Annotated in this window: 49 protein-coding genes and 1 pseudogene (1 of these 50 running past the window's edge); 29 read left to right on the forward strand and 21 right to left on the reverse strand. The window is 62.0% G+C overall.

What is annotated here, in order from left to right; genetic code table 11:
• The 4 genes and pseudogenes from J7I86_RS15230 to J7I86_RS15245 form a co-directional block, all read right to left on the reverse strand.
• Positions 1 to 425: pseudogene (locus J7I86_RS15230) on the reverse strand (hypothetical protein); the annotation flags it as partial.
• 119 nt (positions 426 to 544) lie between these two features.
• Positions 545 to 2,239, reverse strand: coding sequence for a DapH/DapD/GlmU-related protein (locus tag J7I86_RS15235; RefSeq protein ID WP_286179846.1), 1,695 nt, complete (start codon positions 2,237 to 2,239; stop codon positions 545 to 547).
• 91 nt (positions 2,240 to 2,330) lie between these two features.
• The gene (locus tag J7I86_RS15240; protein WP_214821150.1) at positions 2,331 to 2,735 is read right to left on the reverse strand and encodes a cupin domain-containing protein; all 405 of its coding nucleotides are present in this window, start codon (positions 2,733 to 2,735) and stop codon (positions 2,331 to 2,333) included.
• Between the two features lie 22 nt (positions 2,736 to 2,757).
• Complete coding sequence (locus J7I86_RS15245) at positions 2,758 to 3,654, reverse strand: helix-turn-helix transcriptional regulator (RefSeq protein WP_214821152.1); 897 nt, start codon at positions 3,652 to 3,654, stop codon at positions 2,758 to 2,760.
• A gap of 129 nt (positions 3,655 to 3,783) precedes the next feature.
• Here J7I86_RS15245 and J7I86_RS15250 point away from each other — a divergent pair, with 129 nt between their 5' ends.
• Positions 3,784 to 4,827, forward strand: coding sequence for an NAD(P)-dependent alcohol dehydrogenase (locus J7I86_RS15250; protein ID WP_214821154.1), 1,044 nt, complete (start codon positions 3,784 to 3,786; stop codon positions 4,825 to 4,827).
• Between the two features lie 79 nt (positions 4,828 to 4,906).
• Positions 4,907 to 7,600, forward strand: coding sequence for an ATP-dependent helicase HrpB (gene hrpB / locus J7I86_RS15255; protein WP_214821156.1), 2,694 nt, complete (start codon positions 4,907 to 4,909; stop codon positions 7,598 to 7,600).
• A gap of 35 nt (positions 7,601 to 7,635) precedes the next feature.
• Here hrpB and J7I86_RS15260 read toward each other — a convergent pair whose 3' ends face one another.
• Positions 7,636 to 9,294 (reverse strand): amidohydrolase, encoded by a 1,659-nt coding sequence (locus J7I86_RS15260; RefSeq protein WP_214821157.1) that lies wholly within the window; start codon positions 9,292 to 9,294, stop codon positions 7,636 to 7,638.
• Positions 9,284 to 10,741, reverse strand: coding sequence for an APC family permease (locus J7I86_RS15265; protein WP_214821158.1), 1,458 nt, complete (start codon positions 10,739 to 10,741; stop codon positions 9,284 to 9,286). Before J7I86_RS15265 ends, J7I86_RS15260 begins: the two co-directional genes overlap by 11 nt.
• A gap of 157 nt (positions 10,742 to 10,898) precedes the next feature.
• Between J7I86_RS15265 and J7I86_RS15270 the strand changes: the two genes are divergently transcribed.
• The 3 genes from J7I86_RS15270 (at position 10,899) to J7I86_RS15280 (ending at position 14,533) form a co-directional block, all read left to right on the forward strand.
• Entirely contained in the window at positions 10,899 to 11,516 is a 618-nt protein-coding gene (locus tag J7I86_RS15270) for a TetR/AcrR family transcriptional regulator C-terminal domain-containing protein (RefSeq protein WP_214821159.1), read from the forward strand.
• 13 nt (positions 11,517 to 11,529) lie between these two features.
• A complete protein-coding gene (locus tag J7I86_RS15275; protein WP_214821160.1) occupies positions 11,530 to 12,264 on the forward strand; it encodes a M50 family metallopeptidase in 735 nt (244 codons plus the stop codon).
• A 157-nt stretch (positions 12,265 to 12,421) separates the two neighbouring features.
• On the forward strand, positions 12,422 to 14,533 hold the full coding sequence (locus J7I86_RS15280) for an elongation factor G-like protein EF-G2 (RefSeq protein WP_214821161.1): 2,112 nt from the start codon (positions 12,422 to 12,424) through the stop codon (positions 14,531 to 14,533).
• On the opposite strand, the gene J7I86_RS15285 is transcribed toward J7I86_RS15280, so the two are convergent.
• Positions 14,530 to 15,195: an alpha/beta family hydrolase gene (locus tag J7I86_RS15285; RefSeq protein WP_214821162.1), complete on the reverse strand. Its 666-nt coding sequence runs from the start codon at positions 15,193 to 15,195 to the stop codon at positions 14,530 to 14,532. The genes J7I86_RS15280 and J7I86_RS15285 overlap by 4 nt on opposite strands.
• A 75-nt stretch (positions 15,196 to 15,270) precedes the next feature.
• Between J7I86_RS15285 and ligD the strand changes: the two genes are divergently transcribed.
• Both ligD and J7I86_RS15295 read left to right on the forward strand, forming a co-directional pair.
• Positions 15,271 to 16,296, forward strand: a complete 1,026-nt coding sequence (ligD, locus tag J7I86_RS15290; protein WP_214821163.1) for a non-homologous end-joining DNA ligase — start codon at positions 15,271 to 15,273, stop codon at positions 16,294 to 16,296.
• Positions 16,297 to 16,515: 219 nt separating this feature from the next.
• Positions 16,516 to 17,490: a serine hydrolase gene (locus J7I86_RS15295; protein ID WP_286179869.1), complete on the forward strand. Its 975-nt coding sequence runs from the start codon at positions 16,516 to 16,518 to the stop codon at positions 17,488 to 17,490.
• A 26-nt stretch (positions 17,491 to 17,516) separates the two neighbouring features.
• Here the strand turns inward: J7I86_RS15295 and J7I86_RS15300 are convergent, their stop codons facing one another.
• The 5 genes from J7I86_RS15300 to J7I86_RS15320 form a co-directional block, all read right to left on the reverse strand.
• Complete coding sequence (locus tag J7I86_RS15300; RefSeq protein ID WP_024820974.1) at positions 17,517 to 18,137, reverse strand: L-threonylcarbamoyladenylate synthase; 621 nt, start codon at positions 18,135 to 18,137, stop codon at positions 17,517 to 17,519.
• Between the two features lie 20 nt (positions 18,138 to 18,157).
• Entirely contained in the window at positions 18,158 to 19,024 is an 867-nt protein-coding gene (locus J7I86_RS15305) for an ABC transporter permease (protein ID WP_214821165.1), read from the reverse strand.
• Positions 19,014 to 19,985: an ABC transporter ATP-binding protein gene (locus tag J7I86_RS15310; RefSeq protein WP_286179847.1), complete on the reverse strand. Its 972-nt coding sequence runs from the start codon at positions 19,983 to 19,985 to the stop codon at positions 19,014 to 19,016. The genes J7I86_RS15305 and J7I86_RS15310 overlap by 11 nt, the downstream gene beginning before the upstream one ends.
• 41 nt (positions 19,986 to 20,026) lie before the next feature.
• Positions 20,027 to 21,118 (reverse strand): DUF2092 domain-containing protein, encoded by a 1,092-nt coding sequence (locus J7I86_RS15315; protein ID WP_286179848.1) that lies wholly within the window; start codon positions 21,116 to 21,118, stop codon positions 20,027 to 20,029.
• A gap of 129 nt (positions 21,119 to 21,247) precedes the next feature.
• The gene (locus J7I86_RS15320) at positions 21,248 to 22,156 is read right to left on the reverse strand and encodes a BadF/BadG/BcrA/BcrD ATPase family protein (protein ID WP_214821168.1); all 909 of its coding nucleotides are present in this window, start codon (positions 22,154 to 22,156) and stop codon (positions 21,248 to 21,250) included.
• Positions 22,157 to 22,432: 276 nt separating this feature from the next.
• On the opposite strand from J7I86_RS15320, the gene J7I86_RS15325 reads away from it, so the two are divergent.
• From J7I86_RS15325 to J7I86_RS15350, 6 genes are all read left to right on the forward strand, one after another.
• The gene (locus J7I86_RS15325; RefSeq protein WP_214821169.1) at positions 22,433 to 23,164 is read left to right on the forward strand and encodes a GntR family transcriptional regulator; all 732 of its coding nucleotides are present in this window, start codon (positions 22,433 to 22,435) and stop codon (positions 23,162 to 23,164) included.
• 1 nt (position 23,165) lies between these two features.
• Positions 23,166 to 23,960, forward strand: a complete 795-nt coding sequence (locus tag J7I86_RS15330) for an IclR family transcriptional regulator (protein ID WP_214821170.1) — start codon at positions 23,166 to 23,168, stop codon at positions 23,958 to 23,960.
• A 172-nt stretch (positions 23,961 to 24,132) separates the two neighbouring features.
• On the forward strand, positions 24,133 to 24,918 hold the full coding sequence (locus tag J7I86_RS15335; RefSeq protein WP_309476741.1) for an SDR family oxidoreductase: 786 nt from the start codon (positions 24,133 to 24,135) through the stop codon (positions 24,916 to 24,918).
• Between the two features lie 67 nt (positions 24,919 to 24,985).
• Positions 24,986 to 26,686, forward strand: a complete 1,701-nt coding sequence (locus J7I86_RS15340) for an FAD-dependent oxidoreductase (protein WP_286179849.1) — start codon at positions 24,986 to 24,988, stop codon at positions 26,684 to 26,686.
• A complete protein-coding gene (locus J7I86_RS15345) occupies positions 26,683 to 26,973 on the forward strand; it encodes a Dabb family protein (RefSeq protein WP_214821172.1) in 291 nt (96 codons plus the stop codon). The genes J7I86_RS15340 and J7I86_RS15345 overlap by 4 nt, the downstream gene beginning before the upstream one ends.
• 41 nt (positions 26,974 to 27,014) lie before the next feature.
• On the forward strand, positions 27,015 to 28,358 hold the full coding sequence (locus J7I86_RS15350; protein WP_214821173.1) for an MFS transporter: 1,344 nt from the start codon (positions 27,015 to 27,017) through the stop codon (positions 28,356 to 28,358).
• Here J7I86_RS15350 and J7I86_RS15355 read toward each other — a convergent pair.
• The 3 genes from J7I86_RS15355 to kynA are packed head-to-tail and all read right to left on the reverse strand — an operon-like array spanning position 28,355 to position 31,404.
• A complete protein-coding gene (locus J7I86_RS15355) occupies positions 28,355 to 29,242 on the reverse strand; it encodes a PaaX family transcriptional regulator C-terminal domain-containing protein (protein WP_214821175.1) in 888 nt (295 codons plus the stop codon). The two genes, J7I86_RS15350 and J7I86_RS15355, sit on opposite strands and share 4 nt — an antisense overlap.
• A gap of 7 nt (positions 29,243 to 29,249) precedes the next feature.
• Entirely contained in the window at positions 29,250 to 30,488 is a 1,239-nt protein-coding gene (gene kynU, locus J7I86_RS15360) for a kynureninase (RefSeq protein WP_214821177.1), read from the reverse strand.
• 46 nt (positions 30,489 to 30,534) lie between these two features.
• Positions 30,535 to 31,404 carry a tryptophan 2,3-dioxygenase gene (kynA, locus tag J7I86_RS15365; protein ID WP_214821179.1) on the reverse strand — a complete coding sequence of 290 codons (870 nt, stop codon included), beginning with the start codon at positions 31,402 to 31,404 and terminating at the stop codon, positions 30,535 to 30,537.
• 125 nt (positions 31,405 to 31,529) lie between these two features.
• On the opposite strand from kynA, the gene J7I86_RS15370 reads away from it, so the two are divergent.
• The 5 genes from J7I86_RS15370 to J7I86_RS15390 all read left to right on the forward strand — a co-directional run bounded on the left by J7I86_RS15370 (position 31,530) and on the right by J7I86_RS15390 (position 35,500).
• On the forward strand, positions 31,530 to 32,048 hold the full coding sequence (locus J7I86_RS15370; RefSeq protein ID WP_214821181.1) for an HAD domain-containing protein: 519 nt from the start codon (positions 31,530 to 31,532) through the stop codon (positions 32,046 to 32,048).
• 181 nt (positions 32,049 to 32,229) lie between these two features.
• Entirely contained in the window at positions 32,230 to 33,435 is a 1,206-nt protein-coding gene (locus tag J7I86_RS15375; protein ID WP_214821183.1) for an inorganic phosphate transporter, read from the forward strand.
• On the forward strand, positions 33,432 to 33,653 hold the full coding sequence (locus tag J7I86_RS15380; protein WP_214821185.1) for a hypothetical protein: 222 nt from the start codon (positions 33,432 to 33,434) through the stop codon (positions 33,651 to 33,653). Before J7I86_RS15375 ends, J7I86_RS15380 begins: the two co-directional genes overlap by 4 nt.
• 94 nt (positions 33,654 to 33,747) lie before the next feature.
• Positions 33,748 to 34,881, forward strand: a complete 1,134-nt coding sequence (locus tag J7I86_RS15385) for a hypothetical protein (protein ID WP_214821188.1) — start codon at positions 33,748 to 33,750, stop codon at positions 34,879 to 34,881.
• 52 nt (positions 34,882 to 34,933) lie between these two features.
• Positions 34,934 to 35,500, forward strand: a complete 567-nt coding sequence (locus J7I86_RS15390; RefSeq protein WP_214821190.1) for a dihydrofolate reductase family protein — start codon at positions 34,934 to 34,936, stop codon at positions 35,498 to 35,500.
• On the opposite strand, the gene J7I86_RS15395 is transcribed toward J7I86_RS15390, so the two are convergent.
• Complete coding sequence (locus J7I86_RS15395; protein WP_214821192.1) at positions 35,497 to 35,961, reverse strand: hotdog fold thioesterase; 465 nt, start codon at positions 35,959 to 35,961, stop codon at positions 35,497 to 35,499. The genes J7I86_RS15390 and J7I86_RS15395 overlap by 4 nt on opposite strands.
• Positions 35,962 to 35,980: 19 nt before the next feature.
• Here J7I86_RS15395 and polA point away from each other — a divergent pair, with 19 nt between their 5' ends.
• The 4 genes from polA (at position 35,981) to rpsA (ending at position 42,868) form a co-directional block, all read left to right on the forward strand.
• Complete coding sequence (gene polA, locus J7I86_RS15400; protein ID WP_396019892.1) at positions 35,981 to 38,764, forward strand: DNA polymerase I; 2,784 nt, start codon at positions 35,981 to 35,983, stop codon at positions 38,762 to 38,764.
• A gap of 103 nt (positions 38,765 to 38,867) precedes the next feature.
• Positions 38,868 to 40,181 carry a GNAT family N-acetyltransferase gene (locus tag J7I86_RS15405; protein WP_214821196.1) on the forward strand — a complete coding sequence of 438 codons (1,314 nt, stop codon included), beginning with the start codon at positions 38,868 to 38,870 and terminating at the stop codon, positions 40,179 to 40,181.
• Between the two features lie 59 nt (positions 40,182 to 40,240).
• Positions 40,241 to 41,209: a polysaccharide deacetylase family protein gene (locus J7I86_RS15410; RefSeq protein ID WP_214821197.1), complete on the forward strand. Its 969-nt coding sequence runs from the start codon at positions 40,241 to 40,243 to the stop codon at positions 41,207 to 41,209.
• Positions 41,210 to 41,392: 183 nt separating this feature from the next.
• Positions 41,393 to 42,868: a 30S ribosomal protein S1 gene (rpsA, locus tag J7I86_RS15415; RefSeq protein ID WP_011774756.1), complete on the forward strand. Its 1,476-nt coding sequence runs from the start codon at positions 41,393 to 41,395 to the stop codon at positions 42,866 to 42,868.
• A gap of 100 nt (positions 42,869 to 42,968) precedes the next feature.
• Here rpsA and J7I86_RS15420 read toward each other — a convergent pair whose 3' ends face one another.
• Positions 42,969 to 43,658 (reverse strand): YigZ family protein, encoded by a 690-nt coding sequence (locus J7I86_RS15420; RefSeq protein ID WP_214821199.1) that lies wholly within the window; start codon positions 43,656 to 43,658, stop codon positions 42,969 to 42,971.
• A 22-nt stretch (positions 43,659 to 43,680) separates the two neighbouring features.
• Here J7I86_RS15420 and coaE point away from each other — a divergent pair, with 22 nt between their 5' ends.
• From coaE to J7I86_RS15440, 4 genes are all read left to right on the forward strand, one after another.
• On the forward strand, positions 43,681 to 44,919 hold the full coding sequence (gene coaE, locus J7I86_RS15425; RefSeq protein ID WP_214821201.1) for a dephospho-CoA kinase: 1,239 nt from the start codon (positions 43,681 to 43,683) through the stop codon (positions 44,917 to 44,919).
• A 29-nt stretch (positions 44,920 to 44,948) separates the two neighbouring features.
• Positions 44,949 to 47,045 carry an excinuclease ABC subunit UvrB gene (uvrB, locus tag J7I86_RS15430; protein ID WP_214821203.1) on the forward strand — a complete coding sequence of 699 codons (2,097 nt, stop codon included), beginning with the start codon at positions 44,949 to 44,951 and terminating at the stop codon, positions 47,043 to 47,045.
• A gap of 168 nt (positions 47,046 to 47,213) precedes the next feature.
• Positions 47,214 to 48,242 carry a TerC family protein gene (locus tag J7I86_RS15435; protein ID WP_214821205.1) on the forward strand — a complete coding sequence of 343 codons (1,029 nt, stop codon included), beginning with the start codon at positions 47,214 to 47,216 and terminating at the stop codon, positions 48,240 to 48,242.
• A 29-nt stretch (positions 48,243 to 48,271) separates the two neighbouring features.
• Entirely contained in the window at positions 48,272 to 49,624 is a 1,353-nt protein-coding gene (locus J7I86_RS15440; protein WP_214821207.1) for an MFS transporter, read from the forward strand.
• Here the strand turns inward: J7I86_RS15440 and J7I86_RS15445 are convergent.
• From J7I86_RS15445 to J7I86_RS15460, 4 genes are read right to left on the reverse strand one after another with little or no spacing between them, the layout of a single operon-like run.
• Positions 49,621 to 50,961, reverse strand: a complete 1,341-nt coding sequence (locus tag J7I86_RS15445; protein WP_309476742.1) for an alpha/beta fold hydrolase — start codon at positions 50,959 to 50,961, stop codon at positions 49,621 to 49,623. The genes J7I86_RS15440 and J7I86_RS15445 overlap by 4 nt on opposite strands.
• Positions 50,954 to 51,466, reverse strand: coding sequence for a GNAT family N-acetyltransferase (locus J7I86_RS15450; RefSeq protein WP_214821209.1), 513 nt, complete (start codon positions 51,464 to 51,466; stop codon positions 50,954 to 50,956). Before J7I86_RS15450 ends, J7I86_RS15445 begins: the two co-directional genes overlap by 8 nt.
• Positions 51,467 to 51,479: 13 nt before the next feature.
• Positions 51,480 to 52,871: a CoA transferase gene (locus tag J7I86_RS15455; RefSeq protein ID WP_214821211.1), complete on the reverse strand. Its 1,392-nt coding sequence runs from the start codon at positions 52,869 to 52,871 to the stop codon at positions 51,480 to 51,482.
• Between the two features lie 7 nt (positions 52,872 to 52,878).
• Positions 52,879 to 55,413, reverse strand: a complete 2,535-nt coding sequence (locus tag J7I86_RS15460) for an RNA helicase (protein ID WP_214821213.1) — start codon at positions 55,411 to 55,413, stop codon at positions 52,879 to 52,881.
• A gap of 71 nt (positions 55,414 to 55,484) precedes the next feature.
• On the opposite strand from J7I86_RS15460, the gene J7I86_RS15465 reads away from it, so the two are divergent.
• The 3 genes from J7I86_RS15465 to uvrA all read left to right on the forward strand — a co-directional run.
• The gene (locus tag J7I86_RS15465) at positions 55,485 to 56,294 is read left to right on the forward strand and encodes a trans-aconitate 2-methyltransferase (protein ID WP_214821215.1); all 810 of its coding nucleotides are present in this window, start codon (positions 55,485 to 55,487) and stop codon (positions 56,292 to 56,294) included.
• Between the two features lie 154 nt (positions 56,295 to 56,448).
• Positions 56,449 to 56,829: a GntR family transcriptional regulator gene (locus tag J7I86_RS15470; RefSeq protein ID WP_214821411.1), complete on the forward strand. Its 381-nt coding sequence runs from the start codon at positions 56,449 to 56,451 to the stop codon at positions 56,827 to 56,829.
• A 65-nt stretch (positions 56,830 to 56,894) separates the two neighbouring features.
• Positions 56,895 to 57,671 carry the beginning of an excinuclease ABC subunit UvrA gene (gene uvrA / locus J7I86_RS15475; protein WP_214821217.1) on the forward strand. Its footprint extends 2,151 nt past the window's final position, so only the first 777 of its 2,928 coding nucleotides appear in the window; it begins with the start codon at positions 56,895 to 56,897; its stop codon lies beyond the right edge, outside the window.

Here is a 57,671-nt window from a genome sequence, read left to right on the forward strand (position 1 = left end):
AAATCAGCAGCCTCAACAAACCTCAACAACCGCACCTCACCGGCCGCCATCGATCGCAACGATCGTAAGGCTTCATCCGCCTGCGCCAGCGGCACGTCCACCATTCCGGGAATACGCTGGCCGGCATTTTGAAGGGGAGCCGTGTGGTGGATACCTGCCGCCGGGTCCCCGGGCATGCCAGGCACCACGAATCCTGAGCCGACGCCCTCGCCGGCGCTGCCTCTCAATGATCCGCTCCATGACTCCAATCCGGAAAGCAGCTCAGCGTCTCCGGAGGTACCCGCGAGGGTATCTGCCGCCGTCGTGTGCTCAAACGCGGGCGCCGGGGCAGGCCCACTGGAAGAGGCCAGGGGTCGTTGAAGCAGCAACGCGTAGGCGCGCTGCGAGCCCGCCCGGCTCGCCACAATCTGCCCGATAACTCCCATGCATAAAACTTCTCATGGGGGTCAGACAATATTGGCCCTCGCATTGTTCTGCGCCTACCCACCTCGTTTACAAGCGCCTGGTTTACGAGCGTGTCACGGGAAACCCGGCGATCAGATGGCTATAGCGTCGGCAGCGAATAGGCAGGTTCAGGTCGGTGGACGCCCCGGGGCCGGTAGCCGAGGGCTTCGGCGCACCCAAGAAGGTCAGCCAGGTACCAGATGATTGCCAGCCACATCTCCGTGCCCTGGAGGCTGGGGATGTTGCCTTCACCGCTTGACGGTGCAGCGCTGAAGGCCATCCCCTCGCCGGGCCGCCAGCGCTCGAGTGCGTGCTTGAGTTGAGTCCGAGCCCATGCTTTGGCATCCTCCCGGCGGTGCGTGGTCTGCTTGGACGCCAGCCAGAGGGGGTGCGCTACGTCCAGGACGTTGCAGGCGTTCTGCCGGCCGGGGGCGAAGTAGCGAGGGTCCGCCGAGTGTTCCAAAACTGTGTCTACCAGCCGCTCAACGTGAGGAACCGGCACACCGAATTGGGCGAACGTGCCCCGCGTCAGCCGGTAGTACCCGTTGACTACCTTCAGACGATTATCCGCCGTGGGGGTGCCCCATGTTCCTGCGGAAGGACTGACACGGGTCAACAACCAGCCGAAGAGAGCTTCAAGTGAACCGGGGAAGTTGGGATTCGATTGCGAGAGGTTCCAGTATGCGGCTGTACCCCAGGCGTCCACCCACGCCCCTGATTCCCATGCTTCCTTCCGCCACGGCAGAGCATCCAGCGATGCCGTTACCGCCGCCGGAGCCATGTCAGCAATGGCGTGGATCGGATGCTCGAAGCCACTGCCGGCAAGGTCCAGCGCATGACCGACGGAGAGCACGTGGTAGGTAGCAGGGCCAGTGCCGAAGGTGAGTCTCGAAAAATCGCTGGGGCCGGATTCGAACTCAGGAACCAAACCCGTCACCGGGTCCTGGAGTTTGTGGAGTCGTGCCACGTGTTCGTCCACTGACAATTGCGGAGGAACGCAACCCAAGAGCAAGTCCGCGATTTCAATGGCGTCGCAGTGCGCCCTGACGGTGGGCGCAACACCTGGCCGGTCCACGTACAAGCCCCCTGCTGCGGACGACCAACTTCGCGAAAGAATGGCTGGAGCATCGGTGCGTGCAGCGTTGGCGAAGGCCGCCAGCTCAGCCAGCAACCCGTCGTCGAACGGCCCCTCGCCAGCAGTTGCCGGGATGGTCGAGTCACGCCTGTCCCGGATCCGCCGCGCAGGGTTTCCGCCCACTATGGTCCATTCAGGGACATCCTTGGTCACCACCGCCCCGGCAGCCAGCACGGCGTGCGAGCCAACCCTGACGCCGTCAAGAACCACTACGTTCGAACCAATCCAGACGTCGTCGCCGATGGTGATGCCCTTGCTGGTGAGTAACTGCTTGAAGACTGGTTTGGAAGGCTCCATGGAGTGGTTGAAACCGAGAATGGAGGTGTGGGCGCCGATCCTGACACCGTTACCCATGGTGATGTTGCCTCGAATCACGGTGAACGCATTAACTGTGCAGTCATCGCCCATGGTGATGGAACCCGTGATGTAGGCGTGGGCCGCGATGAAAGAATCCGCGCCAAGAGCGAGTGCATCGGGATCCACGTTGGCGAGGGGGGAGAGGAAAGCCCGCTCACCAATGCTGACTCCGGACCGTTCGGCAAAGCGCTGGTGGTACTCGTGCTGAGCCGCGCGTTCTGCAGGTGTTGCTGAGCTCCAGAAAGTCCAAGGGGAGTAGTCGTAGTTAAGGCCGTGCCGGGAATTCACGTCGTTGCTCCACATTGGTATGAGTCGAATCGGAAAGCGCTTCCCCCCCATAGTTGCGCGTCCAAAAAGCATAGTCAATGCGCCATGAGCAAACGATCAACCTCGATCACTCCGGGTATCCGTACTCCTCGTAGGAAACCAAATCACCCCACGTCGTTTCAGAACCATCCGTGGCGCCGGCAGTTTCCCATATAGCCAAGTGGCTCATGAAGTGGTCCGGAGCTGCGCCGTGCCAATGCCATTCACCAGGGGGCGTGTAGATGGTTTGACCCTGCTGAACCACTTGCACCTCACCCCCGCGCGCCTGCACCAAGCAAACGCCGTCGGTGACATGCAGTGTTTGCCCCGCTGCGTGCGTGTGCCACGCGGTCCGTGAGCACGGAGAGAAGCGAACGATGTTTACCCTGAGCTGCGAGGGCGGTTCACCCTTCACTATGACATCAAAGTAGACGTCACCCGTAAAAAGCTCCGCGGGTCCTTTTGTGCTGGTGGTCTTGGGAGAGATTTCCATGATTCCTTATGAAGTTGATGGATTACTTGTTCTGAATGTCCCGGAGGAGCCCCGAGTCCTCAGGGCTTGTGAGAGTCGTCGCCGCCCAGCTCGCGAGCAATGTCAAAGCGTCGTCCGTGCCGGTGCCCGGCTCGGCGTTGTACACCGTCAGGGTCATTCCGGCGTCGGCGGACAGCTCGAGTGCTTCGTACAGCAAATGCAGGTCGCCCACTATCCGATGACGGAAGTGCTTCTTGCCCGTGAAGTGCTGGCGGACATTGTGAGAGGCCCAGCGGACCCGGAATTCCTCGCTGCGGGTGGACAGTTCACCCACCAGGTCGCTGAGGCCGCGGTCGTACGGATCACGGCCTGCTTCTGTACGCATAATTGCCACGGTGTCGTTGGCCGCGCGTTCCCAATCCGCATAGAAATCATGGCTGCGAGGATCGAGGAAAAGGAACCGGGCGTGGTTGGGCGGCCCGGCAGGACTGTCGTAAATGTCCGAGTACAAAGCCCGGCCCAGGGCGTTGGCCGCCATGAGATCCAAGCGGCCGTTGCGGACGAAGGCGGGTGACCCGGTGATCGCATCCAGGGTGAGCTGAACGCCAGGGCGGATGGCCTGCTTCCGGACCGGCCGGCGTCGTGACCTGCCTCCGTCGCTCGCCGCACGGGCGAGGTCGTACAAGTGGGCTCGCTCGGCGTCGTCGAGCTGCAGGGCGTTCGCCAATGATTCCAGGACGCTTTCAGAGACGCCCGCGAGGTTACCCCGTTCCAGGCGGGTGTAATATTCCACGCTAACTCCGGCCAGCATGGCCACTTCACCGCGACGCAGCCCCGGGACACGGCGGTTGCCACCATAGGCAGCCAATCCTGCCTGCTCGGGTGTGATCTTCGCCCGACGCGTGGAGAGGAAGTCGCGCGTCTCAGTCCGGTTGTCCATGCTTCAACGGTAAAACTTTTGGCCCGCTAAGGGAGTCCCTGTCAATACCCCTAACAGCAGTAACTCCTTCCACTCAGGAAATCAGGGTTAGATGGAGTTATCCAACGAAATGAACCACGCAGGAGAAACATGCCTACCGCTAACGCTTATGCTGCCCCCTCAGCCACAAGCGACCTGACCCTGACCACCATCGAACGTCGCGAGGTGGGCCCGAACGACGTCCACATTGACATCAAGTTCGCGGGTATCTGCCACTCTGACATCCACACGGTGCGGGGCGACTGGGGCCCACAGCAGTATCCTTTGGCTCCTGGCCACGAAATCGCCGGAATAGTCACCGAGGTCGGCTCGGACGTCACCAAGCACAAGGTGGGCGATCGTGTTGGCGTCGGCTGCATGGTGAATTCCTGCAAGGAGTGCAAGAACTGCCTGGCCGGAGAAGAGCAGTACTGCCTCAAGGGAAACGTGGGCACCTATGGCGCCGTTGACCGCGACGGCACCATCACCCAGGGCGGCTATTCCAGCAACGTCGTGGTGAATGAAGACTTCGTCGTGACCATTCCGGAAGGTTTGGACCTCGACGTCGCCGCACCGCTTCTGTGCGCAGGCATCACCACGTACTCACCCCTGCACCACTGGGGTGCCGGCCCCGGCAAGAAGGTTGCCGTAGTAGGTCTTGGCGGACTTGGCCACATGGCAGTGAAGATTGCCGACGCCATGGGTGCTGAGGTAACCGTGCTTTCGCAGTCGCTGAAAAAGATGGAAGACGGGCTCAAATTGGGTGCCGACCACTACTACGCCACCAGCGATCCCTCCACCTTCGAGGAACTCGCGGGCACCTTCGACCTCATCATTAACACCGTCAGCGCCTCGATCGACATCAGCGCGTACCTGCAGTTGCTCACCCTCGATGGCACTTTGGTCAACGTTGGCGCGCCGGCTGAGCCCCTGCCGGTGAACGTGTTCTCGCTGATCATGGGCCGTCGTCGCTTCGCCGGTTCCGCGATCGGTGGCATCCGCGAAACCCAGGAAATGCTGAACTTCTGCGCGGAGCACGGCCTTGGCGCAGAGATCGAGGTCATCCCGGCCAGCAAGATCAACGACGCTTACGAGCGCGTTCTTGCCTCGGATGTCCGCTACCGCTTTGTCATTGACGCCTCCACCATCGGCTAGGAACGCAGCACCAGATGAAAGGCCACGCCCCGTATAGGGCGTGGCCTTTCCACTACCACGCAGCAGGGACAATGGTCTGGTGACTTTCAGACTGGACACCATAGGTACGGGGCTGGTTTTCGCTGAGTCCCTCGCGAACCTTGCTGCCGCCCTGACCAACCAGGCCGACGGCGGCACTGTGCTTGGTCGAACGGCAGTTGTTCAGGCGCCTCCGGGCACCGGTAAAACCACATTGGTTCCGCCGTTGCTCGCCAACCTCGTGTCCGAACAAAACCCGGGCCGGCCACGCGTCGTCGTCACCCAACCCCGCCGTGTGGCCGCACGCTCGGCCGCACGGCGACTGGCTTCGCTGGACGGAAGCAGGCTTGGTGGCAAAGTGGGCTACACCGTCCGGGGTGAAAGCAAAGTCAGCAAGGACACCGTGGTGGAATTCGTTACGCCGGGCATTCTCTTGCGGCGTCTTCTGGCTGACCCGGGGCTTGAGGACGTTCATGCCGTGGTCCTGGATGAGGTCCACGAACGGGGACTGGAAACGGATCTTCTGGTGGGCATGCTCGCGGAGGTCCGCGAGTTGCGCGGTGACCTGACGCTGGTGGCGATGTCCGCCACTCTCGACGCCCCCCGTTTTGCAGCACTACTGGGAGCGGGCGGAACAGGGCTCGACGACGCTGGGCCGGCTCCCGTGGTCGACTGCCCGTCAGCACTGTATCCGCTGGAAGTACAGTGGGCTCCCGCCCGGGACCATCGCCTGGACGCCCGGGGAGTGTCCCGGAGCTTCCTTGAGCACGTTGCCGGCACGGCGGCAGCGGCCTACTCAACAGCCCTGGGCCAAAACCCCGAGGTAGACGCATTGGTGTTCCTCCCGGGAGCCCGGGAGGTTTCCGACGTCGCCACTCGCCTTCGCGGCCAGCTGCCACCCGGTGTGGAGGTACTTGAGTTGCACGGCCAGATCGGTCCGGAAGCCCAGGACCGAGCCGTCTCCGGCCGCGAGCCGGGCGGGTCGCCTCGGATCATTGTGTCCACGTCCTTGGCGGAATCGTCCCTCACGGTTCCCGGCGTCCGTTTGGTCATTGACTCGGGACTTTCAAGGGAACCACGAAGGGATGCCGGCCGCGGCATGTCAGGACTCGTGACCGTCTCTTGTTCCCGCGCGTCGGCAGATCAGCGTGCAGGCCGTGCAGCGCGTCAGGGGCCGGGCACGGTGGTGCGCTGCTACGACCCGCAAGCCTTTGCCGCGGCGCCCGCACACCAAACGCCCGAAATTTCCGTTGCGGACCTCACCAGCGCTGCCTTGGTCCTTGCGTGCTGGGGCTCCCCGGGCGGTTTCGGCTTGAAGCTCCCGGACGCACCGCCTTCCGCTGCCATGAACGACGCCGTGGAAGTCCTCCGTGAACTGGGCGCCGTAACTGGGGACGGAACTGTTACCGCCGTGGGCAAGACTTTGGCCCGAATCCCTGCCGACCCCCGGCTTGCCCGCGCCTTGCTGGACGGATCAGCGATGGTGGGTCAGCGCGCAACCGCCGAAACAGTGGCACTGGTGGCCGGTGACCAGAGAGCGCCCGGCGCCGACCTTACAAAGCTGTTAGCCATTCTCCGCTCGGGGTCAGACCCTGCTGCCCGTCGTTTCGCCGAAGACGTCAAGCGGATGGAGGCGCTGGTGGAGAAGGAAACCCGGGTACGTCAGGAGCCTGCCGTCGCCGCTCATTCCCGGCCTGCCGCGGATGTCACGGCAAGGGAAACGCCCGGCTTTGTGGTGGCGCTGGCCTTCCCGGACCGTATAGCCAGGCGCGTACCCGGCGATGGATCCACCACGTACTTGCTCTCGTCCGGGACGCGGGCCGGCCTCCCTGCCGGGAGTTCATTGTCCGGGCATGACTGGCTTGCCGTGGCTGAGGTGTCCCGCGCGCAAGGACGCGATGCCGCGGGAACGGGCGCCGTCATCCGTTCTGCCGCACCGTTGTCAGCCGAACTGGCGCTGAACGCCGCGCCCGGCCTCCTCACGGAGGAGGTGCAGGCGAAGTTCCACCAAGGCCGGGTGATGGCCAGGCTGGAACGGAGTCTCGGCGCTATTGTGTTGTCTTCCACGCCCGTTCGCCCCACCGCAGACACCGGACGACACGCAGTGTCCAGGGCGTTGGAAAAGTCCGGATTGTCCACGATCGGCTGGTCAACTGCTGCCGATGCCCTGCGCCGGCGCCTTGGAATGGTGCACCGCGAGCTCGGGAGTCCGTGGCCTGACGTCCGGGAGGCCGCGCTGCTATCCAGGCTGGAGGAATGGCTGGGCCCGGAGTTGGAAGCTATGGCGTCCGGCGCTCCCGTAAGTTCCATCAACCTCGTTGACCCCTTGAGGCGCCTGCTCCCATGGCCGGAAGCAGCGCGGCTTGAGGACCTTGTGCCGGAGAGACTGGAAGTGCCGAGCGGTTCGCGTATCCGGATCGACTATCCCGAGGTCCTGGAGCGCGGTACCGATGACGGCGCTGAGGGTCACGACGGTGCTGGTCCCGACGACGGCCGCCCGGTAGTGGCGGTCAAGCTTCAGGAATGCTTCGGCTGGGACCGCACACCGCATCTCGTGGACGGCAGGGTCCCCGTGCTGTTTCACTTGCTGTCGCCGGCCGGAAGGCCATTGGCCGTCACAGATGATCTCGCGTCCTTCTGGTCCGGTCCTTACTTCCAGGTCCGGGCAGAGATGCGTGGGCGCTACCCCAGGCATCCCTGGCCCGAAGACCCGTGGACCGCACCGGCTACAGCCAGGACCAAGAACCGAATGTAGTCAGACGCCCTGCTCCGGGCCTGCTCAGGAAGACGTTAAGCGAGCCGTTCCAGCATGAACTGGATCTCGCCATCCACAAAAGTGCCCAGGACGCTGCTCGCCGCAAACTCGTCCGGGGCAGTGGTCAAGGGGTCGAGTTCGAAAGCAGTGAAGTCAGCCCGCTTGCCCACCGTGATGGAACCCGATACGTCCCACAGCCCGGCAGCTTTGGCCGCGTGGGAGGTGTAGCCCTCCAAGGCCTGAAGCGCGGTGAGTGCCTGGGAGGGTGCGATGGGTTGCTGATCCGGATTTCCCGATCTCCGGCGCAACTGGGCGTCCGCCATGATGGGAAGCGGGTTGAAGGGTGCGATCGGCCAGTCCGAGCCGATACCCAACGTCACTCCTGCGTCTCGAAGATCCCTGCAGCGCCAAGCCCTGGAAGCCCGCTCAGGCCCAAGCCGGGTGGACCAATTGTCGCTGTGATCGGCCAACGAGTAATGGGTGCAATGGGTGGGTTGCATGCTCGCCACTACTCCTGCGCCCTGGAAACGCGCCACCAGTTCATCCGGGACGGTTTCTATGTGCTCAATTCTGTGGACGGCACCCCGCAGAACGTCGGCAGGTACCTCGTGGCGCAGGGATTCCAACGCCTCCAACACATGGTCAACTCCGGCATCGCCGATTGCGTGCGTCGCGGTCGGGACGCCGCGGGAGGCAAAGTAGCGGACGGCAGCGGAGTATTCTTCCGGCCGCGGCCAGAACGGCGCAGTGGACTGGCCGCGCACATCGGGTTCATAGAGCCAGGCTGTTCCGTTGTCCACGGTGCCATCGACGAAGAGTTTGATCGCTTCAATGGACCAGCGGCGCCCGCCTGTACCTATGCTGCGGGCCAATTCCTTCCAGTCGGCTTCACCGCTTCCGGGCATGCACCAGGGGGCTGCCCGCAGCCTCATCGGGAGTTCGCCCTCGGCCTCCAACGCCTGGAAGAGTTCGGCAGATTCGGCGCTGTGGTCCATGATGTGACCGTCGGTAAGTCCCGCCCGGGCGAAGTCCCTCAAGAGCTCGCCAAGCCGCGCTTTGCGTTGGGCAAAGGACTCTTGCGGAATATGGCGCTGGACCAACTCCATGGCTGCGGCTTCCAGCAGGAGGCCGGTGGGAACACCGTCTGCGTCGCAGACCACCTCAGAGGCTTGGTCGAATTCCACACTGCCATGGATTCCGGCCAGTTCCAGTGCTCGGCTGTTCGCCAACGCTGAATGTCCATCGAACAAGCGGATAAACGCAGGCTGATCGCCGGAGACTCTGTCCAGCACACGTCGGTGCAGCGGTACTGTGCCGAAAGCGTTCGGGTTCAGTCCCCATCCACGCAACCAGCCGCCGTCGTGCCCTGCTTCTGTGCGGAGAAGGTGCCCTGCTTCTGTCCCGAGAAGTGTGAGGACTTCCTCCAGAGACGTAGCGCTGGCGAGGTCGACGCCGATAGTCAGGTCCAGGCCGAACACCGGGTGGATATGGCAGTCCACCAATCCCGGCGTGAGAGTCGCGTTCCCCAGGTCCACCACACGTGTGTCCGCGTGCTGCCACTCTCTGGCATCTTGGCGGCTCCCGACGGCGGCAATCAACCCGCCGCTGATGGCGACGGCCTGGACAGGCTGTTCAGGAAGTATCTGATCCATGGTGTGAATGGTGTCGGCAAAAATGATGAGGTCAGGAGTCATGGGTTTCGAAGCTTCCAATCCGGGCGAAGACGTCAGGGCGGGTGGTGCGAAGCCTGCGGGCAATCAGCAGGCCTATAAGGAAAACAATGGGCGTGACCAGCAGCAGGATGGTGTTGGTCAGGGCATCGGCAAAGGTGAGGAGCTCGATGTTGATGGCGATCAATGCCACCACACCAAACAGCAGGACGGCCGAGGCCACGCACAAGGGAATAAGCAGGCGGTTGGTAGCTGCGGCCGGGTTGCGCCGCAGGTAGATGAACGCCGCAACGGACGCCAGTCCCTGCAGTGCCACAATCCCGAAAATGCCCGGCGTGTTGACCCAGATCAGCAGTTGCTTGTACGGGTCAGCGCCGGCGATGGCGCAAATGATGATGACGACGGCGGCCAAGATGGTCTGAATCTGACCGGCCCGGTGGGGGGACTTGTACTTGGGGTGGGTCCTGCCAAGGAACGCAGGGAGCACGCCGTCCTTGGCGAGCATGTACACGTAACGGTTGATGGCATTGTGGAAGGCAAGCTGGGAGGCGTAAACGCTGGTGACGATCAGCACGTACATGACCACTTCGGCCCATGGGCCTACGTACTGGTTGATGGTGGCAAAGAACATGCCGTCCGCCAGTTCACCGGCAGCATCCACCACGTTTCCGTCGCCGTAAGCCTGGATGACGGTCCATACAATGAAGGCGTAGAACACGGACATGAAACCCACGGCAATGTAGGTAGCCCGTGGAACCGACGTGTCCGGATTCCGTGCCTCGCGTCGGTACAGCACGGTTGATTCGAAGCCCATGAAGGCAGCGAAACAGACAGCCAGGATCGCAAGAACACCTGGTGTGAAGGCATGTTCGGGGGAGAACGACGAGAAACTGATGCCTTCGGCGCCGCCGCGTGCAAGAATTCCGAAGCCCATGATGGCCAGGATCGCGGTCTCGGCAATGAGCAGGACTCCAAGGACCTTCGCGCCGACGTCGATGCCCCGGTAGCCGAGGAACCAGACGGCCGCGATGGCTACCAAGGCAACTACGGGCCACGGCACATCCAAGCCAAAGAGGGCGCCGAGCATGGCTTGGGTTTGGACGGCAAACAATCCGTAGACGCCGATTTGCAGGCAGTTGTAGGAAATGATCGCCAGGATTGCTGAGGCCAGCCCTACCGTCTTACCCATGGCCAAGGTGATGTACGTGTAGAAACCACCGGCTGCTTTGACGTGTTTGGTCATGGCCATGAAGGAGATGGCGAAGACCAGCAGGACTGCACCGGCAATGACGTAGCCCATGGGGGCGCCAATGCCCCCGACGCCAATGGCGACAGGTGCGACGCCGGCCATCACTGTCAGGGGAGCCGCTGCGGAGATCACCAGGAAGGCGATACCGCCGGTGCCTATGGCATTTCTTTTGAGCCCGTTACCGGCGTCTGCGGCCGGAGGTCGGGTTTCGAGGTCAGACATGGGGATCCTCTGGGTGTTTGGGGAGGGGAGATTCACAGGAGCCAAACGTTAAGCGAAAGGCTTTCGTTTATCGTAAGTCCTTGTGACGCCCGGCACAATACCCTGAAGCAAAGTTCTGGCTAGAGTCGTAACAACAACCTTGAATGGAGACACCCGTATGGCACGCCCGCTGGTCCCGCTGATATCCATCGATGCGCTCGTCACCGCCGCCCTTGAGCTGGTGGACGAGGCAGGAGATTTCAGCCTGCCCAAACTGGCCAAGCGGATTGGCGTGAGCCAGTCCTCCATCTACAACCACGTCAGCGGGCGGGAGGAGATCCTGGAGCTCATGCGCGGCCGGATCATCTCCGAGAGCCCCTATGCTCTGGAGGATGAGCAGGATTGGGAGGCGTCCCTTCGTGCCATTGTCCGGAGCTACAGGGATGCCTTCGCCCGCCATCCAAAACTCGCGCCACTGCTGGTGCTCCAAACTGTTCAGGATGATCAGGTCATGGCCCTCTACGAGAACCTGGCCGTGGCCCTGGAAGCCGCAGGGTTCCGCGGCCGGGACGTGATGTCGGCAATCTCCACCATTGACAGCTTCGCTTTGGGCTTTGCCTTGGACCTTGCGGCTCCCGACGTCGTCTGGGCGCCGCCTGCCCAGGGCTACCCAGCCCTCACTGACGCCTTGGCCCAGGCGGGTCCTCCAGAGGAGCGAGGCGAGGCAGCCTTTGATTTCGGCCTTGAGATCCTGATCGCCGGACTGCATTCCCGTCTTCAGTCAAGCGTTCTGTGAGGCTGAAAGTCCAGTGAATTTGGCGCAAGACTGGTGGGCCGCGGTAACCCGAGGCTTCACTGACACCCACACCACAGCTGTGCCGTTACCTGCCCTGTTGGGCATCCTCGCGTGCGCCGTGGTCCTGAGCATTCCGCGTGCCACGTGGAGGTGGTTCGGCTTGTACGTCACCTTCGTTCACGAACTCGGACACGCGTACGCCGCACTGATGACGGGGCGTTTTGTCCACGGGCTCCGGATAGGGCTTGACCATTCGGGGCGTCTTGTCAGCAGCGGACGGAGCGCTTTCGGGGCAGCATGGTCCGGCTTCTGGGGCTATCCAGCGCCGGCGGTGGTCGGGTTGTCCTTGATCGCCGCTTTCGCTGCCGGCCGATCCGGCGCAGCCATGTCTGTTGGTGCCTTGATCCTGCTCGTATCGCTCATCTTCCTCAGGAATCTCACCGGCATTCTTGTGGCGGTGTTGAGTGCGGCGATCGCCCAAGTTCTGATCCTGTTCGGCACGCCCACAGCGGTGAACTACGTAGTGCTGGCGCTCGGCGTGGCACTGTCGGTGGGCGGCGTCAGGGATCTGTTTAAACTGGCCGGTGTGCACACCAGACGCCGCGACCGCCTTGCCGCGTCCGACGCCTTCATCCTGGGCCGCACCACCGGCGTCCCGGCGTTCGTCTGGTTGACAGGTTTCACGGTGGTGATCGTCGGATGCTCCCTCGCATCCGTCTGGTTGTTGTGGGGAATGCTCACCGTCTAGCCCGGTGACGGCCTTGGGACGGGCCCCGACGGCGGTTGTCCTGCTTCGGTTACTGCGAGGCCTTGCCCTGTGGTCGCTTGAGGGTGTCCAATCCTCTTTAACGTTCGAACTGGATGTGTTCGGACTTCGTGCCGGGATGCAACACCAGGAGGTGCCCATGTCCACGAAGGGGACGCGCGAAACGGCCAAGGGGCCAGGCCCCGGCACCACAGATGCCAAGCGCGGCGAAAACGTCGCTGTGATGGCCGCGAGCGGTCCGGCAAAAATTCGGAATGTTGCCCTGGTGGGACATTCGGGTGCCGGGAAGACCACGCTGGTGGAGGCCTTGCTGGCCACAACAGGTGCCATTACCAGGATGGGGTCCATCAGTGAAGGGACAACCGTCAGTGATTCGGACCCCTCCGCGGTCCATCAACAACGCTCGGTCACCTTGGCCGTTGCCCCGATCTTGGTCGGGGACATCAAGGTCAACCTGATCGACACCCCCGGCTACACCGACTTCGCCGGCGAACTGCGTGCAGGTTTGAGGGCCGCCGATGCGGCCCTTTTTGTTGTGTCGGCTGTTGAGGGCATTGACGGTGCCACTGTGGCCTTGTGGGGCGAGTGCGAGAAGATCCGGATGCCGCGTGCAGTGGTAGTCAGCAAACTGGACCATCCGCGCGCCGACTTCAGTGCCGCCGTCGGACGCTGCCAGGAAGCGTTCGGAGAGTCGGTCCTCCCGCTGTACCTCCCAGTTGTGGGCAACGCCGGACTCATCGGCGTCCTGCACGGCACTGAGGCTGAGGACCTGACGCCGGCCTCGGACCTGGAAGCGGCCAGGGAACCCTTGATCGAAGGAATCATTGCTGAAAGCGAGGACGAAACCCTCATGGACCGCTACCTTGGCGGCGAAGAACTGCCGCTTGCGGACCTGATCACCGATCTTGAAACGGCAGTGGCCCGGGGGAGCTTCTTCCCCGTGATGCCGAGTTCGGCCGAAACAGGCCTTGGTCTTTCCGAACTCATGGCACTGTTGACCGAAGCTTTGCCATCGCCGCTGGAGCGGAGCGCCCCTGCCGTGATGAAGCTCGACGGTTCCTCATTGAAGCCCCTGGAATGCGAGCCCGACGGGCGCTTGGCCGCTGAGGTGGTGCGGACCACCGTAGATCCGTTCCTTGGCCGAGTGTGCTTGGTCAGGGTCTTCTCCGGGACCCTTCGGGAAGATTCCTCCATTCACATCGGCGGCAGGGGTTTGGCGGACAGGGGCCACGAGGACCACGACGCCGATGAACGCATCACGCATCTCTACTCGCCTGTGGGTTCGAGTCTCAAAGCGGTCCCACAGTGCATTGCCGGTGACATCTGCGCCATCAGCAAACTGGCCAGTGCTGAAACGGGGGACACTGTCTCCAGCCGGGAGACGCCGTTGCTCATCGAGACCTGGAACATGCCCGAGCCTTTGATGCCTGTAGCCATAGAAGGGGCATCACGCAGTGATGAGGACGCGCTGGCCAAGAGCATCGGCAAAGTGGCCGCCGCCGACCCAACTCTTCGATTGGAGCGCAACCCGGACACGCACCAGCTCATCCTGTGGTGCATGGGCGAAGCCCACTCCGAAGTGGTGCTGGACAGGCTCCGCAACCAAGGCGTCAAGCTTCAGACCGTGGACGTCATCACCCCGCTCAGGGAGACCTTCGCCAGCAAAGCCACCGGACATGGACGGCACGTCAAACAATCCGGTGGCCACGGGCAGTTCGCCATCTGCGACATCGAGGTGGAGCCATTGGATCGCGGTGGCGGCTTTGAGTTCACGGACAAAATCGTGGGCGGTGCCATTCCCGGGACGTTTGTCACGTCCGTGGAGAAGGGTGTCCGCTCCCAAATGCTCAAGGGCGTGTCAGCGGGATTCCCCATAGTGGACATCAAGGTGACGCTGGTGGGCGGAAGGACCCACAGCGTTGACTCGTCCGACGCAGCATTCCAGGCTGCCGGGGCGCTGGCCCTGAGGGAAGCTGCGGCAGCTGCAAAAATCCAATTACTGGAGCCCGTCTCGTCAGTTGTTGTCAGCGTTCCCGACGAATACGTGGGTGCGGTGATGAGCGATCTGTCGGGCCGCCGGGGCCGGGTGACCGGGACCACTGCCGCTGACGGAGAGGGAACGGAAATCACCGCCGAAGTGCCGGACAAGGAGCTCCTGCGGTACGCCATTGAACTCCGCGCCCTCACGGCAGGAACCGGCCGCTTCCGCCGGTCCTTCCTTCGTCATGAACCTTTGCCGAAGCAGGTCTAGGCGTTTGCCCGCAGAAAGGCCGCGACTGCGGGGGCCAGGGATGCCCCTACCTCGGCCGCGCCACGCTTTAGACCCTTGACCGCGAACGAATGATCCCCGCCCTCTGCCCACTGGAGCGTCGCCTTCGGGCCTATCTTGGTCACTACTGCCTCCAGCAGTTCCGGTGTTGCGAAAGTGTCGCGGGTCCCTTGGAGAAAGAGCATGGGCACCGTAACGCCGTAGAGGTGCTCATCCCTCAATTTCTCCGGCTTGCCCGGGGCATGGAGCGGATAGCCAAGGTACACCAAGCCGCGTGCGGGCATGCCCTCGGCCACTGCCATGGACGCCATGCGTCCACCGAATGACTTACCTGCCGCCCACAGGGGCTCCCCTTCGCTGAGTCCAGTCGCTGCGTCCATCACTGCCCGCCACGTGGCTATGGCCAGTGGCGGACGGTCCGGAAAACGGCGGCCGGCCTCCCGGTAGGGGAAGTTGAAACGCAAAGTGGCCACGCCTTCGGCGGCCATCGCCTCAGCAAAACCCTGCAGAAACGGGTGTTCCATTCCTGCTCCGGCGCCGTGGGCCAGCACCAGAGTGGCAAGGGGCCGCTCGGGCCGTACGTGGAGGGCGGAAACCTCAGTTTCACCGACAGCGATGGTCTCGGATGTTTCAGTGTTTGGCATGCAACCATCATTACCCACCACGCCAAAAGCCGCCGGGTGCTGACGCGCAAGGCTTAAACGGGGTAGCTTGTGGCCATGGCGAGCGAAGCAACCACCGTTACTGTCCCTGGACCTCACGGCCCCCGCGAGGTCAGGATTTCGAGTCCAAGCCGGGTGATGTGGCCTGAGGCAGGCCTGACCAAACTGGACCTGGCCAAGTACCTCATTGACGTCGGGGAAGCCTTTGTCACGGCCAATGGGAACCGTCCCATCAGCCTCCAGCGATACTCCGGGAACATTGACGGCGAAATGTTCTTCTCCAAGAACCCGCCCAAGGGAGCCCCGGAGTATGTCCGTTCCGTACCAGTGACATACCCCAGCGCGCGTTCGCATCCCCAGTTGGTGATCGACGAACCGGCGGCTGCAGTGTGGGCAGCGCAAATGAATACAGTGGTCTTCCACCCTTGGGCGTCCCGGGCCAACGACTCCGACAATCCGGATCAGCTCAGGATCGATCTGGATCCCCAACCCGGCACGGATTTCGACGACGCCATCCCGGCCGCACTGGAACTGCGTTCCGTGCTGGAAGACGCCGGGCTCACGGCGTTCATCAAAACATCCGGAAACCGTGGGCTCCATGTGTACGCGCCCATCCATCCCAAGCATGAATTCCTGGATGTCCGCCACGCAGTGATCGCTGCCGGACGCGAATTGGAGCGGCGCATGCCGGAGAAGGTCACCACAGCCTGGTGGAAGGAGGAACGCGGAACCAGGATTTTCGTGGACTTCAACCAAGCCAACAGGGACCGGACCATTGCCGGTGCGTACAGCCCCCGAGCAGTACCCACAGCCCAGGTGTCCTGCCCCTTGACCTGGGACGAACTGGAGAACGCCGATCCTGCGAAGTACACCATCAGGACAGTCCCGAACCGCCTGGCCAAGGTAGGCGACCCTTGGGCGTCCATGCACGATCACCCCGGAGACATCGATGCCCTGCTGACGTGGTGGGAGCGCGACGTCAAGAACGGCCAGGGCGAAATGCCCTTCCCACCGGAATTCCCCAAGATGCCGGGCGAGCCCATGCGCGTTCAGCCGAGCCGGGCACGCAAACCGGAGGAGTAAGCCGGAGATAGTGAACCGGGAGCGCATGTGCCGCGATGTCCAGCCAGAGGCAGCCTGACCACCGCACTCGCGTGCGGCCTGTTCCTTGGCGGGTGCACTGCAACCCCCGAGCCGTCGCCGATTCAGCCCTCCACCGCCTCACCGTCCCGGCAGGCACCAGCTCAATCTTCGACGACGGACCCTCCGGCCGTACCCACGCTGACACCTGCTCCAGTGCCCATGGAGAGTGCTACGGTCAGCCCTGCGTTTCAAGAGCTGCGTGCCACTCTTGAGCTCTTCTCGCGGGAGAAGCTCGAAGATGGGGCGTCGGCTGTGCTTATTAAAGCGAAGGTCGGCCAGCAGGAGTGGATGCTCGCAGAAGGAGTCCGGAGCCGCGACAGACGTATTCCGGTCCAGCCGGGAGACCGTTTTCCTGTGGGTGAGCAGTACCGTACATTCCTGGCTGTCTCTGTCATGAAGCTCGTGGAAGAGGGCCGGCTCGGATTGGAGGACCCCGCTTCGGCTTACCTTCCCGGATCCTTCGCGGCGGATAGCCCGGTGACAATCCGGCAGCTCCTCGGAGACGATGATGACCTGTTCGATGTCCCGCCTGCTGACGTGGCGGCTGCGGCCGGGTCAGATGCCTATTTGTTGCTCGGCCAAGTGGTGGAGCAGTTACGGGGTGCGCCGTTGGCGACCGTTCTTCGAACCGACATCCTGACGCCGCTGAATCTCCGTTCCACGGAGATACTGGCTCCAAACGCCGCAGCCCCGGATGACCTCATCCACGGATACGTGCTGCTGAAAGGAGAAGCCGTAGACGTCACGGGCACTACAGTCCCGGCCGGAATCTCCACTGGCGGGCTGGTGTCCACCGCTGAGGACATCCCGGTATTCCATGCTGCTCTGCTGAGGGGCCGGTTGTTGTCCCCGGCGAGCCTTATCGCCATGAAGGGGACAGTGTTCGCGGACTATGGCCTCGGCCTGGACCACTGGGATGACCGCTGCACCAATGGCTCGTACTACGGCCACGCCGGAGACATTCCCGGCTACGGAAGTGTCTCCATCAGCAGTGCGGACGGTAGCCGCCAACTGTCCATTTTCGTGGCGTACCCACCTCAGCCGGTCTCGTCCCAGCCGTCGGCTCTGGCGTTGGAAATGACGGGGGTCGCGCAGGTCGCCCTGAACTCGGGGTGCCGCTTCCAGTTCCGGTGAACGGCCGCTACAGGAAGCGCTGATTCCTATTCGAAGCGCGAGGGATCGCCTGTCCCGTACCGCACCACTTCGGCCACTCCGCTGGAGAAGTCGATCACGGTAGTGGGCTCCGAGCCGGTGTCGCCGGCGTCGATCACGCCATCCACTTGATTGTCCAGGCGTTCCTTGATTTCCCAGCCCTGGGTGAGTGGTTCTTCCTCATCCGGCAACAGGAGTGTGCTGGAGAGCAGTGGTTCGCCCAGCTCGGCCAGGAGTGCCTGGACCACCCGGTGGTCCGGGATGCGCACACCCACAGTCTTTTTCTTGGGGTGCAAAAGGCGCTTGGGAACTTCCCGGGTGGCCGGGAGGATGAAGGTGTAGCTGCCGGGGGTGACAGCTTTGATGCTCCTGAAGATGTCGTTGTCCAACATCACGAACTGCCCCATCTGGGCGAAGTCCTTGCACACCAGGGTGAAATGGTGTTTATCGTCCAGTTGCCTGATGGACCTGATGCGATCCAGGGCTTCCCTGTTGCCGATCTGTGCGCCAAGCGCATAGCAGGAGTCAGTAGGGTAGGCGATCAGGCCGCCGCCTTGCAGCATGTTCACCACTTGGCCGATGGCGCGTGGTTGGGGATCTTCCGGGTGCACGTCAAAGAATCTGGCCATGGGAAGAGCCTACGACAAAGCTACGACAAGACGTCCTTGTTGGAGAATTTTGCATAGGCCAGCGCGCCGCACACCGCCATGTACCCGGCTTGAAGGAGCGCGTTCTCACCGAACGATGTCCATGAGATGGGTTGGCGCAGCAGATCCGCGAAGCCCAGCCAGTGGTGGCTGAACAACCACGGATGCAGCCACTCAAGCTGAGGCAGGTTGTCGAGCACCTGCGACACCACGGAGAGCACAATGGTGGCAGCCATGGCCCCCACCGGCACGTCCGTGAAGGTGGAGATCAGCAGACCGATAGCGGAGAGTCCCAGCAGGGAAACCGTGATGTAGGCAGCTATCAGCAAGGATCTCCACGCCGACTCGCCAACGCTGATGGTGTCCCCGGACAGCAAAGTCACCGGACCTACAGGGAAAAGCACGAAGCCGGCCAGGGCGCCGGAGGCGGCCACAGTGGCGGTAGCGGCGAAACAGAAAGCGACGGCCCCGGCATACTTCACCAGCAGCAGGCGTATCCGCCCTGCGGGAGCGAGGAGCAGGTACCGCAAGGTTCCCAGGCTCGCCTCCCCGGCAATGGTGTCCCCGGCCACCACCCCAACTGTGAGTGGCAGGAATAGGGGGACACACACTACCAACGCTGTGACGGCGACGAAGAGGCCGTTCTGGGTGATGCGGTCCAGGAACAGCGGCCCGCGGCCGGGAGCGGTGGGCCGGGAAGATAACTTGACGGCCACGGCGATCAGGATGGGCACGGCAGCGAGGGCGATCAGCATGGCCCACGTGCGGAGCCGACGGAACAGCACGAGCAACTCCGAGCCCAGGAGCGCCCATCCGAGGCCTGGACGCACCGCACTCTCCGGGGAAGGACCAGCAGTCTTAGCCGACAACGCCGAACCCCTCCCCGGTCAGGGAGACGAATCGCTCTTCCAAGCTCGCGTGCTCCACTGTGAAGCCACGGACTCGTACGCCGTCAGCAACCAATGCAGCCACTATCTCCTCGGGAGCACGACCGTTGATCCCGGTGCCCAACACCGCAGTGGTTCCCCAAGGGCTGCCCATACCGGGTGCTTCGCCGGGAACCAGGCCCAGGCGGGCCAGGACTCGGGACGCCAGGTCGACGTCGGGCGTTTGCACTACAACATGAGCCTGACCGGCAGACCTCAGCTCCTCAATGGGCCCCTGAGCCACCAGGCGGCCGGCACTCATCACGCCCACGTGGGAACACATCTGTTCCACCTCGGCAAGCAGATGGCTGGAGACAAACACCGTGGTTCCCCCAGCGGCGAGGGAGCGAACCAAGTTGCGGACTTCACGGGTGCCCTGGGGGTCCAGACCATTGGTTGGCTCGTCCAAAACCAGAAGGACCCTCGGCCTGAGCATCGCGTTGGCCAAGCCGAGGCGCTGCTTCATGCCCAAAGAGTAAGCGCGGACCTTCTTTCCGGCCGCATGGCTGAGCCCAACCTTTTCAAGGGCCTCGTAGACGCGTTGCCGCCTGGTCGAGGACGATGCATGGGGGTCGGCGGCATCCAAGCGCATCAGGTTTCCCGTACCCGACAGGAAAGGGTAAAAACCAGGGCCTTCCACCAACGCGCCAACTTCCGGAAGGACAGAAGCCAAAGCTCGCGGCATTTCCTTGCCAAGAACGCGGACGTCCCCGCGGGTCGCCGAAGCCAGGCCAAGCAGCACCCGAATGGTGGTGGTCTTCCCCGAACCATTCGGTCCCAGGAAGCCGAACACCGAGCCTAGCGGCACAGCGAGGTCAATGCCGTCGACGGCGGACCGGTGGCCGAAGCGCTTCACCAGTCCGTGAGTTTCTATCGCGAGGACAGAGGACCGGACAGGAGCCATACGCTCAGTGGCACCAGCAGCGGCGGCCGTCCGGGATTCATTCACCGGGCGGCAGCGGCTGACTGGAGCCGTTCCAAAGGCACCATTCCGGCGTAGACGCGGCCGTCGTCGAGAATCAAAACACTCAGCAGCGACGTCGTCAACGCCCGGCCTCCGTCAACAGGCTGCAGGGCCTGGGACAGCTGGGGATTGGACGTGAACTCAGCCGGAGCAGAACCAGCAGGCAAGGCGATCACGGAATCCCAACCATGCCCTGTGACGGTCACTCCATGACTGCGGGAGTCATCACCGGGGGAGCCGTGGCCCGGGGTGGCTTGGGCTTCCGGAGCGGGCGGGCCGTCCGGCGTCGGCCTATCCGGCTTCGCCGGCACTACCTTCTCAGTGACAGTTGCCCCCTGCGGCGGGGTGAAGGCAAACAGCGCGGGATCCGGCCGGGAAAGGTCCAGTTGAGTGTAAGCAAGTGAATAAGCTGGTTCGGCCTGGCCTTTGGCCCGCACCTCGACACGCAGGGGCAGACCGGTTTCGGAGTCGACGTCGATGCTCACCGAATCAACCAGGGTTTCGGTGCTGCGCGGGTTGAGGAGCAAAGAGTAGACACTTTGGCCCGCGACGGATGAAGCCTCAGCAACAGTGACCTCCGTGCCGGCATCAATGGCTGCAAGGAAGCGCCCGGCCATGGCTTCCGGGGTTGGGATCTCCTGGGTCGGCATCTCCGGGGTCGGGATGTTCTGGGCGGGCATCTCCGGCGCAGGCACGGTCAGATGCGTGGCGCTGTTGTCCTGTGAATTGTAGAACCAGGCGTCGCCGCCATTGATAACCACGTCGCGTTCAGCCATCTGGTCCAAAATTTGCAAACGTGCCTTGAGTGGACCATCTACATAGACCCGGGCCGTATGGGATCCGGTCAGGAATTCCAAGGCAGAAGCAGCACCCGGGACAGCGCCCTGACCCGACGCAGGTAACTCGGGAAGCCCCAGCCCGGCATCCTGCTCCACAGTGCCGGACAACGCCCGCACTTCAGTGCGCGCAATCATCGCAACGATTTCTTCGGCGCTCTTGGGCGGGAGCGAAACGCTGGCACCCGCTTGGACGGCGCCGAACACCACGGCAATCGCCAGGGCAAAGGGAAGCAAGAGAGCTGGCAGCCACCGCCGCCTGGCCCGCGTCATTGTTACCAACCACCGCTCGTGAGAGGCATGAGTCCAGAGTACTCCGCTTGACTGCAGCGATCACCTGTCCCATCAAAGCCGCGGCAGCAGGCTTCAGACTCCGATCAACTGCCGGGCCAATTCCACCGCACCATGGACCGGAGGCTGGGCCAAAATGCGGATTGAGGCCGGATCTTCCAAGGAAACCTTGCGTGCCACCGCGCCGGCCAGCTGGCTCTGATTCACCAACAGGGCACCGGCCATCACCAACGGCAGGTCCAATCCCAACTCACCCATAACCTGGCGCGCCAGCGTTGCCAGCGAATGCGCGGCCTCGGCCTGAATACGCAACGCAGCCGGATCGCCCTCCGCCGCCAAATCCAACACAAGGGGAGCCAAACCGGCCCAATGGTCAGGTTCGGGCCTGGCGTAGAAGGAGTCCATAAGCTGCAAAGCGTCCGCGCTGGCCGTCGCCGCCATCAAGGCTTTGACCAGCGTGCCCGGTTCCAGCCCGGCGTAATACTCGCGCAAAGCCTCGCGGACGGCATCGCGAACCACCGAGTAGCCGCCGCCTTCATCACCCAGCAGATATCCGTAGCCTCCGCTGCGGGCTTCCCGCCCGTCACGATTCCGGCCCCACGCCACGGAGCCGGTCCCGGCAACTACCACAGCTCCGACGTCGAGACCGGCAGCTGCCAGCACGATTCGGGTGTCATGCACGACGTCGATCCTGGCGCCGGGGAAATGTTCCGTAAGCAGGGCTGACAGGACAGCGCGACTCGCCGGCGTATCCGCTCCGGCGGCACCGGCACATACGGCCTCGATTCCGCCGCCCACGCTTGCAGCGATCCGGCGCAGCACGGCGTCAGCCCCTTGGTGCCCTACGGAGGACAGGTTGGCGCTGGCTTCAGTGATTTCGACGCCGGCGCCCCTGTGGGCGTCGATGTCGCCCTGCGCTGCGTCGGAGCGGACGGCGTGGGTCTTGGAGCCGCCTAGGTGAAGGCCAAGAACTGCGGGAGTCACAGGACTTCCGCCAATTCACTGCTCTTTCGCTGTATTTCCTTCAACTGAAGGCCCTTCGTTTGGAGTGCGAACTTTTGGACAAACATAAACCCGAGGTTAGCCAGAATGTTGAAAACTGCGAAGGACGCTCCGCCGGGTTTAGCTCGGGGCAGTCCGTGATCGACATCTTTGTCCTTGGTTCCGTGGAAAGTTATGGTCTTCGGAAGTGGTTCCGCCAAATGTTCAGACCAGCGGGGTCAACATTGGCATAGACCAATGCCGTTGTCTATAAGTAGGATGTCCAATATGTCCAGCGATGCCGCTCAAGCAACTCCCAAGTACTACCTCCTCAAAACTGAGGTACTTGGGCTTATGGCGGGCCTCCATCCGGGCACCCTCATACCCACCGAGCGTGCTTTGGCGGAGAAGTATGCCACCTCCCGGACCACGGTCAGGCAAGCGATCAGCGAGCTCGTGGCCGAGGGAAAACTGGGCCGCATTCAAGGCCATGGCACGTTCGTGGCCCCTCCGAAAGTGACACATGTCCGGCAGCTGACCTCATTCTCCGATGACGCACGCACTCAGGGCCTGCGGCCTGACTCCACGCTCCTTTCCCTCAACGTCATGGGTTCTGATGCGGAGGTTTCAGCTCATTTAGGGGTGGACTACGGTAAGCCCGTTACCCGGCTTGAGCGCATTCGCCTGATTGAGGGGGAGCCGTTGGCGCATGAGATCGCCTGGCTTCCCGGCAAGCTTCCCCGGTTCAAGTCCAATCTGGCCAAAGCGGGCTCCCTTTATGCCGTTCTGACTGAGGTCTACGGGATCCGGATAGCCGACGTCGAGGACACCGTGGAAACTGCACTCGCTGGTCCTGATGATGTCAGGCTGTTGGGAATTGAAATGGGTGCCCCGTTGCTGGTGGTCCATCGCCTGGCCCGGGATGCCTCCGGCGCGCCGGTGGAGTGGACCCGGAGCGCATTCCGGGGTGACAGGTTCCGGTTCGTTTCCCGCGTAAAGTCCGGAATCTGAGGTGGCCAACTCCTCATCAGGTGAGTCCGTGATCCGCCGGGTGGTGCGCCTGGTAGGAGCGTTCGACGACGCTCACCGCACCATGAGCGTCGCCATGTTGGCCCGGCGTTCTGGACTTCCCGTGACAACCACCTACCGCTTGGTGGACGAGCTCTTGGGTGAAGGCCTGCTGGAACGGGAAGCCAACGGTGAGGTTCGGGTCGGCACCCGTTTGTGGGAGCTGGTATCCAGGAGTTCGCGCATGGTAGGCCTCCGCGAGGCTGCCCTGCCGTTCATGGAGGACGTCCAATCGGTGGTCCAACACTCCACCACGTTGGGGATCCTGGACTCCGACGAAGTCCTCTACATAGAGCGCATCGGCTCCCGTGACTCCATGGTGGACATCACCAAGGTTGCCGGCCGTTTGCCGGTCCATGGAACATCCTCCGGGCTGGTGCTGCTGGCCTATTCGCCACCTGACTACCAGGACTTGTTTCTGTCCCGGACGCTGGAAAAGTTTACAGACGTGACACTGACCGACCCCGCTGAACTACGGCGACACCTTGCGGGTATCCGTCAACGCGGCTTCGCCTCCATGCCCGGCATCATCGTCCCTGAATCCAGTGGAATCGCAGTCCCTGTGTTCGGTCGCGCAAACACAGTGGTAGCCGCGCTCAGCGTCGTGGTTCCACGGAACGAGGAAAGCCCGGCCACCAGGGTGCCGGTCCTCATGACGGCAGCGCGCGGAATCTCCCGCGCTCTGGGGTGGCGCGGAGAACTCAAGGGCGCCCTCCGGCAAAGCAACGGAAACATCTGATTCCCGTTCATCGGTAACGCTGTGGTTTCACTCACAGCCCCGCTGGCAGAGTGGAACCAAGCAGGGCAACTCGCCCGGTCACCACACTTTACGGCCCTTGTGGGCCATTCCGTGCTGCCCTGCATCCAAGTGAGGTTTCAGCAGCCGCAATGCCGCGGCAGGAGGAGTTGTGGTGGAAACAGCAACGCAGGCAGGTAAAGAGTCCATGGCCCGGCGAGTGGCCGGCAAGATTGCCGTAGTCACCGGAGGCAGGGGAGACCTTGGCAGCGCAACGGCCAAGCTGCTCGCCGATCACGGAGCAACCGTCGCCAGCCTTGACCGGGCAGGAACGGCTGCTACGGGAACCCACCCAGGCATTACCGAGTACGACGTCGATGTCACTGATGAAGCCAGTGTCATCGAAACAATCAGCAGGGTGGCAGCGGAGCAGGGAAGGCCGGATGTCCTGGTCAATGCAGCAGGAATCATTGGCCAACCAGGAGCCAGCCATACCGCTACCGTGGACGATTTCAATCTCATCTTCGATGTCAACGTCAAGGGCGTATGGCTCATGACCAAGCACGTTGTTCCGGGGATGATTCGTCAGCAGTCAGGCAGCATCATCAACTTTTCCTCGATCCATGGGTTGACCGGCGGGCGCAATGTACCCCTCTACCACGCCACCAAGGGTGCCGTCCGGCTCCTCAGCAAGTCTGATGCGGCAGCTTATGGCGTACACGGTGTCAGGGTGAACTCCATCCACCCCGGATCGATGAACACCAGGATGAGCCGCCGCTCGGCAGATCAGTCGGACATCGGGCCGGAGGCCTATTACAAGCAGCTGGTGGGTGGAAACCCGCTGCCCCGGCAGGGAGAACCGGACGAGATCGCGTACGGGGTCCTTTATCTGGCCTCCGATGAATCCCGGTTCACCACTGGTTCAGAGCTTGTCATCGACGGCGGCTACACGGCGGTCTGAGCAGGATCACCACCCCGGAACTCCACCTTCCTTGAACGACCAGATTGCTTTATTGAGAGGTACCACCATGAAATTCATTAACGGCAGACCGACGGATACCTACGACGTCGTAGTTGTCGGTTCCGGCGCAGGGGCATTAACGGCAGCGGCGACGGCCGCACGGGCCGGCAAGTCAGTCGTCGTGCTTGAAAAAACCGAGCTGCTGGGCGGCACGTCAGCCGTGTCGGGCGGCATGCTGTGGGTAGCCGACAACCACCATGCCCGTGAGGCGGGACTGAGCGACTCCAAGGAGGCGGCTGCCAAGTATATTCGCGCCGTGGCACGTGGCCGGAGCCGTGAAGAGCTGCTGGACGCCGCGCTGAACTACGGCGACACCATGCTCCGCTTCACCGAAGACGAATGCGGCGTACGTTTCATCTTCCTGGACAACTTTCCGGACTACCGGCAGGACCTTCCCGGTTCCGTGGAAGGTGGAAGGACGGTTGAACCTGAGTTGTACAACATCCGTGAGTCACTGGGCGAACTCGCTGTCCATGTGCGCTCAGACGGCCGGGCGCCCTTCACTATGCAGGAATACGAAAACTGGGGCGCCTTTACCAAATTCCCCTGGCAGGAACTGAACGAGCGGCAGGAGCAGGGCCTCGTTGCCAAGGGCCAGGCACTGGTTGCAATGCTTTTGGCCAGCCTGGTCCGTGATGACGCAGCGTTGGTGGTTGGTGCACGAGGACATCGGCTGCTGAACGACGGCGGCAGGGTAGTGGGCGTCCAGCTCGAGTCGGGCGAGACTTTCCATGCCAACGACGGCGTAGTTCTTGCCACGGGCGGTTTCGAGTGGGACAAGTCCCTGGCGGACTCGTTGTTGGCTTCGCGGCTGTACATCATGTGCTCCCCGCCTTCGAATACGGGTGATGGTCTTAAGATGGCCCAACGAGTCGGTGCCCAAACCCGCGGTACCCGGGAAGCCTGGTGGGCGCCGATGTCCATCACCGGCGACACTCGCGATGGTCAACCCGTTGGAACCCTGCTCCGCTTCGAACGGCAAGGTCCGGGCTCGCTCATGGTTAACCGCCATGGCCGCCGCTTCGCCAACGAATCGCAAAACTACAACGATCTCGCGCGGTGCCTGCAGTCATGGGATTCGCCCAACAATCAGACGTTGAACACACCCGCGCATGTGGTGTTCGATCACAGCTATCTGGAGCGCTACGGCGTCCTCGCCCACCGCGCGGGCCAGCCGACGCCGGACTACCTCGTGGAAGCTCCCACGCTGGCCGAACTCGCCGCAAAAATAGGTGTCTCCGCGGATAACCTTCAAGCCACGGTGGAGCGCTTCAATGAATACGCAGTGAAAGGACTGGATCCTGACTTTGGGCGTGGCGAAAGCGCCTACGACAAGTACTGGGGTGACGACGACTGCCCGTGGCCCAACCCTTCCCTCGGTCCGTTGCAAACAGGACCGTTCTATGCAATGGAAGTCGTCAACGGCGCATTTGGCAGTAACGGGGGAGTCGCCACCGACGGTTTGGCAAGGGTCCTGGACGTTGACGGGCAAGCACTTCCCGGACTATTCGCCGCAGGAAACACCACGGAGAATGCCTACGCTGCCGGCTACCCGGGGGCCGGGGCCACGTTGGGCCCCATCATGACCATGGGGTACCTGGCAGGCCGCACTATTGCCGGGCAACCGGCGGAATACGTTTCGGAGGAGCACGTTTCGGCAGAACTCGCCGGTGTCGGAGCAACTACGGAATCCGGAGCCGGGACATGATCCGCCACGCGGTGCTTTTCAAATTCAAGCCGGATTTCCCGGCCGCGGACAGGGCCGCGTGGATCGAGGGCCTGAACCGGATGGAAGGCAACATTCCCGGGCTCTTGGGCCTCACCCACGGGGCGGACGTGCTGCAGCATGATCGCTCGTTCGATTACGCGATCGTGGCCGACTTCAATGCCGTGGAAGACATTGAGGTCTACAACACCCACCCCCTGCATGAACCGCTCAAGAAGTACTCGTTCCCGAACAGCGAGCACGTCATCGCCGTTGATTTTCGGCTTTAGCTTCGGAATTTTCGAACCTGCGCCGTTCAAAGGAGAATCGCATGTCAAGCACTACCCGGCAGCCCACTACGCTGCGCAAGACCCCACGAAAAGCAGCTCTGGCCTCCTTCCTCGGAAGCACGCTGGAGTACTACGACTTCTTTATCTACGGCTCCGCCGCAGCGTTGGTGTTCGGTCCGCTCTTCTTCCCCTCGGATGACCCCGCCGTCGGCCTCATCGGTGCATTCGCAACCTTTGGCGTGGCCTACGTTGCCCGTCCGGTGGGTGGGCTCGTGATGGGCCACTTCGGCGACAAACTGGGCAGGAAGAAAATTCTGCTCATCACGTTGAGCATCATGGGGCTTGCTTCCCTGGGCATCGGATTCCTGCCCATCTACAGCCAGATCGGCGTCTGGGCTCCCGTCCTGCTGGTGGTCGGACGCCTCGCGCAGGGCTTCTCCGCCGGCGCCGAATCGGCGGGTGCTTCCACACTGACCTTGGAACACTCTCCCGAGGGTCGTCGCGGGTTCTTCACCAGCTTTGTCATGACCGGATACGCCTCGGGAATGGTGCTTGCGACGCTTGTTTTCATTCCCGTGGCAGCACTTCCCACTGATGCACTCATGAGTTGGGGCTGGCGCGTACCGTTCTGGCTTTCCATCGTGGTGTTGGCCATCGCTTACTGGGTGCGGACCCACTTGAATGAAACGCCGGTGTTCGAAGAATCGAAGGACCGCACGTCAGTTGCGCCCATGCCGCTCCGGCAAGTCCTGCGCTTTCAATCGGCAGATGTGGGCCGAGTGGTGTGCATGTCCATCATGTCCGTCATGCAAACCATCTTCACGGTCTTCGGCCTTTCCTACGCCACGGGCGCGGCCGGATTCGACAAAGCATCGATTCTCACCGTCAATGCAGTAGCAATCGGCCTGTCCATGTTCGTGATGCCCCTGACCGCCAGGATCTCTGACCGGGTGGGCCGGCGCCCTTTGCTCCTGACGGCCGCCATCGGTTGCTCGGTGACGATCTTCGCCTACTTCGGGGCGCTGTCCACCGGCAACATCCTCCTGGTTTTCGCCGCCGCATTCGTCAACATGACGTTGCTCTACTCCTGCTTCAACGGGATCTGGCCCGCCTACTTCGCTGAACTCTTCGCTGCCCCTGTCCGCTATTCCGGAATGGCCTTGGGCAACCAGTTGGGTCTGGTGGTTGCCGGATTCGCTCCGTTGATCGCAGGCCTGCTCCTGGGCAAAGGCAGCGACGGGTGGCTCCCCGTGGCCTGCTTCGCCGTCCTGTGCATGGCTATTGCAGGAATAGCTGCTCTCTTCTCCCGGGAAACTGCCAAGACACCCATCGAACAGCTCGGGGAGCCGTATTGGCGGGGCATCGCGGCCAGGAACGGGAGCTAGCCAACAGGAGCACGCAACGTGTTGCGCACAAACTCCCCGCTCGGTTCGGCATAGGCAGCAACTATCCGGCTGAACAACGCAGTACCTTCGGCCCCGGGCCAGTCCGCAGGCAGGAATGCCGACGGCAGTCCGGGGTCGAGGTACGGGATGATCCGCCACCGGTCGATGCACTGCACGTAGGCAGCAAAAGCCTCAGGAGAAGGCTCCACCTGTTGACGGGCCTGCAGTGCAGCATCCGCACCATTTCCACGGCCTATGCTGTCGCCTTTATCGAACCCGTGCTCGCGGATGAAGTCCCTGTGCAGTTCCGCTACCGCTTCCAGGTCCCACCACTTGGACGCGGCGTCTTGAAGGTTGCCGCCCACCAGCGGGGTTTCCGTCACAAAGATGGTGACCATGGCCCGTAGCTCAAGATCGACGAGAATCTCCTCCACCTCCGTCCGCAGCGAATCGGGGCAGATCCAGAGTCCGGCGGTCACCGTACCGCAGCCGATCCAATGAAGCCTGCGCCGTAACTGATGCCGTTTCTCGCGCTCTGTCTCCGGGATGGAAAAGGAGATCAGGCACCACGGGTCAGACTCGGACATGCTCCTGGGGTTGTAGATCCTGCGGTCGCCGCGGGCCAGCATGGTGGCGGCGCCCTCGGTCAGCGTGAACCCGGGTATGCCATCGCGGGACTCCTGCAACACCACGTCTTTCTTGCGAAGCCGCCCCAAGGCAGTCCGGGTCACCGTTCCGGACGTACCCAAGGCTTCCATAAGGGTCACTATGTCCTTGGTGGACATCCAGCCACCGGCATCACGCAGATAGAGGCCGATGACCGTACGCAGTAATGACGTTGTACTCCCGGGACGGGAGTCCATGTCGTCAAGGACGGCACTCATTTCCGGCTCACTGGAGTTCGGTGAGGGCGTCACGGATGGCTGCGACTCCCAGTTCAACCTCGGCGTAGCTTGTGCTCAGGGGTGACAGGCCAATGCGCAGGCCGTGCGGGGGCCGGAAGTCGGGGATGACGCCCTTTTCCCAGAGCTTGGCCGTGACATCGGCGAAGTGCGGGTGGTCCACGGTGATGTGGGAGCCGCGCTCGGCAGGATTCCGAGGGCTGACGATTTCCGCGCCAAGGGGCACCAGCTGCTCCTCGGAAAGGGCGATCGCGTACTCAGTGAGCTTGATCGACTTTTCACGGACGGCGTCCATTCCCACGGAGGCGATGAGTTCCAGCATGTCTTTCATTGGCTGCATGGCAAGCACTGGAGGTGTTCCGGTGATGAACCTGCGCATGCCCTGCGCAGGCTTGTACGACTCCGTCATTCCGAACGGGTTGTCTGCACCCATCCAACCCCAGATGGGCTGCTGCAAACGATCCTGCTGGGAAGCGTTGACATAGGCGAAGGCTGGCGAGCCCGGTCCGCCGTTGAGGTATTTGTAGGTGCAACCGACGGCGAGGTCCACGCCCCATTCGTCAAGTTCCATGGGCACTGAACCTACGGAATGGCACAGGTCCCACAGCATCAGTGCTCCGGCCTGGTGCACCTTGGCGGTGATTCCTTTGGCGTCGGCCAGGAACCCGGAGCGGTAGGCCACGTGGCTGAGGACCACCACTGCCGTACGTTCGCCCAGCAGCCCGTCCAGGTCTTCGGCACGGACACCGCTGGCCGGGTTAGCAGCGATCCACTTAATGCTGGCCCCGCGCTCCTTGGCGATGCCCTCAATGATGAAGCGGTCGGTTGGGAAGTTGTCGCGGTCAATGATGATTTCATCGCGGCCCGGCTGGGCATCCACGGCTGCGCGGATCATCTTATAGAGCATCACCGAGGTGGAGTCACCCACTGTGGTCTGTCCCGGCGCGGCCCCCAGGGCAACTTCACCGATGCGGTCTCCCACTACGGTGGGCTCGTCCATCCACTGCTCGTCCCACCCACGGATGAGGCGGCTGCCCCAGGCGTCGTGAACGAAGGACGCCAGATTTGCGGAAGTGACCTTCAGCGGGCGGCCAAGCGAGTTGCCGTCCAAATATGAGGCGAGCTGATCGGCGTCGGGCGTGTAGAAAGCATCACGCTGGGTAGCGAGGGGATCAGCGGCATCCAGTTCGGCCGACGTTGGCCGTTGGGTTTGCTGTGCTGTGGTCATTGTTCCTCCTGCGGAAGTGTTGGGCGGCTGAGGCCGGGCGGTGTTGTTAGTTGCCGATCTCGGTGCGGACGGCGTAGAGCTCAGGGAAGAACGTGAGGTCCAGGGCCCGCTTCAGGAAATCCACTCCCGAGGATCCGCCGGTGCCTACCTTGAAACCGATGGTGCGCTGGACTGTCCGTAGGTGGCGGAACCGCCAGGCCTGGAAGTTGTCCTCGATGTCCACCAGGTCCTCGCAGGCTTCGTACAGACCCCACGGGGTGTCGTCCGATTCGTAAATCCTCTGGAAGATCGGCACGAGGTCTTTACGGAAGGTCCACGGCTCGCTGGTGTCCCGGTCCAGAATGTCGGCAGGGATGTCGTAACCGGCGCGGGCCAGGACTTTGAGGAACGCGTCGTACAACGTGGGCTCCTCAAGGAGCTGGCTGAGCAAGGCATGAGCCTCGGGTTCGCTTTCAAAGACACGCAGCATCCCGCGGTTCTTGTTGCCCAGCAGGAATTCCACGCCCCGGTATTGATACGACTGGAAGCCCGACGAGCTCCCCAGGAAACCGCGGAACTGGGAGTATTCGCGGGGTGTAAGAGTTCCGAGCACGGACCATTGCTCGGTCATGGTCCGCTGAATGGCCTTGACCCTGGCGATGCACTTGAGCGCCTTGCCCAAATTATCCGCATCGAAAAGCCGCCGCGCTTCCAGCAATTCATGCAGGACCAGCTTCAACCAAAGTTCACTTGTCTGATGCTGGATGATGAACAGCAATTCATCGTGGTGCTCCGGCTCGCTGAGGGGGTGCTGGGAGCTGAGCAGGTGGTCAAGGTCCAAATACCCGCCGTAGGACATTGCATGCCGGAAATCGGTGCGGACGGTGTCCTCGATGTCACGGACGCTTTGGGCGGAATGGACTGTGGGCTTTTCCATGTTTCGAGAATATCACTTGCATGACGCACGTCAAGAGATTGATTCATTGGAATCCGTGCGCTCCGACTTTCCGGCAATGTCCTCGCGTAGGCTGAAGTTCAACCAGTGGGGAAGGGGGAGCGGCCGTGAATTCCAGCCAAGGCGCCATTGCGCCGGTGTCCGTTTATCTGGACGTCGACGGCGTGGTGAACCCGTTCAGCCCTATGGGAACCACTGACTGGGGGAGCGAGTGGAACTTTGCTGACGCCGGAATCCTGAATGTCGCTTTTGCTCCCGAGGTTGTCGTTGAACTCAATGACCTTGCCCGACACCCCGACGCCCGATTTGTCTGGCTGACAACATGGGAGGGTCTCGCACCTGAGTTTCTCTGCCCGGCCATCGGCCTGAACGGACAAGGGTGGCCAGTGCTTTCCAGCCTGGGCTGGGACGAAGGCCCTGAGTGGTGGAAGTTGGTGGCCCTCCAAAAGGATCTGGCCACCGCCGGCAGCGAACGGGTTGTTTGGCTCGATGACCAGCTCAGCCAGGAGTCCGACGCCGTATCCTGGGCCGAGTACGAGCAAGACCGTGTGCTTTGCATCTCACCTGATCCACGCAAGGGTCTTAGTCGTCGCGACCTCGCGGCTGTGAGGTCGTATCTCGGGTAAACCGGGACGTTGGCACGTTTGTCCGCTTACCGTAAGACACGTAGGATTCTTAAGGTTTCAAGCCCGCCGGAGTGAATACCGCAAGCCGAGTCAGTTGAACACTTGCTGAACTATGCTGTGGATGGCAGGTATGGGGAAGTGAAACTGCTGAACGCCGTCGACTCTGCAGATTGGGCAACAGGTGGATATCACCTTCATGGTCGCGCTTGTAATAGCGTTGGCCCTATTCTTTGACTTCACCAACGGGTTTCACGACACTGCCAACGCGATGGCTACGCCTATCGCAACGGGAGCGATCAAGCCCAAGACGGCTGTCGCCCTGGCTGCCGTGCTCAACCTCGTAGGCGCATTCCTCTCCACGGAAGTGGCCAAAACCATCTCCGGCGGACTGATCCGGGAAGGGTCAGATGGTATCCACATCACACCGGACATCATTTTTGCCGGCCTCATGGGGGCCGTTCTGTGGAATATGATCACGTGGCTCAAGGGCCTGCCATCCAGTTCATCGCATGCCCTGTTCGGCGGACTCATCGGTGCAGCAGTTGTGGGTATCGGCTTCCACTCCATTAACTTTGAGACCGTGCTGCAGAAGGTGATCCTCCCCGCCGTCTTCGCACCGCTCATTGCAGGACTCGTAGCGTACATCTGCACCCGCCTCGCCTATGCCCTGACCTCACGGCACGATCCCGAAACAGGTGACAAGCTCACGCAGAAACGTGGAGGCTTCCGCACAGGACAGATTTTCACGTCAAGCCTGGTGGCCCTGGCTCACGGAACAAATGATGCCCAGAAGACCATGGGCATCATCACCCTGGTGCTTATTGCAGGTGGCACACAGGCTCCAGGCAGCGGTCCGCAGTTCTGGGTCATCACGGCCTGTGCTCTTGCCATCGCCGTCGGTACCTACGCAGGTGGCTGGCGCATCATCCGCACCATGGGCTCGGGCCTCACCGAAGTTAAGCCGGCACAGGGATTCTCTGCTGAAACCAGCACCGCCTCAGCCATCCTCGCCTCATCACACCTGGGCTTTGCCCTTTCCACCACTCAGGTTGCCTCCGGCTCGGTCATCGGCTCGGGCCTTGGCCGCAAGGGGACATCTGTTCGTTGGGGCACGGCTGGGAAGATTGCTTTGGGTTGGTTGTTCACGCTGCCTGCCTCGGCCATTGTCGGCGCGCTGACGGCTCTACTGGTGAGCATCGGCGTCGTAGGCGTCATCATTGCCGCAGTGGTTGGCACTGCCGCGGTCGTGTTCATGTTCGTGGTGTCCCGCAGGTCGCACGTCGGCCACCATAACGCCGTCGAAGTTGAAGAAGCCGGTCACGCCGTGCGATTCCGCAAGAAGAAGAAGTCCCGAAAGACCACCACCAGCGAGGATGTGCAGCGATGAAATGGTTGGAATTGCTGCAGGTGGCCGGAGTAACGCTAGTGGCCGCAGTGAGTTTGGTGGTCCTCTATTCATTGGGCGTTCGCCTCACGGCCATCGCCGGTGACGCCCAGCAGAAGTCGCCCGTCTTGGTGCGCTCCCTGGCTTACGTTTGCTTTGCTTTCTGCGCAGCAGCGGTCCTCTTCGGCATCTATTTGATCGTGCCCTACTTCGCAAAGTAGCTGTTTCTGGCCGTATGGTCCTCCGGGGAGAATAATCAGCAGTGTAGTTATACACATAGCTGCGTGATTCTGATCCGGCAGATATGGGGCCGTCATGACGTTCTGTACCCGGGAGCAGCTCATCGGACTGGCGCTGGTTCCTGTCTTGTTACTGGGACTTTCGGCGTGCCTTCCTCCTAAAGCGGACAGTCTCCCGCCCGAGTCGAACTTCGGTTCACCACCGGCGGCCTCCACGGCACAGGCCACTTCACCGCCGGCAACTTCGGGGCCGCCCACTGCACAGGCTGCCGAAGGGCAGGCCACGTCACCGCAGTCCACGTCAACACCGGAAGCATCCCCGCAAGTCGCCATCCCGGCGCAACCCACCGCCGTCGGGCCTTCCGGCAGTTCCACCAGCGGCAACCAACCCGAAGGGCCTTCGGAGCCCGCAGAGACCGCCACGGCGCCCTCGCAGGATCCCATCGTGGTGAGTTGGGTACCCACCGGGCCCATCGGAGCCAATGATCCCGTCCCGGGCCAGCGGTACCTCATGCTTCAGCAATTCCAATGTGATGCTTTGGCGCACAGCGTCGAAGGCGCAGCGGACGCTGCCGTATGGCAGGCTGGTGCCGCCGTGTGCCGGGCCCTGCAGACCGGAGGCCACGACGACTGGCAACAAGCATCCGTCGCCGTAGCCAGGACCCCACGAATCCCACAAAAGCAGTGCCTTGAGTTCCGGGTAGCAGCCACATCAGCATTTGTTGTTGCTCAGTACCGCAGCAATCCCGGCGGCGTCTTCGAGGCGGAACCAGACCCCGGCGAAGCATGCCCGCGGCAATTGCTTGGGCTGAGCGTAGTGGACGAGGACTTGCGCCCGGTGGTGGGCATGGCCCGCGCGTCCGGCCCCAGGTCAGGTGGCACTATTGTTCGCTTGGACGGCTACTACGTGCGGGTAGGAGGCGTCCTGTTCGACGGCGTTCCCACGGTTCCGGACGTTGTGGCCGGGGGAGGGGACTACCAGACACTGTATTTGCGGATGCCGCCGGCGGAAGGCAGGGACGCCATCCGGATCTCCATCACGGACACGGTTGAGGTTGCCGGAACAGTGACGTTCTTCTACGACGACTCCGCCGCGCCCAGCCTCACCCCGCCACCTCCCGCTGAACCGGCCACGGAGACTTCCACTGAGAGTAGGACTCCACCGAAAGAGGGCTCCCTTGGCAAGGGAACCAACCCCTTCGGCCGCTGATTAGGGGGCGGTCACCGTCCTGCCCCCTGAATCATTGTCCTAGTCTGGGGCCATGGCGATTTTTCAGTATTACGTAGCTTCAACCATTGATGGCTTCATCGCTTCCCCGGATGACGACCTTGGCTGGCTCCTGCAGTTCGACCAAGCGGAGGGCGTCAATGAGAGCATCGAAGCTTTCATGGCAGGCGTTGGATGCATCGCAATGGGCGGCGACACCTACCGCTGGCTCATGGAACATGAACCAGGCAAATGGCCGTATCCCGACACCCCGTGCTGGGTCTTCACCCACCATGAGTACTCGGCACCGGCAGGGTCAGATGTCACCTTTGTCCGAGGCGATGTACGGGAGTTCGCACCGGACTTACTCAGGGACGCTGGAGATAAAAACGTGTGGCTGGTGGGCGGAGGCCACCTCGTAGCGCAGTTCGCCAATGCCGGGCTGCTCCACGAGATGATCGTCACCATCATTCCCGTGGTGCTGGGCGCGGGAAAGCGGCTGCTGCCGCTCAACGGCCCGACGGCGCCACTCGAGTTGGTCTCTTCCAAGATCCTTGGAGGGGCCGCGGCTGAACTGCACTACCGGCTTCCCCAAGCCCAGGCCGGGCCGATCCAGGCCTAGTGACGGTTGTCCCGGATCATGTTGGTGATCCGGGCAGTTGAGAGTCGGCGGCCCTTGTCATCGGTAATAACGATCTCGTGAGTTGCCAAGGTTCCGCCCAAATGGATGGCTGTACAGGTGCCCGTCACTGTGCCGCTGGCAACCGAACGGTGATGGGTTGCGCCCACCTCTATGCCCACAGCGTGGCGGCCCCGGCCGGCATGAAGCGATGCAGCGAACGAACCCAGGGTCTCTGCGAGGACTACATGGGCGCCGCCGTGGAGGATGCCGGCCACTTGCGTATTTCCTTCCACCGGCATGGTGGCCACGGTACGTTCCGCGCTCAATTCCGTGAACCGGATACCCAGTTTCACCACCAGGGCACCTACGCCGTGCGCTGAGAGCCAATCGTGGAACTCTTCGGGAACACCTGCTTCATTGAGCTCGTCGACAAACCTGTTCGGCGTGAAATTGTCCATCATGCCAACTAGGCTGGCACCTGTGAGTGAAACAACCAAACCGGACCAGGTTCCAACGGCCCAAGCTGCTGCCATCGCTACAGCACCCACCCCCTCTGTCCCAGCTTCCAACAGTGCCACAGGGGAGGGCCGGCCAAGGTTGCTGGTCCTGGACGGCCACTCCATGGCGTTCCGGGCTTTCTACGCCCTTCCTGCAGAGAATTTCTCTACGGCCAGGGGGCAGTACACCAACGCCGTGCACGGGTTCACGTCCATGCTGATCAACCTGATCAAGGACCAAAAGCCCACCCACGTTGCCGTAGCCTTTGACGTCTCGGACGACACTACGTTCCGCAAGGCGGAGTACAGCGAATACAAAGGCGGCAGGAACGCCACGCCCGCAGAGTTTGCCGGCCAGATCGGCCTCATAGCGAAGGTCATGGAAGCCTGGGGCATCAGGACCATTGCCATGCCAGGTTATGAAGCCGATGATGTCCTGGCCACACTGGCGGCACAAGGTGACGCTGCAGGCTTCGAAGTCCTTCTTGTTTCGGGCGACAGGGACGCGTTCCAGCTCATCAACGACAACGTTTTTGTGCTGTACCCCAAGCAGGGTGTGAGCAATATCCCCAGGATGGACGCTGCGGCCATCGAGGAGAAGTACTTCGTCAAGCCCGGCTTGTACTCGGACCTCGCGGCCCTGGTGGGCGAAACTGCGGACAACCTTCCTGGCGTTCCAGGCGTTGGCCCCAAGACCGCTGCCAAGTGGATCAATCTCTACGGTGGCCTCGAAGGCATCCTGGAAAACCTGGACTCCATCGGTGGCAAGGTGGGCGGGGCACTGAAGGAGAACCTTGAGAACGTCAAGCGCAACCGCAGGCTTAACCAGCTGCTGACGGACCTCGACCTCCCCCTCACCTTGGCCGACTTGCACGAGCCACGTCCTGATCGCCAGGCGATCGAGGAGCTCTTCGAAGAACTCGAGTTCCGGACGCTCCGGACGCGGCTGTTCGATCTCTACGGTGATAACACCGCTGGAGCGGCCCCGGACACCATTGAAGTCCCGGAATACTCCGTCCTGACGGACGCCGCGGGACTCGAGGCCTTCTTCGCAGCAGGGTCCGGTGTGCGTTCGGCGCTAGCAGTGCAGATGGTCCCCGGACGCATCGGCGAAGACGCGGGTGCCCTGGCTGTCGTCAGGAACAACGGAGCGGCGTTTATCGAACTGACGGGCCTGGACGCTGCAGCTGAGTCGGTCTTGGCCCGGTGGCTCAAAGACCCCGAGGAAGCGAAGGTGCTGCACGAGTTCAAGTCAGCCCTCAAGGCTCTTCACAACCGTGGCCTCGGCTTGGAAGGCGTGGTGGATGACACGTCCATCTCCGGCTACCTGATCCAACCGGACCGCCGCAGCTACGACCTCGCCGAACTCGCCCAAGTGCACTTGAAGATCTCACTCGCCGCAACCACTGCCCAGTCCGGGCAGCTGGAACTCGACCTCTCCGGTGGAACAGACCAGGCTGCAGCAGCAGCGCTCGTCCAGCATGCCGCCGTCGTGCACGCCCTCAGCAAGCACTTCGAAACGGAACTTGCGGATATAAAGGCTGACGCCCTGTTGACGACCTTGGAACTTCCGGTGGCACGTGTGCTGGCGCAAATGGAGCTGACCGGCATCTTTGTGTCCACCGACCGGATGGACGAGCAACTCGCAGACCTCACCAAGGTGATCGAGAATGCCCAGGAACAGGCGTTCGCGGCGATCGGGCACGAGGTAAACCTTGGTTCGCCCAAGCAACTCCAGTCGGTGCTCTTCGAGGAACTTGGCCTGCCCAAGACCAAGAAGATCAAGTCGGGATACACCACTGACGCCGCGTCCCTGAAGGGGCTTTTGGAAAAGACGGGCCACGAATTCCTGGTTCAACTCATGGCGCACCGTGAGTCTTCCAAGCTGGCTCAGATGGTGGAAACACTCAAGAAGTCCGTTGCAGATGATGCTCGCATCCACACCACGTATGCGCAGAACATTGCAGCCACAGGCCGCATCTCCTCCAACAACCCCAACCTGCAAAACATCCCGGTCCGCAGCGAGGAGGGGCGTCGAGTCCGCGGCATCTTCGTCGTCAGCGAAGGCTACGAGTGCTTGCTGTCGGCCGACTACTCCCAGATTGAAATGCGCATCATGGCCCACCTTTCGGGCGACGAAGCGTTGATTCAGGCTTACCGCGACGGCGAGGACCTGCACCGCTTCGTGGGGTCACGCATTTTCAACGTCGAGCCGGCCGAAGTCACCAGCGCCATGCGCTCCAAGGTGAAAGCAATGTCCTACGGCCTGGCGTACGGCCTGACGTCCTTCGGCTTGTCAAAGCAGTTGGAGATCTCCGTGGATGAAGCACGGACCTTGATGAAGGATTACTTCGACCGCTTCGGCGGCGTCCGTGACTATCTGCGGGGAGTAGTGGATCAAGCCAGGACGGACGGGTACACGGCAACCATTGAGGGCCGCCGCCGCTACCTGCCGGACCTGACCAGCACCAACCGCCAAGCCCGCGAAGCGGCCGAACGTATCGCATTGAACTCGCCCATCCAGGGTTCAGCGGCAGACCTCATTAAACGCGCCATGCTGGGCGTCTCGGCCGAGCTCGCCAGCCAAGGACTCAAGTCACGCATGCTGCTTCAGGTCCACGATGAACTCGTGCTGGAAGTCGCACCGGGAGAGCGCGAGGCCGTGGAGAAGCTGGTCATCGAACAGATGGGCTCCGCCGCTGAGCTGTCCGTCCCGCTCGATGTCCAGATCGGCGTTGGTTCCAGCTGGTACGAGGCCGGGCACTAGGCACAAAGGATCTACTGGGTCCAGCTATGGATTCAAGGAGACGCCGGAGGGCGCGCCGCCGAGATGGTGGCGCGCCCTCCGGCGTCTGGCTAGGCTCAAGGGCGTGGCCGATCCCAATGAAAACACGTCCGGAAAGTACACCGTCCAGCGATTCCCCGCCGTAGCTGATTCAGATCAGGCGGGCTACAGCCGCTGCATTACCTGGGTGCAGGCAGTCTCGCACGGATTTCACCAACAACGGCGCGATGATGAGTACCTCGCCAAAACCCTGGCGGCCTATCAAAGCGATCAGCGCGAGCTGACGGGTGTCTACGTCAATGGCAGCGTGCCTGAGCACGCTCTTGGCGCAGAGGTTCCGGTGGCAACCTACGCCACGATGCGCAAGGCTTTGAACGTTGGCTTTGGCCGCCAACTTGAATCCAACCTCGTCACGGCCGTGACTGTCCGCGGTACCCACAGGCGGAACGGCATCCTTCGCGGAATGATCACTGCCGACTTGGAAGCTGCAAAGGATGATGGCCTCGCCATGGCAGCCCTCACGGCGTCCGAGGCATCCATCTATGGCCGTTTTGGCTTTGGTGTGGCCACCTTTGAGAGAAGCATCAAGGTTGATACCGGCCCACGGTTCCAGCTCCGGGGCCTGCCGCAAGGCACTGTTGAAGTGGCCGATCCTTCGGTGTTGATGGACATAGCCCCGCGCGTCTTCGAACGTGTCCAACGGCTCTCCCCGGGTTCCGTTGACCGGCAGGAGTACTACCGGCTGCTCGCCTCCGGTTCCCTAGGCCACGATGGCAAACCGGATACCTCCGTCCGTTGTGCGCTGCACTACGATCACTCCGGCTCTTTGGACGGCTATGTTTCCTACCGCTTCAAGGGTTGGGAACACAAGCCGTACACCATGGAAATCGTGGACCTCGTCGCGGCAAGCAACGCGGCTTACCTGGACCTGTGGCGATTCCTGGGCAGCATCGATCTCATCGATGAAGTGACGTGGGCCGAGGCTCCTGTGGACGATCCCCTGGCTTGGGCACTGACGGATCCCAGGTGCATCGACGCCTCTGAAATCCGCGACATGCTCTGGCTCCGGATCCTGGATACGCCTGCCGCCCTGCGGGCCCGCAGCTTCCCCGTGGCCGGCAAGTTGGTTCTGGAAGTCAGCGATTCCCTGGAAATGGCGCACGGCACCTGGGTTCTTGAGTCCGACGGCCTTGCTGCCGCCGTCGTGCGTGAAGCGTTTGGCGAGGCGCCGGACATCAGCCTGGACATATCCGACCTCGCCTCCATCTATCTTGGGGCGGTGTCGCCGGTCACCTTGGCAGCGGCCGATCGCATCAAGGAACACACCCCGGGAGCTGCCGTCCTGGCACAGCAACTGTTTGCGGTAGAGCGATCCGCCCACTGCCTGACGCACTTCTAAACGGCGCCAAGGCAACACCACCATCACAACCACAAAGTCACCATCAGATAAGGACATCCATGGGGGATTCCAAGCGGCGGCCGTTGGCCGGCCGGCGATCAGTGCTACTTGGAATGGCAGGCCTTGCGTCTGCTGCCCTGACAGCGTGTACGGACGGGGGCGGTCCTTCTGGTTCCGTCGCCTCCAGTGCAGGAACGGCTAAGCCAACGTTGCCTCGAACGGGGCCGGCCACGCCGCCTCCTTCCATAGCTGCGAAGTCCAGCGAACAGGCCGTGGCGGCCCTCGCCCCGACGACTCCGCCTTCCACCGGTCACTCCTCTCCAGCCCCGTCCAGGCACCAGATCGAGGCAGAGTTCGCCGGAAAGCATCCCAAAGAATGGGGACTCCACGTTACGGGAGTGGTCAACCGTTCGCCGTCCACCAAAGTTGCCTTAACCTTTGACGCGTGCGGAGGTCACGGCGGCACAGGGTGTGATCACGCGCTCCTGCAAACACTTCGCCGACTCAACGTCCCGGCAACGCTGTTCATCAACAGCCGGTGGATCCACGCCAACCCCGCACTCTCGGCAGAATTGGCTGCGGATCCACTGTTCGAACTCGCCAATCACGGCACCGCCCACCTGCCCCTTTCGGTGAGCGGCAGGGCGGCCTACGGCATTCAGGGAACCGCCACAGTCGCAGCTGCCTACGACGAACTGATGGGCAACCAAGCCATTTTGCAGGAGCTCACGGGAAAGGTAGCCCGGTTCTTCCGCCCAGGGACTGCGTTCTACGACGACGTCGCCGTGGAGATGACACGAAGGCTCGGTATGTTGCCGGTCAACTTCACGGTCAACGGCGACGGCGGCGCGACATTTTCGGCAGCTACCGTTGCTGCCGAAGTGGGACGGGTGGTGGCCGGGGACATCGTCATTTCACATTTCAACAGACCGGCCGCCGGTACTGCCATCGGCTACGCCCGGGCCTTGCCGCAGCTACTGGATCACGGAGTCTCGTTTGCCCGCCTCGGAGACGTCCTGACGGCGTAACACTCCTTTTGACCCTGCTTTGCCAATACGACTAGAATAAACGGGCGTGTACTACGTGCATGCATCCATTTGTATTAATCCACAAATCAGGATGACCCGGTAATTTGCCGTGTTCTGCCGTCCGGACCCGGACGGCAGCGGTTTGCCTGACCGACTAACTATCCACAACGGAGCCCCTACTACATGACCATCACCTCCACCGAGAAGCCCGGTACCCCCGTAGTCGCCATTAACGACATCGGTACCGCTGAGGACTTCCTCGCAGCTGTCGACGCCACCATCAAGTACTTCAACGACGGAGACCTCGTCGAAGGTACCGTCGTCAAGGTCGACCGCGACGAAGTTCTGCTCGACATCGGTTACAAGACCGAAGGTGTCATCCCTTCCCGCGAGCTTTCCATCAAGCACGATGTTGATCCCGGTGACGTCGTCGCCGTTGGCGATCAGGTCGAAGCTTTGGTTCTCACCAAGGAAGACAAAGAAGGCCGTCTGATCCTCTCCAAGAAGCGTGCTCAGTACGAGCGTGCCTGGGGCGACATCGAGAAGGTCAAGGAAGAAGACGGTGTCGTTACCGGTACCGTCATCGAGGTTGTCAAGGGTGGCCTCATCCTGGACATCGGCCTGCGTGGCTTCCTGCCCGCATCGCTCGTGGAGATGCGTCGTGTCCGCGACCTCGCTCCGTACATCGGCCAGCAGATCGAAGCCAAGATCATCGAGCTGGACAAGAACCGCAACAACGTTGTGCTGTCCCGCCGTGCGTGGCTCGAGCAGACTCAGTCCGAGGTTCGCTCCACGTTCCTCAACAAGCTGGAAAAGGGCCAGGTTCGTCCGGGCGTTGTTTCCTCCATCGTCAACTTCGGTGCATTCGTGGACCTGGGCGGCGTAGACGGCCTCGTTCACGTTTCCGAGCTGTCCTGGAAGCACATCGACCACCCGTCCGAGGTTGTCGAGGTTGGCCAGGAAGTCACCGTCGAGGTCCTCGAAGTGGATCTGGACCGCGAGCGTGTCTCCCTGTCGCTCAAGGCTACGCAGGAAGATCCGTGGCAGACCTTCGCCCGCACCCACGCCCTCGGCCAGGTTGTTCCGGGTAAGGTCACCAAGCTGGTTCCGTTCGGTGCGTTCGTTCGCGTCGAAGACGGCATTGAAGGCCTCGTGCACATCTCCGAGCTGGCTGTCCGCCACGTGGAGCTCGCCGAGCAGGTTGTCTCCGTTGGCGACGAACTGTTCGTCAAGGTCATCGACATCGACCTCGAGCGTCGCCGTATCTCCCTCTCCCTCAAGCAGGCTAACGAGGGCGTTGACGCTGACAGCACCGAGTTCGATCCCGCTCTGTACGGTATGGCCGCTGAGTACGACGAAGAGGGCAACTACAAGTACCCTGAGGGCTTCGACCCCGAGTCGAACGAATGGCTCGAAGGCTACGAGACCCAGCGCGCCGCTTGGGAGCAGCAGTACGCTGACGCCCAGACCCGCTGGGAAGCTCACAAGAAGCAGGTTGCCCAGCACGCTGCTGACGACGCTGCTGCTGCAACGTCCGGTGAGAGCGATTCCGGCACCACGAGCTACTCCTCGGAGCCGGCAGCTGCTGAGTCCAACGCTGGTACCCTGGCGTCCGACGAAGCACTCGCCGCACTGCGTGAGAAGCTGACCGGCAACTAATTCCGCCACCCTCACGGGATGTGCTGAATAGCCAAAGAAGGACCCCTGCCTCCGGGCGGGGGTCCTTCTGCTTTAAGCCCCTTCGCGATACGGGAACTGCTCAGAGGGGGACGTCTACCCACTCGGTTCCCTGCGGCCGCAGCTCGAGATTGCCCGCCGTCAGGGAGGCCAGCCGGGCGTGGGCCCCGGAGATGATGGCTGCATGATCAGGCAAGGCGACTCGAAGAACCGCGTGCCGGGCTTCGTATCCGGTCTCCGCCATGACATAGCCGGCGCTGCGAAGTTCGTTTTCCAAACGGCCGGCCTCGGCATGGGGGACGTCGATGTCGCACAAGCGGAGCCGCCGTCGATGAACCAACGGAGCCCCATCCAGGGCCGCGGATACCGATTCGGAGTACGCGCGGACCAGTCCACCCGCGCCCAGGAGGATCCCACCGAAATACCGCACGACGACGGCACTCACGTCGCTGAGGTCCGCCACCTTTGGTGAGGTTTCACGCTTGATGAGGGCCTCCAACATGGGGATACCCGCCGTGCCCGAGGGTTCACCGTCGTCGCTGGATCGTTGGATCATGCGATCGGGACCTATGACGAAGGCTGAGCAGTGGTGGCGGGCGTCGTGGAATTCACGCCGAAGGTCACTGACCAGCGAGCGTGCGGTTTCCTCGTCGGGTGATCGCCGAAGGACTGTGATGAAGCGGGATCTCCGGATCTCCAATTCGTGGCGGAAGTCAGAGCCGACTGCGATTGTTGTGTATGTTGTCGCACGGCTGTCATCCTCATTTTCCACCGCTTCAGTCTAGTGTTGGAGGGTGCTGAAGATTGGGTTAACGGGCGGCATCGCCTCGGGGAAATCGCTGGCGGCGTCCAGGTTGCGGGAATTGGGTGCCATCCTTGTGGACGCGGACCTCCTTGCGCGGGAAGTGGTGGAGCCTGGAACTCCCGGGTTTGCCCGTGTTGTGGAAGCATTCGGCCCTGAAATTCTCGACTCCAACGGCAAGCTTGATCGGCCCAAGCTCGGCGCTATCGTGTTCAAGGATCCCGCTCAGCGCCAAGTGCTCAATGGCATCGTTCACCCGCTGGTGCGGGAGGCAGCCGCCGCGATTGTGTCAGGTGCCGGCCCTGGCGACATCGTGGTCCAGGACATTCCGCTGCTCGTGGAAACCGGGCAGGGAAGCAACTTCCATCTGGTGGTGGTGGTTGATGCCCCGGATGACGTGCGCCTTCAACGCATGGTGGAGTTTCGGCAGATGACCACGGAGGACGCGTTGGCCCGCATGGCCTCACAGGCCACGCGCACAGAACGCAACGCCGCTGCCGATGTTGTCCTGGACAACTCCGGAACCCAAGATCAATTGCTCGCCGCGGTAGATGCTTTGTGGGAACAGCGGTTGCTGCCCTTCGCGGAGAACCTCCACCGGAGCACCAGGGCCCTGCGCGAAGCCGGGCCGGTCATGAACACTTCAAAGGTGGAGTGGATTGCGCAGGCCGAGCGACTGGCCGAACGCATCATCGCTGCAGCTCCCCACGAGGTCCTTGCAGTGGACCACATAGGCTCAACGTCAGTACCGGGGCTGGCGGCGAAGGACGTGATCGACCTCCAACTCGCTGTGGCTGACCTTCAAACAGCGGACCGCATTGCGCCCGTCCTCGCTTCTGCCGGTTTTCCCGCCGTGCCCCATGCCAACCGGGACACCCCGAAGCCACCGGAACCTGATCCCGCCCAATGGCTGAAACGGTTCCATGCCAACGCTGATCCAGGCCGTGCCGTGAACCTGCACGTCCGGGTAGCCGGCTCAGCCGGATGGCGGTACGCACTGCTGTTCCGTGACTGGTTGCGATCGGATCCGTCAGCAGCCGAGCTGTATCAAGCTCATAAAATCGCGTTGACGGCCTCTTTTGCAGGGGATAGGGGAACCGCTGCCTATGCCGAAGCCAAGGAGCCGTGGTTTACCGAAGTCGCCTGGCCACTCATGGATGAGTGGGCCAACCGCACAGGTTGGATGCCGCCGTCGTATATGTCTTCCGCTGAAGGCAAACGCGGACAGTAGCTGTCCTAGGGCGGGGGTAGATTGGTTTTATGAGTCTTGCCCAGGAGATCAACCGTGTCGTCGCGCCCTTCGAAGTAATCAGTGAGTTCAAACCTGCCGGTGATCAGCCCGCTGCCATTGCAGAACTGACCGAACGAATCAACAACGGCGAAAAAGACGTTGTCCTCCTCGGCGCCACGGGTACTGGTAAGAGTGCAACCACGGCGTGGCTCATCGAACAGGTCCAGCGCCCTACCTTGGTGATGGTCCAGAACAAGACCCTGGCCGCGCAGCTAGCCAATGAATTCAGGGAACTGCTGCCCAACAACGCAGTGGAATACTTCGTTTCCTACTACGACTACTACCAGCCTGAGGCATACGTAGCGCAGACGGACACCTTCATCGAAAAAGACTCCTCCATCAACGAGGAAGTCGAAAGGCTCCGGCACTCGGCCACCAACGCCCTGCTCACCCGACGCGACGTCATTGTGGTGGCCACGGTGTCGTGCATCTATGGTCTGGGCACACCGGAAGAGTACATCGCCGGCATGGTCACGCTCCGCAAGGGCGCGGAGATGAACCGGGACCACCTCCTCCGGAAGTTCGTCTCCATGCAGTACGCCCGGAATGACATGGACTTCCACCGGGGCACCTTCCGGGTCCGCGGCGATACCGTGGAGATCATTCCCATGTACGAGGAACTCGCCATCAGGATCGAGTTCTTCGGTGACGAGATCGAGAACATCCAGACGCTTCACCCCCTCACCGGCGAGGTACTACGGGACGAAGAAGAGATGTACGTCTTCCCTGCTTCGCACTATGTGGCCGGTCCCGAACGGATGGCCCGCGCCATCAAGCGGATCGAGGATGAACTGGCCGACCGCTTGAAGGTGCTCGAAGGCCAGAACAAGCTAGTGGAAGCCCAGCGGCTCCGGATGCGCACCACGTATGACCTCGAAATGATGCAGCAGATGGGTTTCTGCAACGGCATTGAGAACTACTCCGTCCACATTGATGGCCGCGAACCCGGAACGGCGCCACACTGCCTGATCGACTACTTCCCGGATGACTTCCTCCTGGTGGTGGACGAATCACACGTCACCATTCCGCAGATCGGTGCCATGTACGAGGGCGATATGTCCCGTAAGCGGAACCTCGTGGACTTCGGGTTCCGCCTGCCATCGGCCATGGACAACAGGCCGCTGAAGTGGGACGAATTCCTGCAACGCATCGGCCAGACCGTGTATCTGTCGGCAACCCCGGGCAAGTATGAGCTCGGTAAAGCCGATGGCTATGTGCAGCAGATCATTCGTCCCACCGGCCTCATCGATCCCGAGGTAGTGGTCAAGCCCACCAAGGGACAGATCGACGACCTCCTCGGCGAAATCAGGACCCGCACGGAGAAGAATGAACGCGTTCTTGTCACCACCTTGACCAAACGTATGGCAGAGGACCTCACCGACTACCTGGTAGGGCACGGCGTCAAGGTGGAGTATCTGCACTCCGATGTGGATACTCTGCGGCGCGTGGAACTGCTCCGGGAACTCCGGATGGGCGTTTTCGACGTCTTGGTGGGTATCAACCTGCTCCGCGAAGGTTTGGACCTTCCCGAGGTTTCACTCGTCAGCATTCTGGATGCGGACAAGGAAGGCTTCCTGCGTTCCTCCACCTCCCTGATCCAGACCATCGGCCGTGCCGCCCGCAACGTTTCGGGTCAGGTGCATATGTACGCGGACAGGATCACCGACTCCATGGCCCACGCCATTGAGGAGACCAACCGCCGCCGTGCAATTCAGGTGCAATACAACACCGACCACGGCATAGACCCCCAACCGTTGCGCAAGAAGATCGCCGACATCACCGATCAACTGGCCAAGGAAGACGCCGACACCCAGGAACTGCTGAACAACAACCGGCTGGCCAAGGGTGGCAAGCGCAAAACGTCTGCCAAGGGCGCCGCCACGGTTCGCCAGGATGGACTTGCTGCAGCTCCCGCTGAAGACCTTGTGGGCCTCATTGAGCAACTGACCGAGCAGATGCATGGGGCGGCTGCTGAATTGCAGTTCGAAGTCGCGGCCCGCATCCGTGATGAAGTCAAGGAGTTGAAGCGCGAATTACGCCAGATGCAGTCCGCCGGGCACGCCTAAGGTAAGGTTGTTCTCACGTAGGGGAGTATCCCAAGCGCTACGTCCGTCAGCACGCAAGGCACAGATGCCTCGCCGGATCTAGCGGGCCGCCAATTTCTGCATTCACCGCACCCTGGCAGGCCGGAGAGACTTACACCGCTTTCCCGTACCCTGCGAAAGGCACCTTTAATGCAGCTTCCCGTCTGGTTTGAGATCGGCTCCTTTGTCGTTCTCGGAATCATCTTGCTGATCGACCTCCTGCTGGTCGTCAAGCGTCCCCATGAACCTTCCATGAAGGAAGCCGGCCTGTGGGTTGGCTTCTACGTAGGATTGGCGCTGCTTTTCGCAGTAGCCATGTTCGCGTTCGCCGGCCCCGAGTACGGGGGTCAGTTCGTCGCAGGCTGGGTCACTGAGTACAGCCTCAGCATCGACAACCTCTTTGTGTTCATCATCATCATGGCCCGCTTCTCGGTACCCCGTAAGTACCAGCAGGAAGTGCTGATGGTGGGCATCATCATCGCGCTGATCCTGCGCGGTATCTTCATCGCTTTGGGTGCAGTAGTCATCGAGCAGTTCAGCTGGGTCTTCTACATCTTCGGCGCGTTCCTCCTCTGGACTGCCTGGAAGCAGGCCAGGGATTCCGGCGAAGACGAAGAAGAAGGCGCGGAGAACCCCCTGATCGCCCGCCTTCGCAAGGTGCTGCCGATGTCAGAGAAGTTCGACGAAGGCAAGTTGAGGACCACCGTCGACGGCAAGAAGGTCTTCACCCCCATGCTGATCGTCTTCGTGACCATCGGCCTGACCGACCTCCTGTTCGCTGTTGACTCCATCCCTGCAATCTTTGGCCTGACCCAGAGTGCCTTCATCGTGTTCACTGCAAACATCTTCGCCTTGATGGGCCTGCGTCAGCTGTACTTCCTCCTCGGTGGCCTCATGACGCGACTGGTGTACCTCAAGCACGCTCTGTCCGTGATTTTGGCCTTCATCGGCGTCAAGCTTGTCCTGCATGCCATGCACGTCAATGAGCTTCCGTTCATCAACGGCGGCCACCACATCGAATGGGCACCTGAGATCCCTACTTATGTTTCGTTGGCAGTCATTGTGGGAACCATCATTGTTGCCGTCGTGGCCAGCCTCTTGAGCCCGCAAGCACGGCAAGCCAAGCTGGATGCCCGGCTCGAGGCAGATGCCACGAAGAGCATGAGCGAGGCAGAGTAACTGACCTCCAAAAGTTGTAGTCTCGTGAAGTGACTACAACTTCTGCTACGGCGCTGGACCCGCAACGGGTTCAGCGCCGTACTGTTTTCCTGCTCAGTTCGGCACAACTGCTCAGCGGCGTTGGCAATGGGGCCACGCTGTCCATCGGATCCCTCCTGGCCGTGGACTTGTCAGGGTCCGAAGCCTGGGCCGGCTCCATCACCACCGTGCTGACACTGGCCGCAGCAATCGCAGCCCTGCCACTGGCGAGGTTGGCTGAGGCACGCGGTCGGCGCGTAGGACTCGTCACCGGCATGATTGCCGCTATGGTCGGTGCACTAATCATCATCGCCGCAGTAATGAACAAGTCATTCCTGCTGCTTTTGCTTGGGGCAGCGTTCCTCGGCCTGGGCACCGCCGCGAACCTGCAAGCGCGCTTCGCCGCCGTCGACCTCGCAGAACCGGAGCGGCGCGGACGATCATTGTCCACAGTGGTCTGGGCCATCACCATCGGAGCTGTGGCCGGGCCAAACCTGATTCAGCCCGGAGCCGCGGTAGGTGCGGCACTGGGGCTGCCACCCATAGCCGGCCCGTTCGTGTTCTCCGCAGTTGGACTGTTCCTCGCAGCAGGGCTGCTGTTCGCCGGCTTGCGACCGGATCCGCTGCTGCTGTCCCGCCGGCTGGCCCGTCTGGTTGATGCCAGCGGTGAACCGGCAGCGCTGCCTGTGCGGGGGACCATCCGATCCGGTCTTCGTGCCGTCCGTTCGTCACCCCGGGCGATGTTGGCGCTGGCGGCAGTCGTAGCCGCCCACGGCGTCATGGTGGCGGTCATGTCCATGACACCACTGCACCTCCAACAGCTCGTGGGCGGATCGCACGAGGGACACCATGGTGGAACCACCGACAGCACGGACGCGCTGGTGGTCATAGGGCTCACGATTTCCCTCCACATCGCTGGCATGTTCGCCCTATCTCCCCTCTGGGGGTGGCTCACGGACAAGGCCGGCCGTTTTAAGACCATCGCAATGGGGCACGGGCTCCTGCTGGTGGCGGTGTTCGTGGCAGGGTTCGGGCAGCATGAGCCTGTGTTGGTGACCGCAGGGTTGATTCTGCTGGGCCTGGGTTGGTCTGCGGCAACCATTGCGGGTTCAACGCTGTTGGCCGAGAGCGTCGAACCTGATCAAAGGGTCACCGTGCAGGGCGTCTCGGACACCCTGATGGGTGCCGCCGGAGCGCTCGGTGGCGCAACGTCCGGCCTGCTCCTTGCCTGGATCGGCTATCAGGGCCTCAACATCGCTTCCAGCATCTTGGCGGCAGCGGTGCTGGCCTTGACGGCGGTCACTGCATCCCGCCAGCGCACCTCGGCCGGGAACGGCGGGCCGGCGGATAGGTCATCCACCTAGCGGCGGGAGCGCACCATGCCGAACAGCCTTCCAAAGATGCCCTCACCGTCTTCGGCGATTCCGTCGTGGTGGAAGTCGGATGTGACCCAGGTCTGAAGTCCGCGCACGGCTGCAGCAGTCTCCAGCGAAAGATCGTGGTCCACGTAAATGTCGTCCTTGTACACGGCCGCCGCGACAGGGACGGTGTTGGACGCCAACCGGGCGGGGTCGTACAACGGTTTCCAGTCTTTCCGGGCCGCCAGTTGTTCGGCGACGTCACGCAAGGGAAGGAGCGCCGGGTCCTGTTCGAAGTACCAGGGATACACCATTTCCCCAGTGAGCAGTGGTTCTTGGGCAACAGGCTTGAACTCAGGGTAGTCCTCCAGGACGCGCCAGGCCGCCCAGTTGGTTGCCTCGCCTTGACCGTAGATGGACTCGTGCAGGACGGCATAGAGCGGATTAGCCGCACGGCTGACCAGTCCCCGCACCTGTTCAAGGAACGATTCGGACAACCGCTCACCGGTGGGCGTGTCTATGAAGGCGTCTTCCAAGAGGTAGTGGAGTGCATCCACCCTGGTGTTGCCGCCCAAGAAAGATCCCACCATCTGGAAACGCTCCGGCGTCAACCGCTCGCCGCTTGCCAGAAATTCCGGGTGCTGCTCCAAATGACGGGCAATTCGCGTGACTTGCTCCCTGTCCTCCGGGTACCACGAAAAATACTCGGCGTTCCTTGCGGCAACCCGACGGAACGTTGCTTGATAAACACGGTCCGCTGAACCGTGGAGAGGGGCCAGACCACCGGTGATCAGCACCTCACGCAATCCCTCCGGCGCGAAGGACAGGTACGTGAGCGCACAGAACCCACCGAAGCTCTGTCCCAGTACAGACCATGGGCCGGAGTCGAGAACACGCCGGATGTACTCGGCGTCGGCCACGATCGAGTCAGCACGGAAATGTGTCAGATAGTCGGCCTGTGCGGCGGCGTCGCCCCGGAGCTCCAATGACCGCCGTTCTATCGGCGAGGATAATCCGGTTCCGCGTTGATCCAGCATCAGGATGCGGAAGTCCTTTGCGGCCGCCTTCATCCAGCCGGACAGCGAGGTGACGCGGTTACCCCGGCCGCCTGGCCCACCCTGAAGGTACAGGAGCCACGGGAGCTTGGCAGCCTCCTCGGGCGGATGGCTGGTGGAGGAGTATTCCCTGGCAAAGATGGTGATCGTCTCGCCGGGGACCACGGCCTGGTGCACCAAGGGAACGCTGAAGTAGTGCTCCGCCGTTCGGAGTCCGCGGAATTCATGGCGGGCCTGGATACGATGCCCGCCCGCAGTGGCCCACGGTTCAGTTTCCAGTTCAGCCACGGGTCAGAGCCTCTTTCGCCTTGCCAATGTTCGCCCCGAAGGCTTGGAGTGCATCACCGGTTAACCTGAACGTTGACCATTCCTCCATGGGGAAAGCACCAAGGTTCTTGTAGAAGTTGATGGAGGGCTGGTTCCAGTTCAGGACGCTCCACTCCACACGTGCGTAACCACGTTCGACGGCGGTGGCGGCCAGATGTTGCAACAGCGCCTTGCCGTGGCCCTCGCCACGCGCATCCGGAACCACGTAGAGGTCCTCGAGGTAGATGCCGTGAACGCCTTCCCAGGTGGAGTAGTTCAGGAACCAAAGGGCGAAACCCTGAACCGCGCCGGCGTTGTTTTCAGCCATGGTGGCGTAGACGCGCGGGTTCTCGCCAAAGAGCACTTCGGTGAGCATGGCCGGGGTGTTCTTAACGGCGTCCGGTTCCTTTTCGTAGATTGCAAGATCGTGAATCATACGCAGGATTGGGGGAACGTCTTCAACGGTGGCGGGGCGGATTACACTCATGCATTCGAGCTTACTAGGGCCTTGCTTGCTCCTCCTGCCAAGCTAGCGGGGACGCTCCATAACGCACCGGCGGCTGCCGATAGCTGAGCGGGACTCCCTCAACAGAAAGGGGTGGTCCCACAAACCTGAGCAAGCCATATGGGCTGTCCGCATCAGAGTATTCAGGCTCCTGGAGCGTGATCACAGGCATGCCCTGATGACCGGAGGGCAGAGCGAAGAGTTCCTCAGCCGTCCGCGCCAAGGAGAGCATCGCTGACCCACCTGTTCCAGTCTCTCTACGTTCCAGCAGTAAAGTCAGCACTGCCGCCGCGAGTCCGTATCCAGTGGCGTGATCCAGGGCCTGGACGGGGAGCGCCCCCGGTTTCCATCCGGCGTCGTCATGCTGTCCGTACCTCACGGCGATTCCGCAGGCTGCCTGCACGAGGCTGTCGAAGCCCCGCCTCTCTTGCCACGGACCGCTGCTGCCCCAAGCAGTCAACGTGGCCACCACCAGCTCCGGCTTGGTGGCCAACAGCGCTTCCGGGCCCAAACCGTATCTGTCCATGACTCCGTTCCGATATCCGGTGACCACCACATCAGCAGAGGCCACGAGGCCATGAATAGCTGCCAGATCCCCGGCCTTCCTGAAATCTGCTTCGGCGCTGCGTTTGTCGAACCCCGAGTCGATGAACGCCTCCGTCAGCTCCGGAAGGAAGGGGGGATCGATCCGTAAAACGTCAGCACCCAACGCCGCCAGAAAGCGCGTGGCAGTCGGCCCGGCGATCACACGGGTCAGATCGAGTACCTTCAAGCCGTCCAGCGGCCGGAGCGGGTTCCCGGCCGGAACCCAAGGGGCGGCAGCCGCATCCCGGGGCTGTGCATTATGAGGGGAGAGACTGATCCAAGGGCCTGAGCTGGCCGCGGAGTGCATGGCTGAGGAAACCCACTCCTCACGGCTTCGGACGGCGGCGGCAACACCCTGGCGTGCCACGATCACGGTCTCGGCCTCCAGGGAGGTCATCGACGACAGGGCACGGTCCACGTCCTGGGGCGTCGTGGCAGAAAGTGCCTCCATCAAGCGTGCAGCGTGATGAGGGTAATTGGCGTGCAGGCGGATCCAGCCGTCCGCAGTGCGCCGGAACCCGGATGTCGGAGCAAATCCCTGCGGCTTCCGGCCTTCAATCCGAAGGTGCCCCAGCGAATCAAAAGCAGCCGCAGTCAGCCCTGAGTCAACCGAGTATCTCCCTGGAAAACCCGTCAACGCATTCAGCGCTGTGGCTGCGCTTTGAACCGAGCCCAAGGCCAACCCCTCGACATCCAGGGCGCCACCCCACCAACGCCGCGAACCAGTACAACTTGCCGCCCGCTCGTTGCGTAGGCCTTCCACCTCGCGCAAGCCGGCGGACAGATCAGGAACTGATCCCATGGCGGGCCTAGAGCCTGTTGACTTCCGTCACCCGCACCACGGCGGTGCCGGTCTCATCCGAGGCTGCCAGGTCTACGTCGGCGGAGATTCCCCAGTCGTGGTTACCCGCAGGGTCATCGAAGATCTGGCGAACCTTCCAGGTGCCGGGTTCCTCGGTAATGATGAGCAGCCCTGGCCCTCTTGCATCGGGGCCAGTGCCGATATCGTCATGTTCGTCGAAGTAGTCGTCCAGGACTTCCTCCCACCGCTCGGCCTCCCAGCCGGCCTCGGAATCCAGTTCTCCCAACGCTGCCGAATCCTCATCTGCAAACAGTTCAACCCTGCGGAACATTTCGTTCCGAACCATCACCCGGAAGGCCCGGATGTTGGCCGTCAGCAGCGGCGGCGGGGGCGGGGGAGCGTCGTGAGGGGTCGGGGCAAGCCCTGAGGTTAGTTCCTCCCACTCATCCAGCAGGCTGGAGTCCACTTGGCGCACCAACTCACCCAACCAGGCGATAAGATCCTCCAGGTCCTCACGAAGGGAGTCCTGGGGCACTGTCTGCCTCAGAGCGCGGAAACCATCCGCCAGATAACGCAGGACAATGCCTTCAGAACGGGCCAGGCCATAGAACTGCACAAATTCACCAAAGTTCATGGCACGCTCGTACATGTCCCTGATGATCGACTTCGGAGCGAGCTCAAAGTCGCCTACCCAAGGGGCCGCCTTGCGGTAAACCTCGAAAGCCTCGCCAAGAATCTCCGCCAACGGCATGGGGTAGGTCACTTCGTCGAGCATGGCCATGCGCTGGTCATACTCGATGCCGTCAGCCTTCATCGCCGCGACTGCCTCACCCCGCGCCTTCTTCTGCTGGGCCGAGAGAATCTGGCGCGGCTTCTCAAGAGTCGACTCAATCACCGAGACAACATCCAAGGCATAGGACGGAGACTCGGGGTCAAGCAGTTCCAACGCGGCAAGCGCAAAGGGAGAGAGCGGCTGGTTGAGGGCAAAGTTGGCCTGCAAATGAACAGTCAGCCGGACCGAGCGTCCCTCTGCCTCCTGCTCCGCCTCCGGAATGCGTTCCACCACGCCCGCGGCCAACAGTTCCCTGTAGATCCCCAGGGCTTTCTTCATCAATCTGAGCTGCGCAGGTCGGCTCTCGTGGTTCTCACTCAGCAGGCGCCGGGTCGCTTGGAAGGGGTCGCCCGGCCGCTCCATAAGGTTCAGCAGCATCGCGTGGGTGACGGTGAAACTGGACGTCAGGGGATCTGGAACAGACTCGACGAGTCGTTTGAACGTGGGCTCGCCCCAGGACACGAATCCTTCCGGCGGTTTCTTTTTGACAACCTGGCGCAGTTTCTTCTGGTCATCGCCAAACTTGGCGGTGGCCTTGGCCATGGCCTTCGTGTTTTCCACCACGTGATCGGGCGCCTGAACCACCACAGTGCCGGCGGTGTCGTAGCCTGCACGGCCCGCGCGACCTGCAATCTGGTGGAACTCCCTCGAGTTCAGAGACCTGGTGCGTACACCGTCGTACTTGCTCAAAGCCGTCAACAGCACCGTTCGGATGGGCACATTGATGCCCACCCCCAAAGTATCGGTTCCGCAGATGACTTTCAGGAGGCCGGCCTGGGCGAGCTGCTCCACCAGGCGGCGGTACTTGGGCAGCATGCCGGCGTGGTGGACGCCAATGCCGTGCCGTACAAGCCTGTTCAATGTTTTACCGAAGCCGGCGGCGAACCTGAATCCCGCAATCAACTCGGCGATGCGGTCCTTTTCGGCACGGCTGCACATGTTGATGCTCATAAGATTCTGGGCACGCTCAATGGCTTCGGCCTGGCTGAAGTGGACTACATAGACAGGTACCTGCTTGGTGGAGAGCAGTTCCTCCAGAGTCTCGTGAACGGGTGTCAGGTGGTAGTAGTAATGCAGCGGAATGGGTCGCTCCGCCGAACTCACAGTCGTGGTGCTCCGCCCCGTGAGCTCTGTCAGCCCGGTCTCGAATCGGGAGACATCTCCCAAGGTGGCTGACATCAGGAGAAACTGTGCTTGGGGCAGTTCCAGGAGCGGCACTTGCCAAGCCCAGCCTCGCTGCGGGTCGGAGTAGAAATGGAACTCGTCCATGATTACGGAGCCAAGCTCAGCGGCAGAGCCTTCACGGAGTGCGATGTTGGCGAGGATTTCCGCCGTGCAGCAAATAATGGGCGCATCCTGGTTCACGCCGGAGTCGCCGGTGATCATGCCAACGTTTTCGGCGCCAAATATCTCGCAGAGAGCAAAGAACTTTTCGGAGACCAAGGCCTTGATCGGAGCGGTGTAATAGCTTCGCTGGCCCCGTGCCATGGCTTCAAAGTGCGCAGCGATTGCCACCAGGGATTTGCCGGAGCCCGTGGGGGTGGCAAGGATGACGTTGGCGCCGGAGGCGATCTCCATGATGGCCTCATCCTGCGCCGGGTAGAGCTGCAACCCGCGGCTCTCAGTCCACTCCACGAACCGTGTGTAGATTTCGTCCGGGTCCAAGGGACCTGTGGCGGTGGAACCGGGGAGCTGCTCAAGAAGTTTCATTGGTTTCCAGCTTAGTGCCCGGACGGTTTAGGCTCAGCCCAGCAGGAATGCCAGGCGCGAGGAGGCTTTCAATGAAGTGGGATCCGTCCAAATACGTGGAGTTCGGCAACCATCGGGACAGGCCGTTCCATGACCTCGTCGCGAGGGTGAGCTCCCTCCAGCCGGCGAAGGTGGTTGACCTCGGCTGCGGTCCGGGAAACCTGACGGCAACGCTTGTTGAGCGCTGGCCCGAGGCCCGCGTTGTGGGCATCGACTCGTCGGAGGAAATGCTGCTCAGGGCAGAATCCCTAACACACGGGTACTTTCCGCGGCAGTCCCTTCATAAGGGGCCGGCGAAGCTGACCTTCGAGCACGGTGATATCGCGGAATGGAATCCGGATGCGGATACTGACGTGGTGGTCACCAATGCCGTCCTCCAGTGGGTTCCCGGGCATCAGGAAATGCTGGCTGGCTGGCTTCGCGTCCTCAAGCCTGGGGCGTGGTTTGCCATGCAAGTGCCGGGAAACTTCACGTCACCATCCCACACGCTCATGCGGAACTTGGCCGAATCCCGCAAGTGGTCCGGGCGGCTGGGCGGTGTGCTTCGGCACGATGACGCGGTGGGCAGTCCTGCGGACTACTTGGGCATCATGCTCGACGCCGGATGTGAAGCAGACGCTTGGGAGACCACTTACCAACAGGTGCTGCAGGGGGAGGACCCAGTACTGGAGTGGGTCCGCGGCACGGGGCTCCGTCCGGTGTTGGCAGCCCTGACAGCGGAAGAGGCTGCTGACTTCGAAGCCGCATACTCGGCCCTGCTGCGTGAGGCCTACCCTTCGACGAGCCACGGAACGGTCTTCCCGTTCCGTCGCATTTTCGCAGTAGCCCAAAAGCCGGCATGAACCGGCAGAACTCTTCGCCGCACGTAGCATTGACCTTCCCGCGACGTGACGGCTTGTCCCTTGCCGGCGTCGCTGGTCTAATTCTCGGCATGGACCAAGGATGCTTCGAACAACACACGCCGCGGGTGGACCCGGCACCGGACCGGAGTTCCCGGTGACTCCCTCAGGAGAATTTCCGGGCAACTGGCGCCCCAACACCGGCAGTGCTGTTGCGCTCTTCGAACAGTTGAGATTGCGGATCATTGAACTCGTGGATGCCGGAGCCCTTGCCGTCGGGGCAAAGCTTCCTCCTGTTCGCAATTTGGCCGGGATGCTGGACGTCGCACCCCACACCGTGGCCCGTGCCTACAAGGAATTGGAAGCGGCGGGCGTCGTGGCAACACGGGGGCGCAACGGCACCGTAATCTGCGCACGGGATGACCGATGGGGAGCACTCGCTGGTGTCGCCGCTGAATACGCCGCTGCTTCGAAGGCCCAAGGAGCTTCATTCGCCGAGGCAGTGCAGCTTCTTGCTGCTGCCTACGACGCCGACTGATACCGATCAGTAGCGTGTGAGGCACGACATGGAAATTCGAAGAAGTTTTCGATTAGCATTGGTAGGTGCCCAAAGCCTTAGCTGAAGATACCGCCATGGACGCCCTGAACGGCGTCTCCGCCCTTTCCGATACCAAACCCGTCAAGCCCGATCTTTCCCGCTTGGTGGTCAAGGGTGCCCGGGAACACAATTTGCGCAACGTGGATCTCGATCTCCCGCGTAACGCCATGATCGTGTTCACAGGACTCTCGGGTTCCGGCAAGTCATCCCTGGCTTTCGACACCATCTTCGCCGAGGGCCAGCGCCGCTACGTGGAATCATTGTCAGCGTACGCGCGCCAGTTCCTTGGCCAGGTAGACAAGCCTGATGTCGATTTCATCGAGGGTTTGTCTCCTGCTGTGTCCATTGACCAGAAGTCCACCAGCAAGAATCCGCGTTCCACGGTGGGCACTATCACCGAAATTTACGACTACATGCGTTTGCTGTGGGCGCGCGTGGGCCGTCCGCACTGTCCAGTTTGTGGCGAGCCCATCGCCCGGCAGACGCCGCAACAGATTGTGGATCAGCTCCTGGAGCTGGATCCGGGCACTCGATTCCAGGTCCTCGCGCCCGTCGTCCGAGGCCGCAAGGGTGAATTTGTCGATCTCTTCAAGGAACTGACGGCCAAAGGTTATTCCCGCGCCCGTGTAGACGGCGAGCTGGTTCAGCTAAGCGATCCTCCCAAGCTCGGCAAACAGTTCAAGCACACCATTGAGGTTGTGGTGGACCGCCTGGTGGTCAAGGAAGAGATCAGCCAACGCCTTACTGATTCCGTGGAGACAGCCCTGGGCCTTGCCGAGGGC

The sequence above is a fragment of the Arthrobacter sp. ISL-95 genome, assembly GCF_018613695.1.
In the GTDB taxonomy this organism is placed as follows: domain Bacteria; phylum Actinomycetota; class Actinomycetes; order Actinomycetales; family Micrococcaceae; genus Arthrobacter.

Coding starts and splice junctions, on each gene's coding strand:
- ligD (WP_214821163.1), top strand. CDS start 15,271: ATGGCGAGCGAAGCAACCACCGTTACTGTCCCTGGACCTCACGGCCCC.
- J7I86_RS15385 (WP_214821188.1), top strand. CDS start 33,748: ATGACGTTCTGTACCCGGGAGCAGCTCATCGGACTGGCGCTGGTTCCT.
- kynA (WP_214821179.1), bottom strand. CDS start 31,404: ATGGAAAAGCCCACAGTCCATTCCGCCCAAAGCGTCCGTGACATCGAG.
- J7I86_RS15355 (WP_214821175.1), bottom strand. CDS start 29,242: ATGAGTGCCGTCCTTGACGACATGGACTCCCGTCCCGGGAGTACAACG.
- rpsA (WP_011774756.1), top strand. CDS start 41,393: ATGACCATCACCTCCACCGAGAAGCCCGGTACCCCCGTAGTCGCCATT.
- J7I86_RS15345 (WP_214821172.1), top strand. CDS start 26,683: ATGATCCGCCACGCGGTGCTTTTCAAATTCAAGCCGGATTTCCCGGCC.
- J7I86_RS15245 (WP_214821152.1), bottom strand. CDS start 3,654: ATGGACAACCGGACTGAGACGCGCGACTTCCTCTCCACGCGTCGGGCG.
- J7I86_RS15285 (WP_214821162.1), bottom strand. CDS start 15,195: ATGCCAAACACTGAAACATCCGAGACCATCGCTGTCGGTGAAACTGAG.
- J7I86_RS15460 (WP_214821213.1), bottom strand. CDS start 55,413: ATGAAACTTCTTGAGCAGCTCCCCGGTTCCACCGCCACAGGTCCCTTG.
- J7I86_RS15435 (WP_214821205.1), top strand. CDS start 47,214: ATGCAGCTTCCCGTCTGGTTTGAGATCGGCTCCTTTGTCGTTCTCGGA.
- J7I86_RS15350 (WP_214821173.1), top strand. CDS start 27,015: ATGTCAAGCACTACCCGGCAGCCCACTACGCTGCGCAAGACCCCACGA.
- J7I86_RS15280 (WP_214821161.1), top strand. CDS start 12,422: ATGTCCACGAAGGGGACGCGCGAAACGGCCAAGGGGCCAGGCCCCGGC.
- J7I86_RS15455 (WP_214821211.1), bottom strand. CDS start 52,871: ATGGGATCAGTTCCTGATCTGTCCGCCGGCTTGCGCGAGGTGGAAGGC.
- J7I86_RS15380 (WP_214821185.1), top strand. CDS start 33,432: ATGAAATGGTTGGAATTGCTGCAGGTGGCCGGAGTAACGCTAGTGGCC.
- J7I86_RS15270 (WP_214821159.1), top strand. CDS start 10,899: ATGGCACGCCCGCTGGTCCCGCTGATATCCATCGATGCGCTCGTCACC.
- J7I86_RS15465 (WP_214821215.1), top strand. CDS start 55,485: ATGAAGTGGGATCCGTCCAAATACGTGGAGTTCGGCAACCATCGGGAC.
- J7I86_RS15265 (WP_214821158.1), bottom strand. CDS start 10,741: ATGTCTGACCTCGAAACCCGACCTCCGGCCGCAGACGCCGGTAACGGG.
- J7I86_RS15450 (WP_214821209.1), bottom strand. CDS start 51,466: ATGAGTGTAATCCGCCCCGCCACCGTTGAAGACGTTCCCCCAATCCTG.
- J7I86_RS15300 (WP_024820974.1), bottom strand. CDS start 18,137: ATGGCCAGATTCTTTGACGTGCACCCGGAAGATCCCCAACCACGCGCC.
- J7I86_RS15235 (WP_286179846.1), bottom strand. CDS start 2,239: ATGTGGAGCAACGACGTGAATTCCCGGCACGGCCTTAACTACGACTAC.
- J7I86_RS15260 (WP_214821157.1), bottom strand. CDS start 9,294: ATGACTCCTGACCTCATCATTTTTGCCGACACCATTCACACCATGGAT.
- J7I86_RS15395 (WP_214821192.1), bottom strand. CDS start 35,961: ATGATGGACAATTTCACGCCGAACAGGTTTGTCGACGAGCTCAATGAA.
- uvrB (WP_214821203.1), top strand. CDS start 44,949: ATGAGTCTTGCCCAGGAGATCAACCGTGTCGTCGCGCCCTTCGAAGTA.
- J7I86_RS15410 (WP_214821197.1), top strand. CDS start 40,241: ATGGGGGATTCCAAGCGGCGGCCGTTGGCCGGCCGGCGATCAGTGCTA.
- J7I86_RS15295 (WP_286179869.1), top strand. CDS start 16,516: ATGGAGAGTGCTACGGTCAGCCCTGCGTTTCAAGAGCTGCGTGCCACT.
- J7I86_RS15240 (WP_214821150.1), bottom strand. CDS start 2,735: ATGGAAATCTCTCCCAAGACCACCAGCACAAAAGGACCCGCGGAGCTT.
- J7I86_RS15310 (WP_286179847.1), bottom strand. CDS start 19,985: ATGGCTCCTGTCCGGTCCTCTGTCCTCGCGATAGAAACTCACGGACTG.
- J7I86_RS15340 (WP_286179849.1), top strand. CDS start 24,986: ATGAAATTCATTAACGGCAGACCGACGGATACCTACGACGTCGTAGTT.
- J7I86_RS15390 (WP_214821190.1), top strand. CDS start 34,934: ATGGCGATTTTTCAGTATTACGTAGCTTCAACCATTGATGGCTTCATC.
- J7I86_RS15325 (WP_214821169.1), top strand. CDS start 22,433: ATGTCCAATATGTCCAGCGATGCCGCTCAAGCAACTCCCAAGTACTAC.
- kynU (WP_214821177.1), bottom strand. CDS start 30,488: ATGACCACAGCACAGCAAACCCAACGGCCAACGTCGGCCGAACTGGAT.
- J7I86_RS15250 (WP_214821154.1), top strand. CDS start 3,784: ATGCCTACCGCTAACGCTTATGCTGCCCCCTCAGCCACAAGCGACCTG.